Origin of the sequence: Isoptericola sp. NPDC056134 (assembly GCF_042264825.1) — a bacterium.
Classification (GTDB): Bacteria; Actinomycetota; Actinomycetes; order Actinomycetales; family Cellulomonadaceae; genus Isoptericola; species Isoptericola nanjingensis.
On sequence record NZ_JBHJVM010000002.1, the window covers coordinates 56,228 to 111,880 of the forward strand.

General features: G+C 69.7%; 55 protein-coding genes, 1 other RNA gene and 7 pseudogenes (2 of these 63 only partly in view). 42 read left to right on the forward strand and 21 right to left on the reverse strand.

Going from position 1 to position 55,653, the window contains the following annotated elements:
- On the reverse strand, positions 1–104 hold the start of the coding sequence (locus ACFCZN_RS02560; protein WP_430555716.1) for a LysR family transcriptional regulator ArgP. Its footprint begins 847 nt before the window's first position; only the first 104 of its 951 coding nucleotides appear in the window; the start codon lies at positions 102–104; its stop codon lies off the left edge, out of view.
- Positions 105–188: 84 nt separating this feature from the next.
- Between ACFCZN_RS02560 and ACFCZN_RS02565 the strand changes: the two genes are divergently transcribed.
- Positions 189–818: a LysE/ArgO family amino acid transporter gene (locus ACFCZN_RS02565; RefSeq protein ID WP_429762464.1), complete on the forward strand. Its 630-nt coding sequence runs from the start codon at positions 189–191 to the stop codon at positions 816–818.
- A gap of 96 nt (positions 819–914) precedes the next feature.
- Here the strand turns inward: ACFCZN_RS02565 and ACFCZN_RS02570 are convergent, their stop codons facing one another.
- Positions 915–2,138: a pyridoxal phosphate-dependent aminotransferase gene (locus ACFCZN_RS02570; protein ID WP_429762463.1), complete on the reverse strand. Its 1,224-nt coding sequence runs from the start codon at positions 2,136–2,138 to the stop codon at positions 915–917.
- Positions 2,139–2,233: 95 nt separating this feature from the next.
- Here ACFCZN_RS02570 and ACFCZN_RS02575 point away from each other — a divergent pair, with 95 nt between their 5' ends.
- From ACFCZN_RS02575 to ACFCZN_RS02585, 3 genes and pseudogenes are all read left to right on the forward strand, one after another.
- Entirely contained in the window at positions 2,234–2,938 is a 705-nt protein-coding gene (locus tag ACFCZN_RS02575) for a TetR/AcrR family transcriptional regulator (protein WP_429762462.1), read from the forward strand.
- Complete coding sequence (locus tag ACFCZN_RS02580; protein ID WP_430555717.1) at positions 2,935–3,837, forward strand: alpha/beta fold hydrolase; 903 nt, start codon at positions 2,935–2,937, stop codon at positions 3,835–3,837. The genes ACFCZN_RS02575 and ACFCZN_RS02580 overlap by 4 nt, the downstream gene beginning before the upstream one ends.
- A gap of 114 nt (positions 3,838–3,951) precedes the next feature.
- Positions 3,952–4,620 (forward strand): annotated as a pseudogene (locus tag ACFCZN_RS02585) (ATPase, T2SS/T4P/T4SS family); the annotation flags it as partial.
- A gap of 74 nt (positions 4,621–4,694) precedes the next feature.
- Here ACFCZN_RS02585 and ACFCZN_RS02590 read toward each other — a convergent pair.
- Both ACFCZN_RS02590 and ACFCZN_RS02595 read right to left on the reverse strand, forming a co-directional pair.
- Positions 4,695–5,339: a hypothetical protein gene (locus tag ACFCZN_RS02590; protein ID WP_430555718.1), complete on the reverse strand. Its 645-nt coding sequence runs from the start codon at positions 5,337–5,339 to the stop codon at positions 4,695–4,697.
- A 4-nt stretch (positions 5,340–5,343) separates the two neighbouring features.
- The gene (locus ACFCZN_RS02595; protein WP_430555719.1) at positions 5,344–6,087 is read right to left on the reverse strand and encodes a hypothetical protein; all 744 of its coding nucleotides are present in this window, start codon (positions 6,085–6,087) and stop codon (positions 5,344–5,346) included.
- Positions 6,088–6,269: 182 nt separating this feature from the next.
- Between ACFCZN_RS02595 and ACFCZN_RS02600 the strand changes: the two genes are divergently transcribed.
- On the forward strand, positions 6,270–7,250 hold the full coding sequence (locus ACFCZN_RS02600) for a hypothetical protein (protein ID WP_430555720.1): 981 nt from the start codon (positions 6,270–6,272) through the stop codon (positions 7,248–7,250).
- A gap of 221 nt (positions 7,251–7,471) precedes the next feature.
- A complete protein-coding gene (locus tag ACFCZN_RS02605) occupies positions 7,472–7,651 on the forward strand; it encodes a hypothetical protein (RefSeq protein ID WP_430555721.1) in 180 nt (59 codons plus the stop codon).
- A 180-nt stretch (positions 7,652–7,831) separates the two neighbouring features.
- On the opposite strand, the gene ACFCZN_RS02610 is transcribed toward ACFCZN_RS02605, so the two are convergent.
- Entirely contained in the window at positions 7,832–10,075 is a 2,244-nt protein-coding gene (locus ACFCZN_RS02610; protein WP_430555722.1) for a bifunctional DNA primase/polymerase, read from the reverse strand.
- 106 nt (positions 10,076–10,181) lie between these two features.
- A complete protein-coding gene (locus ACFCZN_RS02615) occupies positions 10,182–10,457 on the reverse strand; it encodes a helix-turn-helix domain-containing protein (RefSeq protein ID WP_430555723.1) in 276 nt (91 codons plus the stop codon).
- 325 nt (positions 10,458–10,782) lie between these two features.
- Here ACFCZN_RS02615 and ACFCZN_RS02620 point away from each other — a divergent pair, with 325 nt between their 5' ends.
- Together ACFCZN_RS02620 and ACFCZN_RS02625 are read left to right on the forward strand one after the other, a co-directional pair.
- Positions 10,783–11,046: a hypothetical protein gene (locus ACFCZN_RS02620; RefSeq protein WP_430555724.1), complete on the forward strand. Its 264-nt coding sequence runs from the start codon at positions 10,783–10,785 to the stop codon at positions 11,044–11,046.
- Between the two features lie 31 nt (positions 11,047–11,077).
- Entirely contained in the window at positions 11,078–11,872 is a 795-nt protein-coding gene (locus tag ACFCZN_RS02625) for a hypothetical protein (protein WP_430555725.1), read from the forward strand.
- Here the strand turns inward: ACFCZN_RS02625 and ACFCZN_RS02630 are convergent.
- Complete coding sequence (locus ACFCZN_RS02630) at positions 11,869–13,329, reverse strand: recombinase family protein (RefSeq protein ID WP_430555726.1); 1,461 nt, start codon at positions 13,327–13,329, stop codon at positions 11,869–11,871. The two genes, ACFCZN_RS02625 and ACFCZN_RS02630, sit on opposite strands and share 4 nt — an antisense overlap.
- 19 nt (positions 13,330–13,348) lie before the next feature.
- On the opposite strand from ACFCZN_RS02630, the pseudogene ACFCZN_RS02635 reads away from it, so the two are divergent.
- The 3 genes and pseudogenes from ACFCZN_RS02635 to ACFCZN_RS02645 form a co-directional block, all read left to right on the forward strand.
- A pseudogene (locus ACFCZN_RS02635) lies at positions 13,349–13,951 on the forward strand (ATPase, T2SS/T4P/T4SS family); the annotation flags it as partial.
- Positions 13,951–14,580, forward strand: coding sequence for a type II secretion system F family protein (locus ACFCZN_RS02640; RefSeq protein ID WP_430555727.1), 630 nt, complete (start codon positions 13,951–13,953; stop codon positions 14,578–14,580). The pseudogene ACFCZN_RS02635 and the gene ACFCZN_RS02640, both read left to right, overlap by 1 nt.
- Before the next feature lie 278 nt (positions 14,581–14,858).
- Entirely contained in the window at positions 14,859–16,385 is a 1,527-nt protein-coding gene (locus ACFCZN_RS02645; protein WP_430555728.1) for a recombinase family protein, read from the forward strand.
- A 108-nt stretch (positions 16,386–16,493) separates the two neighbouring features.
- Here ACFCZN_RS02645 and ACFCZN_RS02650 read toward each other — a convergent pair whose 3' ends face one another.
- Both ACFCZN_RS02650 and ACFCZN_RS02655 read right to left on the reverse strand, forming a co-directional pair.
- Complete coding sequence (locus ACFCZN_RS02650; protein WP_430555729.1) at positions 16,494–17,447, reverse strand: hypothetical protein; 954 nt, start codon at positions 17,445–17,447, stop codon at positions 16,494–16,496.
- A 393-nt stretch (positions 17,448–17,840) separates the two neighbouring features.
- The gene (locus ACFCZN_RS02655) at positions 17,841–18,284 is read right to left on the reverse strand and encodes a hypothetical protein (protein ID WP_430555730.1); all 444 of its coding nucleotides are present in this window, start codon (positions 18,282–18,284) and stop codon (positions 17,841–17,843) included.
- Between the two features lie 127 nt (positions 18,285–18,411).
- On the opposite strand from ACFCZN_RS02655, the gene ACFCZN_RS02660 reads away from it, so the two are divergent.
- On the forward strand, positions 18,412–18,714 hold the full coding sequence (locus ACFCZN_RS02660) for a hypothetical protein (protein ID WP_430555731.1): 303 nt from the start codon (positions 18,412–18,414) through the stop codon (positions 18,712–18,714).
- A 62-nt stretch (positions 18,715–18,776) separates the two neighbouring features.
- Complete coding sequence (locus ACFCZN_RS02665) at positions 18,777–19,253, forward strand: hypothetical protein (protein ID WP_430555732.1); 477 nt, start codon at positions 18,777–18,779, stop codon at positions 19,251–19,253.
- Here ACFCZN_RS02665 and ACFCZN_RS02670 read toward each other — a convergent pair.
- A complete protein-coding gene (locus ACFCZN_RS02670; RefSeq protein WP_430555733.1) occupies positions 19,231–19,464 on the reverse strand; it encodes a helix-turn-helix domain-containing protein in 234 nt (77 codons plus the stop codon). The two genes, ACFCZN_RS02665 and ACFCZN_RS02670, sit on opposite strands and share 23 nt — an antisense overlap.
- A 232-nt stretch (positions 19,465–19,696) precedes the next feature.
- On the opposite strand from ACFCZN_RS02670, the gene ACFCZN_RS02675 reads away from it, so the two are divergent.
- Positions 19,697–21,490 carry a hypothetical protein gene (locus ACFCZN_RS02675; RefSeq protein WP_430555734.1) on the forward strand — a complete coding sequence of 598 codons (1,794 nt, stop codon included), beginning with the start codon at positions 19,697–19,699 and terminating at the stop codon, positions 21,488–21,490.
- Positions 21,491–21,645: 155 nt separating this feature from the next.
- Here the strand turns inward: ACFCZN_RS02675 and ACFCZN_RS02680 are convergent, their stop codons facing one another.
- From ACFCZN_RS02680 to ACFCZN_RS02700, 5 genes and pseudogenes are all read right to left on the reverse strand, one after another.
- Entirely contained in the window at positions 21,646–21,804 is a 159-nt protein-coding gene (locus ACFCZN_RS02680) for a hypothetical protein (protein ID WP_430555735.1), read from the reverse strand.
- 589 nt (positions 21,805–22,393) lie between these two features.
- Positions 22,394–23,035, reverse strand: coding sequence for a hypothetical protein (locus ACFCZN_RS02685; RefSeq protein ID WP_430555889.1), 642 nt, complete (start codon positions 23,033–23,035; stop codon positions 22,394–22,396).
- 205 nt (positions 23,036–23,240) lie between these two features.
- Positions 23,241–23,834: pseudogene (locus ACFCZN_RS02690) on the reverse strand (transposase); the annotation flags it as partial.
- Between the two features lie 858 nt (positions 23,835–24,692).
- Entirely contained in the window at positions 24,693–25,820 is a 1,128-nt protein-coding gene (locus ACFCZN_RS02695; protein ID WP_430555736.1) for a hypothetical protein, read from the reverse strand.
- A 120-nt stretch (positions 25,821–25,940) separates the two neighbouring features.
- A complete protein-coding gene (locus ACFCZN_RS02700) occupies positions 25,941–26,882 on the reverse strand; it encodes a hypothetical protein (RefSeq protein WP_430555737.1) in 942 nt (313 codons plus the stop codon).
- A 286-nt stretch (positions 26,883–27,168) separates the two neighbouring features.
- Between ACFCZN_RS02700 and ACFCZN_RS02705 the strand changes: the two genes are divergently transcribed.
- Entirely contained in the window at positions 27,169–27,399 is a 231-nt protein-coding gene (locus ACFCZN_RS02705) for a hypothetical protein (RefSeq protein WP_430555738.1), read from the forward strand.
- A gap of 93 nt (positions 27,400–27,492) precedes the next feature.
- On the opposite strand, the gene ACFCZN_RS02710 is transcribed toward ACFCZN_RS02705, so the two are convergent.
- The gene (locus ACFCZN_RS02710; protein WP_430555739.1) at positions 27,493–28,173 is read right to left on the reverse strand and encodes a hypothetical protein; all 681 of its coding nucleotides are present in this window, start codon (positions 28,171–28,173) and stop codon (positions 27,493–27,495) included.
- Positions 28,174–28,359: 186 nt separating this feature from the next.
- Between ACFCZN_RS02710 and ACFCZN_RS02715 the strand changes: the two genes are divergently transcribed.
- Positions 28,360–28,992 carry a hypothetical protein gene (locus tag ACFCZN_RS02715; RefSeq protein ID WP_430555740.1) on the forward strand — a complete coding sequence of 211 codons (633 nt, stop codon included), beginning with the start codon at positions 28,360–28,362 and terminating at the stop codon, positions 28,990–28,992.
- Between the two features lie 331 nt (positions 28,993–29,323).
- Here ACFCZN_RS02715 and ACFCZN_RS02720 read toward each other — a convergent pair whose 3' ends face one another.
- Entirely contained in the window at positions 29,324–29,506 is a 183-nt protein-coding gene (locus tag ACFCZN_RS02720; protein ID WP_430555741.1) for a hypothetical protein, read from the reverse strand.
- 300 nt (positions 29,507–29,806) lie between these two features.
- Between ACFCZN_RS02720 and ACFCZN_RS02725 the strand changes: the two genes are divergently transcribed.
- From ACFCZN_RS02725 to ACFCZN_RS02740, 4 genes and pseudogenes are all read left to right on the forward strand, one after another.
- Positions 29,807–30,577, forward strand: coding sequence for a hypothetical protein (locus ACFCZN_RS02725; RefSeq protein WP_430555742.1), 771 nt, complete (start codon positions 29,807–29,809; stop codon positions 30,575–30,577).
- Between the two features lie 163 nt (positions 30,578–30,740).
- Positions 30,741–31,916, forward strand: a pseudogene (locus ACFCZN_RS02730) (IS3 family transposase).
- 60 nt (positions 31,917–31,976) lie between these two features.
- On the forward strand, positions 31,977–32,762 hold the full coding sequence (locus tag ACFCZN_RS02735) for a metallophosphoesterase (protein WP_430555743.1): 786 nt from the start codon (positions 31,977–31,979) through the stop codon (positions 32,760–32,762).
- Positions 32,763–32,986: 224 nt separating this feature from the next.
- The gene (locus ACFCZN_RS02740; RefSeq protein WP_430555744.1) at positions 32,987–33,217 is read left to right on the forward strand and encodes a hypothetical protein; all 231 of its coding nucleotides are present in this window, start codon (positions 32,987–32,989) and stop codon (positions 33,215–33,217) included.
- A gap of 881 nt (positions 33,218–34,098) precedes the next feature.
- On the opposite strand, the gene ACFCZN_RS02745 is transcribed toward ACFCZN_RS02740, so the two are convergent.
- Both ACFCZN_RS02745 and ACFCZN_RS02750 read right to left on the reverse strand, forming a co-directional pair.
- Positions 34,099–34,509 (reverse strand): hypothetical protein, encoded by a 411-nt coding sequence (locus tag ACFCZN_RS02745; protein ID WP_430555745.1) that lies wholly within the window; start codon positions 34,507–34,509, stop codon positions 34,099–34,101.
- A gap of 1 nt (position 34,510) precedes the next feature.
- Entirely contained in the window at positions 34,511–34,900 is a 390-nt protein-coding gene (locus ACFCZN_RS02750) for a hypothetical protein (RefSeq protein ID WP_430555746.1), read from the reverse strand.
- An 801-nt stretch (positions 34,901–35,701) separates the two neighbouring features.
- On the opposite strand from ACFCZN_RS02750, the pseudogene ACFCZN_RS02755 reads away from it, so the two are divergent.
- From ACFCZN_RS02755 to ACFCZN_RS02795, 9 genes and pseudogenes are all read left to right on the forward strand, one after another.
- Positions 35,702–35,956: pseudogene (locus ACFCZN_RS02755) on the forward strand (type II secretion system protein F); the annotation flags it as partial.
- Positions 35,953–36,893: pseudogene (locus ACFCZN_RS02760) on the forward strand (type II secretion system F family protein). The pseudogenes ACFCZN_RS02755 and ACFCZN_RS02760, both read left to right, overlap by 4 nt.
- 59 nt (positions 36,894–36,952) lie before the next feature.
- The gene (locus tag ACFCZN_RS02765; RefSeq protein WP_429762457.1) at positions 36,953–37,153 is read left to right on the forward strand and encodes a hypothetical protein; all 201 of its coding nucleotides are present in this window, start codon (positions 36,953–36,955) and stop codon (positions 37,151–37,153) included.
- Between the two features lies 1 nt (position 37,154).
- Positions 37,155–37,559 carry a VOC family protein gene (locus ACFCZN_RS02770; RefSeq protein WP_430555747.1) on the forward strand — a complete coding sequence of 135 codons (405 nt, stop codon included), beginning with the start codon at positions 37,155–37,157 and terminating at the stop codon, positions 37,557–37,559.
- Positions 37,556–37,966, forward strand: coding sequence for a TadE/TadG family type IV pilus assembly protein (locus ACFCZN_RS02775; protein ID WP_430555748.1), 411 nt, complete (start codon positions 37,556–37,558; stop codon positions 37,964–37,966). Before ACFCZN_RS02770 ends, ACFCZN_RS02775 begins: the two co-directional genes overlap by 4 nt.
- The gene (locus ACFCZN_RS02780) at positions 37,963–38,460 is read left to right on the forward strand and encodes a pilus assembly protein (protein WP_430555749.1); all 498 of its coding nucleotides are present in this window, start codon (positions 37,963–37,965) and stop codon (positions 38,458–38,460) included. The genes ACFCZN_RS02775 and ACFCZN_RS02780 overlap by 4 nt, the downstream gene beginning before the upstream one ends.
- Positions 38,457–38,942, forward strand: coding sequence for a hypothetical protein (locus tag ACFCZN_RS02785; RefSeq protein WP_430555750.1), 486 nt, complete (start codon positions 38,457–38,459; stop codon positions 38,940–38,942). Before ACFCZN_RS02780 ends, ACFCZN_RS02785 begins: the two co-directional genes overlap by 4 nt.
- 106 nt (positions 38,943–39,048) lie before the next feature.
- The gene (locus tag ACFCZN_RS02790) at positions 39,049–39,492 is read left to right on the forward strand and encodes an RrF2 family transcriptional regulator (protein WP_430555751.1); all 444 of its coding nucleotides are present in this window, start codon (positions 39,049–39,051) and stop codon (positions 39,490–39,492) included.
- A gap of 77 nt (positions 39,493–39,569) precedes the next feature.
- The gene (locus ACFCZN_RS02795) at positions 39,570–40,784 is read left to right on the forward strand and encodes a globin domain-containing protein (protein ID WP_430555752.1); all 1,215 of its coding nucleotides are present in this window, start codon (positions 39,570–39,572) and stop codon (positions 40,782–40,784) included.
- 9 nt (positions 40,785–40,793) lie between these two features.
- Here ACFCZN_RS02795 and ACFCZN_RS02800 read toward each other — a convergent pair whose 3' ends face one another.
- Positions 40,794–41,342 (reverse strand): putative glycolipid-binding domain-containing protein, encoded by a 549-nt coding sequence (locus ACFCZN_RS02800; protein WP_429762449.1) that lies wholly within the window; start codon positions 41,340–41,342, stop codon positions 40,794–40,796.
- Positions 41,343–41,415: 73 nt separating this feature from the next.
- Between ACFCZN_RS02800 and ACFCZN_RS02805 the strand changes: the two genes are divergently transcribed.
- The 8 genes and pseudogenes from ACFCZN_RS02805 to ACFCZN_RS02840 all read left to right on the forward strand — a co-directional run bounded on the left by ACFCZN_RS02805 (position 41,416) and on the right by ACFCZN_RS02840 (position 49,551).
- Complete coding sequence (locus ACFCZN_RS02805; RefSeq protein ID WP_430546887.1) at positions 41,416–41,799, forward strand: ankyrin repeat domain-containing protein; 384 nt, start codon at positions 41,416–41,418, stop codon at positions 41,797–41,799.
- Positions 41,800–41,870: 71 nt separating this feature from the next.
- Positions 41,871–42,986, forward strand: a complete 1,116-nt coding sequence (prfB, locus tag ACFCZN_RS02810) for a peptide chain release factor 2 (protein ID WP_429762447.1) — start codon at positions 41,871–41,873, stop codon at positions 42,984–42,986.
- A gap of 208 nt (positions 42,987–43,194) precedes the next feature.
- A pseudogene (gene ftsE, locus ACFCZN_RS02815) lies at positions 43,195–43,872 on the forward strand (cell division ATP-binding protein FtsE); the annotation flags it as partial.
- Positions 43,873–44,243: 371 nt separating this feature from the next.
- A complete protein-coding gene (ftsX, locus tag ACFCZN_RS02820) occupies positions 44,244–45,155 on the forward strand; it encodes a permease-like cell division protein FtsX (RefSeq protein ID WP_429762446.1) in 912 nt (303 codons plus the stop codon).
- Positions 45,156–45,163: 8 nt separating this feature from the next.
- A complete protein-coding gene (locus ACFCZN_RS02825) occupies positions 45,164–46,627 on the forward strand; it encodes a peptidoglycan DD-metalloendopeptidase family protein (protein WP_429762445.1) in 1,464 nt (487 codons plus the stop codon).
- Between the two features lie 102 nt (positions 46,628–46,729).
- A complete protein-coding gene (gene smpB / locus ACFCZN_RS02830) occupies positions 46,730–47,230 on the forward strand; it encodes an SsrA-binding protein SmpB (protein WP_429762444.1) in 501 nt (166 codons plus the stop codon).
- A 131-nt stretch (positions 47,231–47,361) separates the two neighbouring features.
- Positions 47,362–47,729, forward strand: a transfer-messenger RNA (tmRNA) gene (gene ssrA / locus ACFCZN_RS02835).
- Positions 47,730–47,832: 103 nt separating this feature from the next.
- On the forward strand, positions 47,833–49,551 hold the full coding sequence (locus tag ACFCZN_RS02840) for a beta-N-acetylhexosaminidase (RefSeq protein ID WP_430555753.1): 1,719 nt from the start codon (positions 47,833–47,835) through the stop codon (positions 49,549–49,551).
- Positions 49,552–49,572: 21 nt separating this feature from the next.
- Here ACFCZN_RS02840 and ACFCZN_RS02845 read toward each other — a convergent pair whose 3' ends face one another.
- Positions 49,573–50,574: a DUF4349 domain-containing protein gene (locus tag ACFCZN_RS02845; RefSeq protein WP_430555754.1), complete on the reverse strand. Its 1,002-nt coding sequence runs from the start codon at positions 50,572–50,574 to the stop codon at positions 49,573–49,575.
- A 224-nt stretch (positions 50,575–50,798) separates the two neighbouring features.
- Between ACFCZN_RS02845 and ACFCZN_RS02850 the strand changes: the two genes are divergently transcribed.
- The 5 genes from ACFCZN_RS02850 to ACFCZN_RS02870 form a co-directional block, all read left to right on the forward strand.
- On the forward strand, positions 50,799–51,950 hold the full coding sequence (locus ACFCZN_RS02850) for an ROK family protein (RefSeq protein WP_429762441.1): 1,152 nt from the start codon (positions 50,799–50,801) through the stop codon (positions 51,948–51,950).
- 85 nt (positions 51,951–52,035) lie between these two features.
- A complete protein-coding gene (locus tag ACFCZN_RS02855; RefSeq protein WP_429762440.1) occupies positions 52,036–53,385 on the forward strand; it encodes an extracellular solute-binding protein in 1,350 nt (449 codons plus the stop codon).
- Between the two features lie 110 nt (positions 53,386–53,495).
- Complete coding sequence (locus ACFCZN_RS02860) at positions 53,496–54,425, forward strand: carbohydrate ABC transporter permease (RefSeq protein WP_429762439.1); 930 nt, start codon at positions 53,496–53,498, stop codon at positions 54,423–54,425.
- Positions 54,422–55,363 (forward strand): carbohydrate ABC transporter permease, encoded by a 942-nt coding sequence (locus ACFCZN_RS02865; protein ID WP_429762438.1) that lies wholly within the window; start codon positions 54,422–54,424, stop codon positions 55,361–55,363. Before ACFCZN_RS02860 ends, ACFCZN_RS02865 begins: the two co-directional genes overlap by 4 nt.
- A gap of 1 nt (position 55,364) precedes the next feature.
- On the forward strand, positions 55,365–55,653 hold the 5' end (the start) of the coding sequence (locus tag ACFCZN_RS02870) for an ROK family protein (RefSeq protein ID WP_430555755.1). It continues 719 nt past the right edge of the window; only the first 289 of its 1,008 coding nucleotides appear in the window; it begins with the start codon at positions 55,365–55,367; its stop codon lies off the right edge, out of view.

The window sequence follows — 55,653 nt, forward strand, 5'->3', positions numbered from 1 at the left end:
CTCACCGCCGACGGCGTGACGTGCAGCGCGTGGGCCGCGGCCTCGAACGAGCCCTCGGTGACGACGGCGGCGAGCGCCTCGAGCTGGCGGGAGTCCCATCGCATGGTGACACCGTAGATGAAGGAACGCTTCATCAGATGAAGAAACCGTAGATGGACTTCATGTCGCAGCCGACCTAGCGTCGAGGGGTGCTCACGCTCCTCGCCGGCCTCGGCTTCGGCCTGTCCCTCATCGTCGCCATCGGCGCGCAGAACGCCTTCGTGCTGCGCCAGGGCGTGCGCCGCGAGCACGTGGGCCTCGTCGTCGCGGTGTGCGCGGCGTCCGACGTCGTGCTGTACCTCGCCGGGACCGCTGGGCTCGGGGCGCTCGTCGTGAGCCACCCCGCCGTCGTCGAGGTGGCGCGGTGGGCCGGCGCCGCCGTCGTGCTCGGGTACGGCGCGCTCGCGGCGCGCCGGGCGTGGCGCGGGGACGAGGCGGGGCTGGCGGCCGCGTCGGACGGCGCGGTCGCCGACGCCGGACGGCGCGCGCGGCCCGTGCTGGTCACGGCGCTCGCGCTCACCTGGCTGAACCCGCACGTGTACCTCGACACGATCGTGCTGCAGGGCTCGCTCGCCGCGTCGCACGGCGACGGACGCTGGCTGTTCACGGCCGGCGCGATCGTCTCCAGCGTCCTGTGGTTCGTCGGCCTCGGCTACGGCGCGCGGCTGCTCGCGCCCGTGCTCGCCCGCCCCGGCGCGTGGCGCGTCGTCGACGGCGTCGTCGCCGCGATCATGCTCGTCGTCGCCGTGAGCCTGGTGCTGCCGGCGCTCGCGGCGTAGAGCCCGTCACTTCGGCATCTCCTCCATCTGTTCGGCATGGCCTCGTGCCGAACAGACGGACGCGGTGCCGAACAGATCGGTGCCGGCGTGGCGGGGTCAGCGGGCGAGGCGGCGTAGGCGGTCGACGGCGTCGCGCAGCACGTCCTCCCGCTTGACGAACGTGAACCGCACGCGCGAGGCGAGCGCGTCGGCCGTCCTCGAGCCGGCACGGCAGAACGCGGAGACGGGGACGCCGACGACGCCCGCGAGCTCGGGCAGGCGGCGGCACAGCTCGTGCCCGTCGGCGGCGCCGAGCCGCTCCAGCAGGTGCGTGCCGTCCGCGACGACGAAGTAGGTGCCCTGCGGGACGACGACGTCGAAACCGGCGGCGATGAGCCCCTCGCACAGCAGGTCGCGGCGGGAGGCGAGCGAGGCCGCCAGCGCGCGCGGTGCGTCGTCGTCGGCGAGCGCCCGGGCGATGGCGGGCTGGAAGGGCGCGCCGGACGTGTAGGTGAGGAACTGCTTCACCGTGCGCACGGCCGTGACGAGTTCCGCGGGGCCGTGCAGCCAGCCGACCTTCCAGCCTGTGAGGCTGAACGTCTTGCCGCTGGAGGAGACCGTGAGGGTCCGCTCCGCCATGCCGGGCAGGGTCGCGACCGGCACGTGCACGGCGTCGTCGAAGGTGAGGTGCTCGTAGACCTCGTCGGTGAGGACGACGGCGTCGGCCTCGCGCGCGACGGCCGCGACCTGCTCCAGCTCGGCCCGCGTGAGCACCGTGCCCGTGGGGTTGTGCGGGGTGTTCAGCACGATGAGCCGGGTGCGCCGGGTGACCGCGGCGCGCAGGGCCGCGGCGTCGAGCCGGAATCCCTCGGCGGTGAGCGCCACGGGCACGTGCGTCGCCCCCGCGAGGGCGATGCTCGCGGCGTGCGAGTCGTAGAACGGCTCGAGCGTGATCACCTCGTCGCCCGGCCCCGCGAGCGCGAGGATCGACGCGGCCAGCGCCTCCGTGGCGCCGGTCGTGACCAGCACCTCGCCGTCCGGGGCGACGTCGAGCCCGTAGCGGCGCCGCTGGTGCTCGGCGATCGCGCGCCGCAGCTCCGGCACGCCGTCGCCGGGCGGGTACTGGTTGCGGCCGGCGTCGATCGCGTCCTTGGCGGCGTCACGGATGAACGCGGGGCCGTCGACGTCGGGGAAGCCCTGCCCCAGGTTGATCGCGCCGGTGCGCGCGGCGAGCGCCGTCATCTCCGCGAAGATCGTCTGCGCGACGGCGCCGTCCGCCCCGAGCAGCCCGGTCGCGCGGGCGACGTCGTTCCAGCGGCCAGGCGGGGGAGAGGTCGGCATGGTCCTCGACCCTAGCCCCGGCCGGTCGCGGGTGCTGCCCGCGTCCGGCTACGGTAGTGACCAGAATCGACTCCATAGTCACTACGGAGGTGCCCATGCCCCGTCCGCGCGTCCCCGACCGTCGTGCGCGCATCCTCGACGCCGCCCACGACCTGATCCTCGAGAACGGCTGGCCCAGCACGACGGTCGCCGGCGTCGCTGCACGAGCCGGCATCGGCAAGGGTGCCGTCTACCTGGAGCTCCCCGACAAGGCCGCGATCCTCGACGCCGTCCTGCGGCGCAGCACCCGGGACCTCACCGCCGAGGTGCGGCGTCGCGTCGTCGGGGCGGACGGACCTGTCGACCTGCCCACCGTGTACCGGTTCGGCACGGAGGCGCTGCTGGCCGACCCCCTCATGAGGGCGCTGTACGTCGGCGACGCGTCGCTGCTCGGTGACCATGTGCGCGACGTGGCCGGCGGTGCCGGGGGCGACCGGTACGCGGAGCGGTTCGGGTGGCTGGCCGAGTACGTCGCGCGGCTGCAGGACGCGGGCGTCGTGGACCCCGCCGTCCCCACCGCGGCGGTGGTGCGCGTGCTCGGGATCTTCAGCGTCGGCCTGGTGCACGCGCCGGGCACGCTCGGCGCGACGTCGGACGACGCGCTGCGCGACGCGGTCGCGCTCTTCGCCGACCTCGTCGGCCGCGGGCTCGCCGCCGACCGTCCAGCCGACCTGCCCGCCGACGTCGAGGCCGCCCGCGCCGCGCAGCTCGGCCTCCTCGCCCGCCTCGACCATCAGCTCGACCTCCTGGAGGAACCGTGACCGACCGTGCCGTGACGGGCGTCTTCGCCACCTGGACCGACCTGACCGTCGCCGGCGGACCCGTGCGCCACTACCGCGCCGGCGACACCGGGCCGCCGGTGCTGCTGCTGCACGGCGGCATGCTCGACACGGCGGCAGGGGTGTGGCGCCGCGTCGCGGGCGACCTCGCGGCGGACCACCGGGTGCACGTCGTCGACCTGCCGCGGCACGGCGGCAGCCGCCCGTGGGAGGGGCTGCTCGACGACGCGTTCTACCGCGCCTTCCTCGGCGAGCTGCTGGACGCCCTCGGGCTCGAGCGCGTCGCGCTGGTGGGGCTGTCCCTGGGAGCCGGCGTCGCGGTCGGGTTCGCCCTGGACCACCCGGAGCGCGTCGACGCGCTCGTGGCGATCGGGCCCGGCGGCATCGGTCGACGGCGCCCGGCCCAGCTGCTCACGTGGCTCGCGCTGCGCACGCCCGGCCTGCTACGGCTCACCAGCCGCTGGCTGGCGCGGCGGCCCGCCGTGGTGCGCCGGTCGATGGCGGGCAACCTCGTGGCCGGCGAGACCACGGAGGGCTTCGAGGAGATCGTCGCGCTCGTCGTCCAGGAGGCGCGGGCGAAGGCGGCCCACGGGGAGCCCGCCCTCGACGACTGGATGGTCCGCGCCTACGGGCCGTTCGCCATGGCGCTCGACCACCTGCCCCGGCTGCCGGGGCTGCGGGTGCCGTCGCTGTGGGTCCGTGGCGACCGCGACCCGCTCGTCGGGCACGAGGAGCTGGCCGCGGCCGCCTCGGCGGCCCCGGGCGCCCGCCTGACCACCATCCGAGACGCCGGCCACATCGTCACCTACGACCAGCCCGACGCGGCGTCGTCGCTGGTCAGAGGGTTCCTGGCAGCGTCCCGCGGAGGCGGTCCCGGGTAGCGGTACGAGGCCTTCGCCCGGGTTGTCCACAGGGCGGACCCGGGCGATTGCCCGGGTCCCCTACTCTGGTGCCGCTTTCGCCGCCGATGAGGGCACCGACGAGAGGACAGATCAGTGTCGATCGACACGCTGGCGCCCGCCGACGCTGCCGCGCTCCTCGAGCACGAGGTGCGCGAGCTCGTGCGCCGTCGAGCCCTCGACCCCGTCCGCGACCGGGCCGGGCTGGAGCGCCTCGTCGCGGAGGCCTCCGCCGACTACACCGAGCGCGCCACGCGCGGCGTCGTCCCGGCGCTCGCGGACCCGCAGGGCGCCGCGCGCGCCGTCGTCGACGCGCTCGGCGGCCTCGGCCCGCTGCAGCGCTACCTCGACGACCCCGAGGTCGAAGAGATCTGGATCAACTCTCCCGCCAAGGTGTTCGTCGCCCGGCGTGGCGTCCCCGAGCTCACGACGACGATCCTCACCGCCGGCCAGGTGCGCGACCTCGTGGAACGGATGCTCAAGGCGTCCGGCCGCCGCCTCGACCTGAGCAGCCCGTTCGTCGACGCCTCGCTCCCGGGCGGCGAGCGCCTGCACGTGGTCATCCCCGACGTCACGCGCGAGCACATGGCCGTCAACATCCGTAAGCACCTGGTGCGCGCGGACCACCTCGACCACCTGGTGCGGCTGGGCTCCCTCACCACCCACGCGGCCGCCTTCCTCGACGCCTCGGTGCGCGCGGGGCTGAACGTGCTCGTCTCGGGCGCGACGCAGGCGGGCAAGACGACGATGCTCAACGCCCTCTCGAAACTAGCGTTTTGACATACGTGTGTGCCTTGTCACACGCAAGACGCGCATACCGGGGCGAATGGACGCCGAAGTCACGAGGGTGGCGTTGCGAGACGCTCGGACGCGGCCTGGGCCAGCGCGTTCGCGGCCTCGTCCAGACGCTCCGTGGCGAGAACGATCGCGTCGCGTCGCGCGGTGTCGCCCGCGGGGTCGCCCGAATACGAGGCTCGAACGCGGCTGACGTAGGAGTCGGCCTCGCCGATGCTGGCTAGGGCAGTTCTAATCTCAGCGCTGGTCGTCGTCATGATTGCGAGGCTTCTTCCCTGCGTCAGGGTCGTAGAGGTGAGCGTGATGGCCCGCTTCTTCTCGTCCGTCCAGAGATGGTGCGTCTCGCTGCACTGGATGTCGGCGAGATTGGCCAGGTAGAACGAGCGCTCCAGCGCCGCGGTGACGACATTCGCCAGCAATTCCCGGAGGTGTCGTCGTTCTTCGTTCTGGGCGCGGGCATACTCAGCGTCGAGCACTGTCTGCGCGCTGCGCTCCGCAGCTTCGCGGGCGGCCGTCGCGCTAGTCTCGGCGGCGGCTTGGGCAGCCTTCGCGCTCTTGTTTGCGGCCCTCAGCACGCCGATCAGCGTGATGATCGCGACTAGCGCACCACCGAGCGCCGTAATGATCGGCGGCCCCCACGTCGACCATGTGTCGGAGGGCGTGATCAGGTTGACGTCGATCGGTGGCATGACGTCAGGCCTCGGCCTTGGGCGTGGTGCTGGACGCTGCGAGGCTCTCAGGATCGGGCACGCCCGCGTTGTCGGAGCCGAGTTCCAGCCGGATCAGCGCCACCATCTTGCCGAACTCGTTCTGTGACTTCTCGATGTGCTCCCGGCCAACCTCGTCAGCGTCATACGGCGTCTCAGTTGAGTGAACCATGCCCGCCTGTTCTGCGGCGAGCAGTGCATCTCCGGCGGCGTCGGAACTGGCGACAGCAAGTTCGCCGATGCGTCGGTCGCCCACGGCCCATATCTCCGCAGCCCAACGGAAGGTCTCACTGGAGGCGGCGTTCCACTCGCGGGCCTTTTCGCGCACCCCGTCTGGATTGGTCGCCACGTACCTGCTGCTCGTCGGCACCTTCGGCCGACCGAACCACACGGCATTCTGTCCAGCCTGCATGGCCGCATGAGCGGATGCGATGATTCCGAAGTACGCCTTGGCCCGCGCTCCTCGAAGCCATCGGTAGTCGTCGTGCTGACGCGCGTTTCTGGCGCGCTCCGTCTCTGCGTCGATGAGGGACTGCGCGTTCTTCTGGGCGCTCTCCTTCACTCCTCGCAGCGCGAAGTACGCGACGAGGAGTGACGCGAGCACCGAGCCGATCATCGTCAGCAGGCCCGGGACGATCGACGAGCCCCAGTCGTGCCACCAGCCCTGCTCACTCTGCTGCTGGAAGAGGACCTGGAGGCTCGGGATCGGACTGGGGGACGGCGTCGGCATGCCGAGAAGGTAGCCCGGGCGCAGCACTATTTGTGCCACAGGTGAGGGTGAAACCTCCGGGCTACCCTCCAGCTTCAGGACCGGCGCTGCGAGCATCTGGACATGAGAGTGACGCGCTGGGGCGGCATCTGGCAACGGTGTGACGTAACTCGACGAGAGTCGGGACGAGGCGGTGGTGCCTTGTGACGCTTCACCTGACCTACGTCGGGCCGCGGTTCATCGTCACTGTTGGTGACCGACGCCTGACCGTGTCGAATGACGGCACGATTACCGAGTTCGACGCGTATGCGAACAAGTCAGTCGTGGTGCTGGGCATCGGCTGTGCCGTCGTCGTCTCATACACGGGTCTGGCTCACATCGATGGGGCGTCGACGGCAAACTGGATTGCCGAGCAGGTCATGGCTCGGAAGCTGCCCGAGTCGAGGCTCCTGGGCGAGGGCAACCCGATTGAGTTCGCTCCGCAGGAGGTACCGCACCTGGGCGAGATCATCGCTCGGCTTTGCCGTGCCCTGGAGCGGGACCTTCCGCGCCAGCAGGTTCGTGATAGGCACGTTGAGGTGTCGATCGCTGGCTACGTCTCGAAGCGTCATTGGCGCGTCGCCCCGTCTGACCCGCGGAACAGCCGACCGATCTTCCTCTCCCTCAAACACAGGGGCGAGCGGCGTCGGAAGACCAAAGTGCAGACGTTCCCCAAGATGTGGGGGGAACCTTCAAGGTTCAAGATCTACCGGATCGGGACCAGAGTTCCGGACGGCATCCAAGACGAACTGGCGGAGGCACTGTGTGCGTCGGGCGGACAGACTCTCGATGCTGTCGAGACCCTGCTCGTCGAGGCCGTCAGGAAGACCTCGCGTGTCTGTTCAACAGTGGGCACCGACTGCATGACCATCCATCTCGTCCCGGTCGACCGGCGCATGCACATCATGTTCGATCGGGATCCGAGCAGGACCGTGGCCGCGTTCACGCCGGTAATCGCCGGTGCTGATCTCCTGGCGCCGCCAGCCATCATGCGAGGTTCAACGTTCCCTCAGCTTGCCAGCGGGGCATGGTCGATAGGCCTCGGAGTCCATCCTCCGCTGCCGACGCCCCTTAGGCACTTGAATGGGCCGCCGATCCCAGTCTTCGAGATGGGGGCCCATCCACAAAAACCGTTCATGTCGTAGATGTGGGGCCTACCCGAGCGTGCGGTGGATCGAGCCAAGGGGTCTATGGGGACCCGAGGGGTTCATGGGGGATGCCTCGGGGGCGAGGGATACCGGCTATGCATGGGGGCGGGGCGTATCCACGGGGTCTCGGCCGTGCAGCGGTGCTTCACGATGCCCCGTCTAGCGTGAAGCTGCACTACACTGTGTAGGACAATCCGCAGCACGAGGAGGAGCCCGCCATGACCGCCTCAGCCGCCACGACGCCCGCGCCCCGTCGGCGCTCGCAGCAGCCTGCGTCGCTCACCGCGAGCGGCGGTCGCGCCCCCAGCGACCGTGAGCAGGAGGCGCGGCGCTGGGAGGAGCTGCGCCGTCGTCGGCTGCGGGTTCAGGCGATCCTGGCGAGCGGCGGGTCGCGCTGAATCCAGCGCAACGCCTCCAACGCAATCCCGATCCAACGCAACGTCCGACGCGCACGCTAGTGGTCGCAGAATCGGATATATGCGTATAAAAGGAAGAGATATCTCCCTTCTTAAGGTGCTGCGAGCGCGAGCGTCCAACGCAACATTGCGCCATTGCGTTGAACCTCGCGCCGCGTGCGGTCACGCCAGGCGGTAGTACCGCGCCACCTTGCCGTTCGCCGCCGTGCGCTCACCCAGGTCCACGACCCGGCCGGCCTCCACGAGCCGGTCCAGCGCCTCCTTGAACCCGGGGGCATGAGCCCCGCCGACGTTCCGCATGATCGCGCTCGCGGCCATCTCGCCGCCGTGCTTCGTCAGCACCTCGACCACCCGCTTCATCGCCCGCGCCTTCCTCGTCTCGTCCTCGGACTCGCGCGCCACCGCCGCGCTGCGCCCCGCCCTCCGGGCCCGTGCGTCGTCCGCCCGATCGTGGTCCGCAGCGATGGCGCGCTGCACCGCTGCCCGCGTCGCGTCGGACACCGCCATCACCACGCCGGCGAGCCGCCAGTCGTCGGCCGACACCTCCGCCCGGTCATCGAGCAGCGCCAGCAGGGCCGCCACCTTCAGCCGGTTCAGCACCGCATGCCCGTCGAGCTTCCCCCTCGGCGCGGGGGTTCCGATCGGTCGGTTCTCGCCCCGGTGCGCGGCCCGGATCGCCGCGACCGCCTCGTCGGGGATGGTGACGTGGTGCTCGGGCGGGAACACGAACACACCGTGCTCGTCCATCTCGGGACGCCCATCCGGCGGCGACCATCGCCAGCCGCCCACGCGACCGCCCGGCTCACGCTCCGTGTCCGGGTCGTACGTCGGCAGCCACAGCCAGCGCTGGGGGAAGCCCGTCGATTCGCCGCCCAGGATCACGTCCGCGTTGAGCGGCTGCACCCCGGCGACCAACGCGAGGCGGTAGCGGTGGGGCGGCACGTTGCGCGTCCGCGTGCGGTCCGCGTTCTGCGTCGCGAGCCTGCTGCCCGACCACGCCGAGGTGAGGAAGCCCGTCAGGGTCGACCCGGACCGCTCGATCATCGCGGCCAGAGTGCTCACCTCGTCCACGGCGAACAGCACCGAAGTCTGCGTGATCCGGAAGGCCGGGTCAGGGTTGGCGTCGTCCTTCTTGGGCATGTACCCGTACGCAGCGAGCAGACCCTCGCCCGAGCCCGGCGACGTCTCCAGGTAGCAGTCCGGCTCGGCCAACTCCAGGAACTCGTCCGACGCCGCGACCACCGCCGACTTCCCGCCCCCGGACTCCGCGCACAGCGCGACGAACACGTTCAGCGACGCGATCGACCCCCGCGTCGGCGGCAGCACCCACGCGGGAGGCACCGACGCCGCAGCCCGCGCGAGCACCGCGCCGAACAGCGCCCACGGCCCGACCATGCGCGCGGCGGAGAAGTCGTAGATGGCGCGCAGCAGCGGGCGCTGCGACCAGAACTCGTCGACGTAGGTGCGCCCGTCATCGTGGTGCGCTGACGCGGCACCGCTGTTCGACACCCCGGGCGAGTACGTCCGGCAGACCCGCGCCCACATCGCTTCCGGCGTGTCCTTGTCGTAGAGCGGGGGCACGCAACGCTCGAATGCGTCCTTCAGCAGCGGGAGCGCCTCGTCATCCGGCACGCTGCGGGCTCGCAGCGAGCAGGCGAACTTGAAGACCACGGGATTCCGCCCGGTCCCGTCCGGGATGACCTCGGGCAGGACGAACGGCTCGACGAAGTCCGACAGGTCGAGCGACAGCACGTCGCCGTCGAGCGTCCCGACGGGACCCGCCGTGCCGACCGTGCGGCTCCGAAGTCGGTCGAGCACGTCCGAGGGGAGCGGAGCGATCGGACGATCGTGGATTACCTCGTAGGAGCGCCCCGTGACGCCGTGCACGGAGCCCGGTGCGACGACGTACCCGCCGTCACCGCGCACCTCCAGGCCGGGGATCGAGTCCTTCCCGGAGTTGCGGACTGACCGTCGCGCGGGCGCCAGGAAGTACAGGTGCCGCCCGCCCTCGTTCCTACCGGTCCGGACCGTGAACGTCTCCGGCTCGTACCCAAGCCATCGGCGGACCGCGCCGGGCTCGTCCTCGTCGAGCACGACCAGACCGGACTTGCCACAGTCGATCGCGGCGTTCGTGCCATCCGGCCACTGCCCGTCCCACTCGGCGCGCGGCCGGGACTCGTCGCGCCACTTCACGAGGGGCGTCTTGTCTCGTTCCTTGTTCGGGCTGCGTCGGACGGGGAAGACCGCGAGCCGGGCAAGGTCGAGGTGCTCGCCTGCGAGTAGCCCATCCGAGCGAGGTTCGTGCGCTGGGCTGGCCGTGGGCTCGGTGGGAGGGCCGGGATGCGTATGCGTGCGCGCGTGTGCCTCCGAGGCCGGGAGGGCGCCGCCCACGGCATCCCGCGTCACGAGCTGGCCTTCGTCCGGGTCGACCGTGCGATGAGCAGCAGGGCCGCCACGCGGCGGCACTGCTCGTCGGTCAGGCGGATGGGTTCGGGCTGGTGCGTCGCGGCGCTCATCGCGTGGCCTCGCCCAGGTCGACGATGCGGGCGTTCTCGCCGTACCGGCCGTACGGCGTGGACTGCATCCCGGGGGTGGTCTGGCGGGCGTCAAGGACCTCGTTCAGATCGACGTGGATGCCGCGACGGGCGGGGACCTTGAAGCCCCGGAAGTAGCCCTTGCCGAGCCAGTTCCGGACGGTCGCGGTGCTGACGCCGAGGTGTTCGGCTGCGTCCCGGATAGAGGCGAGACGGGGGGCGGTACTGCTGGTGGTGGTGGACGGATCGGCCATGGTGCTGCTCCCGGAGGGGCGTGCAGCGCAGGGCGCTAGGCGTTGTCCTGGGCTGCGGTGCGTGGTGCACCTCGCCACGGGCCGGTCATGGGACCAAGCCGTGCTGTCGCCACGTCGGGGGCGGTCCGATCCGTCATGCTCGCTGCTCTGCCCGGTGCTCGGTGCAGCGAGGTCCACGTTCCCGAGCGGCGCTGACGGCTGGCCCTCGGGGGAGGGGCGCGGCGTACCGCGCCGACTCGATTCTAGCAATTCGAGAGGGTGAATTCTTGCGTTTCGCCCTTGCCTGGGACACTCATCGCCTCGCGACGATGGCACCCTGACCTGCATGGGAAGCATCGAGGAGGAGCGGGCTGCTACGGAGGCGTACACCGCCGCGTACGAGGCCTACACGGAGGCGCTTCAGGAGCAGGTTCGCGTGCTGAACGAACGGCTCACGGTGGGCCTGGGCCCCTTCGCCAGCGGTCAGGACCGCCTCCACGAACTTCAGGACGCGCTCAACGCCGCGCACGACGACTACGAGCGCGTCCTCTCGACGCACCCGGGCGAGCCCGCACCCTCGCCGGAAGAGTGGGCCGCCGACCTGCCGTGAACGCCGACCTCCACTGCCGGACCGACAGACCATGAACTTCTGGATCACCATCGTCACGGTCCTGCCGGTCCTAGCTCTTCCGATCACGCTGAACCTCCGGTCGGAGTTGATCCGCGTCATCGACTCGGGTCCGGGGGCGTTGACCATCGCCATCACTCGCGCGATCTCCCTGGTCATGAGCGCTGTCACCATGATCTTCGCGGTGTACGCGATTGCGACGGCGGTCGAAGGCGGACCTGCTCCGAGCGGATCGGCGGCAGCCTTTGGCGAGAATGCTGACGTCCGGCTGGCAGCCTGCGGAGTCGTCAGCATCACGGCCGCCGCCGTGCTCCTCGACCCGGCCGTCACTCTGATCGGGATCGCGATCCCGAGCACCGGCATGCCCAAGCCGATCAGGCGGAGATTCCGGGGCGTGAAGGCAGCCGTCCGCGCGCTGCACAAGAGCCAGCGGAGGGATCTGCGTACTTCGCGCCGCTGGTTGGACGACCAGCGACGGAGCCTGGAACGGCAGGTCACCCGGTACCTCCACGACGTCGAAGCGTTCGAACGTGCCGGTGTGTTCAGCACTGATCGGCCGACGCGTCCAGGTGAGGTCGAGAGCCTGCTGTGGGTCTATCGATGCCGAGGCCTCCTCATGGCTGGCTACCGAGACCTCGACTTCATCGCGATGGAGTCGGGCGCACGGCTTGAAGAACGCGCCGCGGATGTACGTGGCCTCCAGAAGGAGTTAGCGGAGATGGTCGCGCAGAGCCAGAGGAAGCGGCGGCTGAGGTTGACGAATCTCCTCCCTGGAGCGCCGGTCGTCGAACCGTCCACAGCGGACTAGCGGGGGTCTGCTGAGACCGGCGTGAGCAGGATCCGCTCCGACGTCCACGCCGCGCCCCGGTAGGGCGCAGTCCCGACCTCGACGCGCAGCACCGCGCGCAGCACGGCGCGCTGGACGTCGAGCGGGGCGTCCAGGAACTCCTGGCCGGGATCGGCGGCTGCCGTGATCGGGGACGAGACAGATCGTTGCGCGGCGTCGGCCAGGTGGGCGTCCACTTCAGCCAGGTCCGCCATCGTCTTGTCGACCTTCCGCTTCCGCGTGCGGGCGTCGATCAGGTCCTCGTCGTAGTCCCGCTCGGTCTGCTCCAGCCGGGCCACGAGGACCGCCCGCTGCTCGCGGGCGGCCGCGACCTCGGCGTCGTTCACGTCGGGGGTCATCGCCGCGATGATCCGCGGGTCGCGCAGCAGCTCCGCCACGACGTCGCGGATGTACGCGTCCGTCTTGGGCTGGTCGATGGTCAGGTGGGCACGCGTCTCGCAGCGGTAGTGGTACCGGCGCTTCTGGTTCGAGCGCGACGGCGTCGCGCCGGTCGCTGACACCCGCATCGCGCTGCCGTCGTCGCACCGCCCGCAGACGTAGAGGCCCGAACCGAGCCAGCGCCGATCGCCGTTCGAGTGGTTCGTCCGTCGCGTCGAGTCGAGGAGCACGCCGAGGACGGCACGCCAGGTGTCCTCCTCGATGATGGCGGGCCACTTCGCCGGGCCGATCTCCTTATAGTCGTCGTGCCAGGGCCTGCCCACGGCGACGATGCCCGCGTTCCGAGCGCGCGCGAGCACCTGTCGCATCGAGCCCACCGTCCACTCGTTGCCGTACGCGGTCGCGATGCCTGCCACGTTCCACTCCCGCACGAGGGCGCGCACCGATCGGCCGGTGAGGACGGCCTGTGTCGCCTCGCGGACGAGCCGGGCCTCGCTCTCGCGCACCGTCATGCCGTCGCTCTCGTACCCGAAGGGTCGCGGCCCGCCACGGAACTCTCCGCTGAGTGCGGCTGCCTCCTTGGAGCGGCGCACGCGCTCGGCGGTGCGCTCGGCCTCCATCTGGTCCCAGTTCGCGATGTTGATCGCCTGCCCGCGCCCGTCGGCCGTGGACAGGTCCGGGTCGCCGGAGACGCACGTCTTGATGAGGACGCCGGTGGCGCGGTGCAGGTCGATGAGGTCCAGGAACTCGCGGACCCGGCGGGTGAGCCGCGACAGGCTGTAGGCGAGGATCACGTCCGCCCGGCCCGCGCGCACGTCGCGCACCATCTGGTCGTACTGCGGGCGGGGCTTCTTCGAGGCGGTCGAGGCGCTGGTGTCGTTCTCGACGAGCACGTCGACGACCTCGTAGCCCAGCCGCTCAGCGAGCCTCCGGCAGTCCTGCTCCTGGCGCTCCACGCCCTCCTCGCGACCGTCGCGGTCGGACGAGATGCGGGTGTAGATCAGGGCGCGGAGAGTGCGGTCGGAGGCTTGCATTTTCATATGTCAATTCTACGTACCCGCCCTCGCCGGCTCGATCCCCGCGGGGCAGCGCGTGATCTCCTGCGAGGAGGTCTTCGAGGTGCGCTTCGCCGCCCGCGACCACGTGGCCATGCAGTGCAGGCAGCCCAGCCTGGAGGGCACGGGCGAGATCCCGCTGCGCCGGCTGGTCAAGGAGGCGCTGCGGATGCGGCCGGACCGCATCGTCATCGGCGAGGTGCGCGAGGCCGAGAGCTTCGACATGCTCGTGGCCCTCAACGCCGGCATCCCCGGGATGTGCACCGTGCACGCGAACTCGGCGCGCGAGGCGGTCACGAAGATGTGCACGCTGCCGCTGCTCGCGGGCGAGAACGTCTCCGACCGCTTCGTCGTCCCGACGGTGGCGTCGGCGATCGACCTGGTGGTGCACCTGGACGTCGCCGCGGACGGCGCGCGACAGGTCCGTGAGGTCGTCGCCGTCACGGGTCGCGTCGAGGGGGACCGGGTCGAGACCGCCGGACTCTTCCACCGCCTACCCGCCGAGCAGGGCGGCGAGCTGGTGCGCGGCGACGGCTTCCCGCCCGGCGAGGAGCGCTTCGCGCGTGCCGGCCTCGACGTCCGGGCCCTGCTGGTCGGGGGCCGCTGATGGGCGTCGTCGTGGGGCTGCTGCTCGGCGCCGGGTTGGCGTGCGTGTGGTTGTCGTGCTGGGAGGCGCCCGCACGCCCGCGGCGGCGTGCCGGGCGGTCCGCGGCCGTCCAGGACCTGCTCGTCCAGGCGGGGGCTCCGTCGGTGACCCCGGCCGCGCTGTGGTGGCTCAGCGCGGCGGCGGGCGTCGTCGTGCTGCTCGCCGGGCTGGCGCTGACCCGCTCGCCCGCCATCGCGGCCTGCTTCGCGCTGATGGCGGCGGCAGCGCCCGAGCTGCTGGTGCGGGTGCGGGCCAGGAAGCGGCGACGGGACCTGCGCGAGGTCTGGCCCGAGGTGGTCGACCACCTCGCGTCCGGCGTGCGGGCCGGGCTCTCGCTGCCGGAGGCGGTGGCACAGCTGAGCGAGCGCGGGCCGGTGGAGCTCCGCGAGCCGTTCGCGCGGTTCGCGGCGGACTACCGCGCGACCGGGCGCTTCGGGGAGTGCCTCGACCTGCTCAAGGCCCGTCTCGCCGACCCGGTGGCGGACCGGATCGTGGAGGCGCTCCGGCTGACGCGCGAGGTGGGTGGCACGGACCTGGGCCGCCTGCTGCGCACCCTGTCGTCGTTCCTGCGCGAGGACGCGCGCATCTGACCACCGAGAGATGAACCCGCAGGTCAAAGTTGGTTCCTAGTAGGAGGACCCGCCTTGACGCGAGTACATCAGCCGACCCGGCACAGGCAGGAGCAGGCTTCGAGCTTGTCTCACATGCCTTGCATGGATCACGTACTTCTGACCCCTGAGCAGGCGGAGGATGCCCGCGCTGCTGGCCGGCGCCTGGCCGCTGAGCATCCCGTCTCTGCGGCGGAGGCCGTCCGGGTTCGCGACGCCATGTTGCGTCCGCGCGTTGAGGACGAAGTCGAGATGGCTTCGTGACCGCCCGGCTGCGAGTTGTCGGTCGCTCGGAGCCGGGGCCCTTACGGGCGGTGATCTACGCGCGAACCTCGAAGGATCGTCAGAGGCGCGGCAAGTCGACGTCGAGCCAGGTCGAGTTCTGTCGTCGAGAGGCGGACGCACGTGGGTGGGACGTGGTCGAAGTTGTCGTCGACGACGACCGAAGTGCGAGCGAGTACGCGCGTCGTGGTCGCGACGGGTGGACTGCGGTCGTCGAGATGATCGACTCAGGCCTCGCTGACGTTCTGCTGATGTGGGAAGGGAGCCGCGCGACCCGTGCGCTCGACGTCTACGTCGAACTAGAGAAGACCCTGAGGCGCCGCGGCGTTCACTTGTCCTACGACGGTGAGTTGTACGACCTGTCGAAGGCGTCGGACCGGCGCCGGGCACGCCAGGACGCGGTGGAGGCTGGCTACGAGGCTGACCGCACGCGGGAGCGAATTCTTCGTCAGAAGCGCTCCGACGCCGAGGACGGCTGGATGGGGTCGATGACCCCCTTCGGGTACCGCCGTGTCTACGACAGCGGCTCCGGCGCGCTCATCGGGCAGGAGCCTGACCCGCAGTCCTCGTCGCTCGTGTTGTGGATGGTCGACTGCCTTCTCGTACAGGGGATGAGCCCGCATGCCGTGGCAACGGAGCTGAATCGCCGCGACGAACTGACCCCGCACGAGTGGCGTCAGGTGCAGCGTGGCAAGGAACGCCCGAAGACCCTTGGCTGGACGAGCAAGACCGTTCAGCAGATCGTTCGTGGTCCGGCGATCGCTGGTCTTCGCCAGCACCGGCCCGTCGACGGCGAACCCGAAGCCCTTTACCAGGCGGCATGGCCCGCGATCATCACCGCTGAAGAGCGTGAAGCAATTCTCGCCGCCACCTACCGGCATGATCGGCGTACCCACAACGGCAACACGCCGAGGCACCTCCTCACCTGGCTCGCACGGTGCGGGGAGTGCGGCGGCCCCATGCGGCACGCTTCGAAGGCTCATGGGTCGATTCGCTACCACGCCTACTCGTGCGGCGACCGTCGCTGCGGGCGGGTCTACATCTCCCAGCCACCGGTCGACGAGTATGTCGCGCGCGTCGCGATCGAGTACCTGTCTGCACCAGCGAACCGCGCAATGATCGCTGGGCGCCAGATGCCGAGCCGCTTGCGTCAAGACCTCGCCTTGGCCGCTCGGAGGGAAGCCGACCTGAGGGAGAAAAAGGCTGAACTTCGTAGGTCGTTCGTCACGGGAGCGTTGTCGGCGGAAACTCTTGGTGAGGTATCGCGACATATCGATCAAGAACTTGCCGAGATATCCATGTCTCGGCAGCCGTTGCCTGCCACCGATACTGCCACCCTCGTTCTCGCAAATGCGGATGATGTCGAAGCGGCCTGGGACGACCTGCTGATCCCGGACAGGCGTGCGGTCATGCGCGAGCTGTTCGAAATTCTCCTGCACAAAAAGTCAACCCGAGGCGGACATCGGTTCGACAGTGCGCGAGTCCAAGTCAGAAGGCGTGGATGATGCTTGCTGATGAGTATCGCCGGTGCAGGTCAGACCAGCGTGCCCGGAGACCCTACTGGGAGATGGGGCCCTATCTACGAATTGAGCGCCTTGTGGAAGATGAGGCTGTCAGAAGCTGCCCTCGTCGTCGGGGTGCGCAGCTTCATACGTTCCACGAAGCTCGTGGATCGTCTTCGTTCCCCCGTCGCGCGCGGCGCGCCACCAAAGCCATGCGTTCTGCGTCTTGCCCGGGGGTGGGTTCGTAGCAACCGCCCAGGCGCGGTGCGGACTGGAACAGCTCTGCCCATTGACGATCAGATTGCCGTTCGAGACCACCTTCGCCTGAGTGCCCCCGGGACCTTGTAGCGTCTCCCCGTCATGGAGGTAGCCACGCGCCACCATCCCGGAGATGGTTCCCCAGTGCGTCCGCCGCACGTGGAGGCCCGGGGCCCCGGGCGAGGGTCTGGAGGTCGGCAGATTTGTGCGATGGTCTGGCTCGTTCTCCCGTCGAGCAGGCAGGCGATCCGGCTCCGCGGTCAAGGCCGCTGAAACAGGGTCCGGTATCTCCGCCCGGACCTGGGCACGACCCCTGGTTAGGTCGTACCCGAGAAGCCGCAGGATGGCGGTCACGTTCGGCAGGACGCTCCGGCGTAGACGTGACTTCTCCCGATCCGTCGGTGTGTCATCGGCCGGTGTGTTGTTGTTCAGCGCGACAGCGAACCGGAAATCCGACAAGTGTTGATAGAGTGCGCCTTCCAGGTAGCCGGCCGAGGCCGACGTGAACGTGTCGTTCCAGCCAGGGAGAATGACCAGCACGCGATTCCACCACGACTTGTCCCTCAGATGACTTGCGATGCGCTGGGCGACGGTGCCCGTGCCGACCTTGCCCACGTAAAAAGTCCACGCCCCGTTCTCTCCTGGGGCGGGCCCGAGCAAGATGTAGGTTCCCAGAGTTCCCTCTGTGTTCGCGGCGAACGCACGCTCAAGGAGGACGAACCGGTATGCCGATTCAGGCACACGAAGCTCGATCGCCATCTTTGCGTCGTCCGGGACGATTACCTGGACGTCAATGTCGTCGCTCAACAGTGTCTCCTGCACGCCTCTGGGCCGCGGCCGCGAATGAGTCCCGCTCGTGGCCCAGGGTATCCGCAGCTGATGTGTGGAGCGGAAGATCGTCGAGGATGCGCTGTTCGGGGCATGTACCCGCATGAGGGCGTTCCTGCCTCCGCGCACACAATGAGCCTTTCCAATGGAGCCTCCCCGGCATATGGTCTGACCTGGACCGATGGGTGCGGGAACCTGGTGGAACTGGGTCGTTCCCTCCAGAGAGCGACCGGCCCACCTCGGACGGCACACTCATCCGCACCGACCATGTCTCGGCGGGGGGGCAGAGGTGGGATAGCCGTCCAACGTCACCCACCGCTGACTTGCCCAACCGGCGCCGAGCAGACGGACGGTCTCTCACGGTAGGCGTCGCTATGACGTCGCAACGAAGGTCGAGGTGAACTCAGAGCCGGCGCCTGTTTCCTCCTCGAATCGCCAGCCGTCCCACTCCTCGCCATCCGTCAGTTGGTCGTAACTACCGGGGTAGCCGGTGTGCTCGGCGAGGCAGTCCGCGCTGTCAACGGCGGCGAGGCTCACCGCGAACGCTGAGGGCCCCTCGGTCTCATCCGGGACTTCGCCGTTGCTGAGCGCTGCGATCTCCTCGTCGCTGCCCGACATGGCCTTCGCGTTCTCTCCCGCCACGACCACCGAGACCTGGTTTCCGTCAATCTCGAGGAGGTCAATCTTCGCCTCGGTCTTGTGACAGGCGTCGTACGCCGTCTGCGCCGCATCCTCGCCCGCCGACGATCCGCACGCGGCTACGGTGAACGTGCAGGTGAGGAGGGCCGCGGTGGCGGCTAGGGATCGCGTCTTCATGTGGATCGAGCGTAGTTCGCCGGGGCTCCGAAATTCGCCGCGCGCCGGGTGAATTGCCCCTGGCTGGGCGCCCAATTCACCCGCCGACGCCAGGGCTCGGACGAGCGCCCGGTCCTAACCTCATCGCATGGAGTTGCGGGGGAAGGTGCCGCTCGGCGGGCCGAACGAGAATCTGCCCATCCCGGTCCAGCGACCCGAGGCGTCGGCGGGCTACGTCGCCTGGGGGCTAAGTCTGACCCTTGGCGGCGGTGCGGTGATGGCAGTGGCCTTCGGGACTGCCTTCGCCGCAGCTGGCGCGATCTCGGTCTTGGTCGGCACCGTTGGTCTGGTCATGGGCGCCTACAACTTCGCCAGGAACATCGACACGATGACGGCGATCTCCTACAACGAGGCGCACACCATCCGGAAGGCATCCGCCCCTCCGCAGTAGCTGCCCGAGGTCGAACTAGATGTAGCACGAACGCTGCGAGCCGCCACAGGTAGCCTCCTGGAGTGCAGGCCGTCCGAACCACTCCGCCCGCGATGGCGGCCGAGCTCGGCCTGACACAAGCGGGTGTCCGGGCATGGTTGAAGCGGCACGGGCATATCCCGGACCCCGACGGGTACTGGCGGATCGACCCGGCCACCGAGGCTGAGATGCGCGCGTACTTCGCGGGGCGCGCCTCCCCACCACCCGTGCTGCCGTGCACGGTCGTCGGCTGCGACCGGACGAGGATGAGCCAGCGTGCCATCGTGTGCCAGCTGCACCACGAACGCATGCGGAAACACGGCTCCTACGAGCGCCGCGAGCCGGGTGAGAACCAACGGGCCAAGACGCATTGCCCGAGCGGCCACCCGTACACGTCCGAGAACACCGTGATCTACGCCGAGGGCCGGCGACGCTGCCTCACCTGCGTCCGCAAGCGTGCACGCGAGAACGCCAGGCGCCGTCGCGCCGCAGCCGCCGCTACTCCTCGTCCGACGGCGTGACCGTCCCGGTCGCGACCGCCTCCCTCACGGCCGCGTACCCAGCCTCGATGTACTCCTCGAGGCGGGTTCGCTCGATGCGCCACACCCGCTTCGGCCCAACCTGGATCGCGGGGAGCTCACCGGTCTTGAGCAGCGTGTACACCTGGGAGCGGCTGATCGCGAGCTCGTCGGCGACGCCATCGACGGAGAGGAAGCGGGGCGATGTGGTCACAGGTCGATTCTGGCAGGGAGGGTTCCTTGGGCCCACGCGGCCCCGCAACTTGCCGCGATGTCGGCGACGTCGTCCGCGGCGTGTTGGTCGTGCCTCTTAGGCTTCGAACCGTGACAACGGCCGCCGCGCGTACGGTGCTCTGCGCTTCGACTCGATCGAGTGATGCGCCAACGCTCGATTCTCCGGGGGCAGGCGACCCGAGCGTGCCGTCACGCTTGATGGGGGTGGCTTGATGAGCGTGGAGGCCTTGGCGGTCGCGGAGATCATGAGGATTGTGAGCCGCTGCACGCGGCTAGAGCCAGTGCTCGCGACCCAGGACCGTGTCCCCTTGACGGACGGTCACATCGATGTTTGGTCGACGGGAAGCAACGCGAACCGGGACTGGGACGGCAGGGTGAACGTTCAGGTCAAGGGACGAACCAAGAAGAAGAATTCTGCCCCGAACTTCAGGTTAAAGCGCGACGTGCTCGAAGCCCACCTGAAGAATCAAGGCGTGCTCTTGCTGTGCGTCGACGTTGACCAGAAGAAGGGAAAGGCCGTTCCCTCCTATGCGATGCTGACGCCCTTCAAGATCCAGCGGATTTTGGATGCACTCCCGGAGGGGCAGCAGACCGCGTCTGTCCCGCTGCTGAAGTTTCCTCGATCGCCAGGAGAAGTTGAGCGCATCATGAGGGTTGCGCTGGCGGGTTCGCGCCAGAATCCGTTCTTCCACACTGATCCTCGGTTCTTTGAGTCGGTGCGGCACTTCACTATTTCCACGGTGGACAACCTTGACTTTCAGTCCCCGATGAGGCTCAGCCTGGACGAGACAGCGTTCGTAGTCGAGGTAACCACTGAGAACGGGTCGCGGATGGCGATCGATGGCGACTTCGAAATCCTGCCTTCTGATTATATGCCCCAAGAGCGTGACCTGCACGTCTCAGCGGGCGACGTTGTCTACGAGAGATTCACGGTCCAGAGAATTGCCGGTGACCAGACATGTGTGACGCTCGAAGACGGGCTGTCGATAGTGTTTCGTTTAGGCGAGGGGCGCCGGGCGATCAACGTCAACATTGACTATCCTAGCAATTTCGTTGCTCGTCAGCGTGCCCTGGGGTTTATGATCGGTCTTGCTGACACAGGTCAGATCGCCATCGGTGACCGGACTCTGACGATGGAAGAACCGCTTGCTGCCGAGACTCCAGGGCTCGGTGAAATGCGCGATCATCTGCAATTTCTGGAGAGCCTTCGAGACCTCTTCGACACGCTAGGAGTCGACGGCGCCCTTGTTGATCTCGATGACCTGACCGATGAGCACTTCGGGAACCTCAGAGTCTTATATGACGTCTTCGTTAAGGGCGCGGCACCAGGTAACACCACCGAACGGCCGGGGCGCACCTTTGTGAGCTTCGGGGAATGGGCGGTGATGCTCGTAGTAGTACAGGGAGATGGGGCGGATACGTGGCGCTACATTGATCCGTTCCACCCGGACTCGCCGCAGATGTTCAGGTGGGCCGCGCAGAATGAGCAGGATAAGACTATTCCGGTCACTGCGTACGACGTTGTGGAGGTCGAGCACCTGCCGAGGGTGGTCAACCTCAGACTCGATCTTATTGACGCAGCCTACGAGCGGATCGCGCAAGCTGAGACCACTGCTGCGGTCGCCAACCAATGCATGAGGGATCTGCTTGACTGCGTCGACGCCGGCGGGCCGCGACGAGAGGAGTTCCTTCGCGGCGCCGAGCGGTTGAACGAATGGATCATTCGACATGACGGTGAGACGGCGGTGCATCTACTCAACCGCTGGCAGATTGCGTGGCGAAATGAAGCGCTCACGAATGCGGACAGGATGAAGATTCGCGGGCTGAAGCGAGAGTCGGTTCGGTCGGAAGGCGAGATGGCGGTGCAACAGGAGCTGGCATGCGCTCTCCTGCTCGAGGAGAGGCATGAAGTTGAGTACCTGACTGGACGGCTAACAAAGGGGCAGCGGACAGCGATGGAGGGCTGGCCGATCTGGGAGCTCTATCGGAAACTTGCGCTTGACTAACCCGTCAGAGGTCCTGTCCGCGGGCGTGTCGCACGATGTGAACCGGACGATTTGCTCTGGCACGACAGGGGCTAACGCGCCGCAGTCTTGGTGTAAGGCCGGCATTTCTGTCCCACGCCACGGGCGGCGAGGTGCCACGTGGAAGCGGAAGTGGATCATCGACGGCGGGACCGCACCATTCGATCCCAGCGGGCCTCGCGCTCCTTGCGGATTTCCTCGGCCAGTCGCGTGAACACAACCTTCGGATCCTCGCGCGGACGGTCCAGGTACGACTGGCGCGGCGTGCTCAGGATGATCTTGCCTAAAGCGGTCACGGGCTGACCTCCTCGCTGCGGGGACGGCTCGCACGCAGCATAGGGCTATCCGAGTTCGTGCCGCGCGAGGTGCACTTGCGTTTCTCCACTGAAGGCGTCTGAAGGCCTCCAGATCGACGTCGATGTCCGTACGGACCTCGTCGGAGGCTGCCGCCCCGCCGCACAGGTGTACAGCCCGTTCGAGATGGGTCGGCGGCGTTCACAACTTCCGACGTCGAGCTGCCGCCGTCGTACCGAGCCGTGCCCGAGGTGACCGTGGTTGCACGTGGGCGTCACACACGCGCCATACCGCGAGCTGCAGGCAGCCGACGTCGGGTGGCCACCAAGTGCCAGAAATCTGACTCCACTAAGGCTGGACACACCATCATCCCACCCTTGGGGTCGCGGCGAACTTATGCTGCTCGGACCTGACCTGTGGTGCCTGCGCGTGCTGCTGGAAGGATGTTCACCGTGCCCAGACCTCATCCCAAGGAGCTCCGCGACGATGTCGTGGCGGTCACCCGTCAGGGCGAGGCGCCGATCGCGCAGGTCGCGAAGGACTTCGCCATCAGGGAGTCGTGCCTGCGTTACTGGATGCACGCCAGCGCGTTCACTGGTCGCCGGGCGGCGGTGCTACCAAAGGCTTCCTGCTGGCAGCACCGGCGATCCACTCGGACCACGTCGTGGGCACCTCGAATGCATGCCAAACAGGGGACAGCGGGTCGCCGATGTAAGGCGGGACCATTCGCCCGCCTCCCCGGCCTGGGAATAGTAGAGAATGGTGAGTGATTATGCCGGCCCGTCGCACACGAAGAAGTTGTGTCACGACGAGTCGAACATGTTCGACCGCGCTCTCGATATTCTGTCCGTCGCGGAGTGAGAACCGCTCGACCTCCATCCCGCCGTCGATCGTTCCACGGAAGTACATTCCCGCGTGTATCAGCCGGTCACGATGCTCGAGCATTCCTCGCGCCGCACCGCACCAGGCTGTCAGTTTGGGCCTCGAGACGTCTGACCAAGGTGGGACACCAAGGTCTCCCACTCGCCCTTGAAGCAGGCCACTGACCCGCTTTGCGGGTTTTAATTCAGGCCGTTCGATTCGAAAGATGAGCGCGATCTCGTAGATGCAATGCTCAACGTCGGCTGCTGCGATAACCAGATCTCCAAGCGCCAGTCGCAGGTCGACTGGCACATCTCGCTCGATCCAGTTCGGGTCGTTCACCGCGACATCCCCCTGCTGGTCGGCGTCCAACGGCGAGGATATCCGAATCGCCTGGCCTCGACCTTTCATCCCGCGGCTGACCGCCTCCGAGACGGTGTCGTTGCCGTTGTTCGGGCGTGATTCTGGCACGTGGGCATGACATTTTGGCCCGATGTCGTGCGGGCGGTCGGGGTTGCAGGTTCCGGGTCGCGCTCGTAGTCGGCGGGTCGGTCGTGGTCGCGGTCAGGTCAGGATGTCGTAGCCGCGCGAGGGCGTCGGTGACGACGTCGGCCCAGGCTGCGTGACGCGCGAGGTGGCAGTGTCTTGGCTCGTGCGCGCCGGGCGAGGGGCGCCGAGATTGTGAACAGCCGTAGTGGCAGGCGCTTGGTTTCCCATCGGCGAGCGGGGTGGTTCGCCAGGGCGAGGGTCTACATCCACGCGATCAGGTCGCTGGCGAGGGCGACGATGACGTACCAGATCCGGTTCGCGTCGAAGCCGTGCAGGGGCAGGTTCACCAACCCGGTGTCTTTGGCGATGCGGATGCGGTCTACGCAGCGGGCGCGGCGGCGGTGGCGCAGCTCGAGGTCGGCGGCCTGGGTGTGGGGCCGCCGGGCGGGGTGTTGGTCGCGAAGGCGGTCAGGCGGTAGCCGTCGACGTCGTCGAACCTCGGCTGCGCGACGGGTTGGGGTCGTTCGCGGCGAACGATCACCCGCATCCCATGGAGCCAGCCGGTCAAGCCGGTGAGTTCGGCGGCCCGTGTTCCGTCGCGGACGTCGCCGCCGGCGTCGTAGGCCGGTGCCCACACCTGCTCGGGGATCTGGTGATACACACTCAGAGTGTTCAGGGGCAGGGGACTGCTGCAAGTCGTCCCGCTCCGGATCAGACCTGAGCCTCAACTAAACCCTGGGCAAGACAGCGGGTGAAGTTCGACGCCATGGTGGAGAGCACTGCCTTCGCGGGTACGACGAGAAGGTACGGTGAGCACACGGTTTCGGCCGTCGGTTCAGGTGTGGGTCTGTGGTGGTTGGTTCGACTCCACCCTGGGTCGTTGTCGCTGCCATCTTTGCGTGGCTGCTCCCGCTACTGGTGCAACTAGTTGGCGTCATCACACGACGCATTCTGTCCAGTAGGTCGCGAACAGTCCGGAAGGGGTGCCAGATGATTGATTTCTGGAACTTGTTGGTCGAACTCGTTTCGGCTCTCGGCGCCAACGTCACAAGCGCGGTTCTCGCTGCCCAGACCTGAGCTTACGGCACACTTCGGCCAGCGACTGCGGGGTTTGGGTGCGACGTTGCCTCGAAGCTGATCTTCCGCGCAGCGGAGCGCACCATCTGATCCCAGCGGGCCTCGCGTTCCTTGCGGATCTCCTCGGCTAGCCGTGCGGACACGACCTTCGGTTCCTCGCGCGGCCGACCTAGGTAAGACTGGCGCGGAATGCTCAGTGTGATCTTGCCGAACGGGATCATGTGCTTGCGCCTCCTTGCTGCGCTAGGGCTCCCACGCGGCGTCGATCCCTCCGAGCGCGTTCCTTGCGATGGAGGTCTGCCGGCACCTGACGTCGACAAGCTCGAAGCGATCCAAGAACCGCAATCTAAGGCCTGGTTGGCCGTGGCGAAGCCCGCCGTCGTGCCGGCATCAGGCGCGGCCGGGCGCCCAGAAAGGACGCGCCGCCAACCGCTCGTTGTTCGTCAGATTGGACCGATGGTCACTACGGCACCTGAAGGATGGAAGACAGCGGCATCGATGCGGTCTTCGGGCTCATGCACCATTCGTCGAGTGCCGACGCGACTGCGTTGAGAGCTACATCGGTGACCGAGGCAACCTCCGCGATCGACTCGCCTCTCGTGTAGTGGTCCACCGTGCGTTCCAGGCTGAGCGCGTCCTCGTCATCGTCGTGGGGGACGTCAGTCAGGCCCAGGTGGAGCCACCCGTTCCTAAGGCGCCGGTACTCGTCCGTCATCATGTGGGCCGACTCGGGGGTGTCGAGAATGGCGTCGATCCGTGCCTGAGCGGATGCTGGCAGCATCGTGTTCGGCCGGAGCAGGCGCAGCGATACGAGCGCTTGGTACGCGACCACATACCGGTGCTTCAAGGCGGCAGCAGCGCACTGGGTGCAGCACTCGCTTCGCGACAGGTGGTTAGCGGTCCGAGCGGCGCCTTGGAGGGTCATCATCGCGAGTGTCATCGAGGAGTTGAAGACGCCTTCGAAGACTGCATCGCTCAGGGAGGCACTGTCAGCGTCCCTCCATGTGAAGCGACTGGGGTCGAACGGGGCAGGGCCGCTGTGTCTCTGCGTTGCGCCGAGGCTGGCGAACGTCCTCCCGACCTGCTCGGTGAGCTTCGACAGGCGAGGGCCATGGGCCTCGTATGAGAAGGGTTCGTCGGGGTTCACGCCCGTCGCGAACAGGCCGCTGACCGACGTCGTCATCGGGATGCCGTCGTGGAGAAGGATGCCAAGGTCGGTTCGCAGGAAATCGAACGCCGGACCTCGGCGGTGGGGGGCAAAGAACACTCCCCGGTTGGTCGAGTTGATCCGGCGGAAGTAGTCGGCGAGGTCCTCGATCGTACGTTTGCGGTCGTCGAAGAACTTGCCGGCCATGCGGGCAGACTTCGCCATGTCTGGATCCCAAACGGGAGAGAACTCGCTGCCGAGGGCGGCTGCGACATGACGCTGGGCCTCGTACGACGTCATCAAACCCCACTGTACGAATAGCGCTTTACCTATGGTGTCGGCGGGTCGCATGAGCGCTCCGAACACGTACTGGACGTCGGCGAGGGCGATGCCCAGCGCCAGCCTGGCGTGCGGGCTGATGGGTGGATCGGGGTCCGTGGTCACGGCCCCATTCAAGTCCGTTTCCCTGGCAGGGTCCACGGACTGCCTGTGCGGACGTGGACGAGCCGGGGATCTGGTCGCGACCCGAGATTGTGCGATCGAGATGTGTTCGACACCAGCCGATCAGGCGACGAACTGCTGGGTCACGATAACGGACGGCTCGGGGATCCGGTCGTCGATGGCCTGGCCCTCGTGCCACATCCCGAGTGCGTCCGCGGGGTTCGTGACCCAAAGGGGCGGTTCGCTTGAGTAGGCGGACGCCGCAGTGTCGCGAGCCACCCGCGTCATCCCGTCGAAGGTCTCCTCGTTCTCTGTCTCGATCGCAGCATCGGCCGTCTGGCTCAGCAGCAACTCCGATAGGTCGGTCGCTACGTCAACACCCGGGGGAAGATCAGTCAAGGGTGGGATATCCGGGGGCCAATTCATGTCACGGCGCGTTCCCGCCCGCCGATCGCGTGGGCATCCAGCGAGGCATGCCCATGGATGTGCATGTCGAGCAACCCGGGCAACGGACACCCTTGGGGAATTCCTCTCGCCCAGGAGAGCAAAGGCGGCGAACGCGCTGACGAAGGTGAACGAGTCGGAGCCTGACTGACCAGCGCAACGGCGGAGACTGTATCGGGCCCTGGGACGAGTGGGGTTGTAGAGCACATACACGGGCTGGACGCGGGCTCGGGATGCCGTTGCGATCAGCCGCTCGATCTGTCTGCCGCCGTCGCCGCTCTTGAACCCGAAGTCGTACCCGCCCTCCTTCAGCTTCTTCGCCTGGACATAGAAGCTGAACCAGCCGTGTGGGCCACCGACGCACCAGACCCAGTCGGCGCCCCGACGGCCCTCGTCACGCTGGGTCAGAGGCTTGATGCTCAACCGGTCGCCGAGCGAGCCATGCAGGTTCAGCAGGACCGTCTCTGTGATCGTTGTTTCCTGCTGAGTGATGCCTGCGTCTTCGCCAGACGCAATCCGCTGTCCCAGGCCCTTCGCCTGACTGGCGAGGGCGCGTCGGAACCGGCGGCGTTCACCGGGTGGTGGGATGAGTCCACGGTCCTTCGGTGGGGGCAGCGACATGGCTCGATTATGGTGTTCCCACTCCGCGATAGCCTCCGACATCTCGATCTTTAACCCGGGCCTTGGGTGGTTCGCCGGCCCGTGGCATCGAGCGGATGCTGTGGGCGTGGGAGTCGGGGCACCCCGACCTGGGACCAATGCCTGTGGAGCAGATCCCGCGCCTTCCCCACATGGAGTGCGTGCCTCACGATTTGTCACGCCACCTAGCAGGATTCTTCCGGCCCATGTCAGGGCACAGCCCAGGAGCGAGAACTGATTGGAGATGGCCACCACCCAGATTCGCCGCATGGCCCGTGAGACCACGCTCGCGTTCTTCCCGTACGCCGAGCCGACCAACGAGGCGATGCTCCTAGCGCACAGCAACCGTGAGGGGGTGCTCGAGGAGCACGAGCGTGAGGCGCCGTACATGACCGTGATCCTCAGCCGCAGCGCCAGCGACTACTCCGAGTCGGACGTTTGGGTAATCACCGATCCCGAGCACATCAACAGCGTCCAGGCGTCGATCGTGGGGGAGTAGGGACGCATGCCCGGTCGTGGGGCGGGGGCTTCCAACGTGAGAGCGCAGAGCGGATTCGCGCTGTGCGGTCAGTCCGGCTCCCGTCGGGGGCGGTCACCTTCGGCCGGATTGCGCCCGCCAGATCGCGTGGTCGAGCCTCTTGAAGGAGACGCCGATCAGGTCGGCGGCACCCTTCACCGCGGCGCGGGCCGTGTCGATGCTGACCGGCTTCTGCGCACCGACTGCACGGGTAACGAAGCGGCGCACCATCGTGTCGGCCTTCACGCCCTGGAGGCCGACGTTCATCTCCAGGTAGTCCCAGGAGGTGATCCCGAGGCCGTGGACCGAGAGCCATGCGGTCTTCGCGGCCGCCTGTGTACTGGGCGAACCCTCACGCAGGTGTGCCGCGGTCGTGACACCGACCCGCTCCAGCGCCGCGACACCGTTGGCGAGCCCGACCGACTTCAGGACCGTGGTCCCTGGGCAGCACGCGTGGTTGTCGAAGAGAGTCGTCGCGGCCGCGATGTCACCGCCTGCGGACTTCACGACAGCCAGCAGGTCCGGACCGGAGTCCTGGTACGGGTCGGCCCCTTTGGATCGACGCACTGCGCGATACCGGTCGAGGACGTTCACGACCCCCGTGTAGTGGGCGCGCAGCGAATAGACGGCATCGATCGCCGACATGGCCAGCGAGTCGCGGTAGCCCTTGGGCTCGACCCAGGTCTCGGGCAGGCCGAGGGTCTCCAGCGCCAGGTCCCGGACGGCCGCGGCGTCGTCGGTCACGTTGTCGGTCATGGCGCGAACGTAGCGGTTGGGGCCGACAGGTGCCCCCGGTTGGCCCGGGCACCCAGCGGGTGAAACTCGACGATGGGAGGGTGTTTTGTGAGCCGCCGCGCTGTTGTGGGCACCGCCCCATGGCACTCTCGCCGTGTGCCCGGAGCCCCGTCGCACGCCGTCGCCGTTGACACCTGGAGTCTCCCGATGCGCCGCCCCCTTGCCGCCCACCTTGCCGTCGCCGCCGCCCTCGCCCTGTCCCTGGCGGCCTGCTCCGGTGGAGATGGCGGCACTGAGGCCCAGCCGACCGACTCGGCGGCCCCCGAGACCGCAGCGACGTCGACGGAGAGCGAGTCGGCCACCCCCACCCCCACCCCCACTCCCACGCCGACTCCGTCCGGCCCCGAGGTCTTCGGCCTCGGCGAGGCGGTGGAGATGCCCTCGTCCTCCATCACCATCAACAAGGCCGAGAAGGTCAAGGTCATCGACGGCGACTTCGGGGAGAAGATCAAGCCCCAGGACGGCGGGACCCTCTGGCTGCTGACGATGAACTGGACGAACTTGTCGAACGAGGCGGTCGAGAAGGTGTGCTGGGGGCCGGACACCGCCGAGGTGAGGGTCTACGACACCCAGGACCGCGAGATGCTGCTCGACGACAACTCGGGCTTCATCCCGGGCAACGACTGCTCGAACGGCCTGATGACGGGCCAGTCCGGCAAGTGGTTCCAGGCCTACCAGGGACTGCCGGACGCGAAGATCGGCTACGCGACGGTCCAGGAGTTCTCCGGCGAGCCCGTGGCCGTGGTCTTCTCCGACGACATCAGCCTCACCTGGGAGTGACGCGAACGTGTCGCCGGATCCCGCCGCCGGTTGAACCAGTCTTTCGGCACATAGGCGTCTGCCAATACGCGCGCTGGTGCAAGGATCCGAAGGGAGTTCCTGGACCACCTACGACGGGTCCATGGCGCGACCCCCAACCGACGCCCCACGCGCGGCTGCCAGCCGTGCCACCCCTGCCCGGGGAACTCGCACCTCACGAGCACGCACCACTACCAGCTAGACCTCGCACGCCGCCACGAGTTCCACGCGAGTACGTCATCGTCCGAGCTGGTTCGGAGGCGACGTCGTCGAGCGTGGGGTAGCGCGGCGAGTGTTGGTGTCCACCCACTCGCTACTCGTCAGCAACCACCAGAACATCGGCCTCGTCCGGCCCGTCCTTGTCGACGACCCAGTGGACCTCCTTGACCACGTAGTTGCCGTGCGGGAGCCGCACGATGTCACCCAGCCGGGGCACGCCTGCCATCTCGCGTAGTGCGTTGGTATTGCCGGGGGTGAAGAAGCCGATCTTGACCATTCGCCGAGACTACGTGGCGCCATGGCCGGAGGACGGACGCTGCGCCACATTCACCCGTGCTCAGCAGCGACCTATGAGACGAGGTAGGGGAACATGGTCGCATCACAAGGGCGAACGGTTGATGAGGGTGGCGCTATGGGGGACCTAGCAGAACATGAGGTGCGGGCAGTCCGCGACTACGTGAACGGCCAGTCACCGAAGGACGACCACGCCGAGTTAGTTCAGCGCGTCCACTCGCGACGGATCCTTGGACGGACTCACAGCGTCTTCGACGTCCATTGCGCGAAGACTCGCTGGTGGGTGATCACCGAGCCCATGAATCTCTACCTGCAAACCGACTTCCCGCATGCGGAGCAGGCACTCATCTTCCATGTCGGCCTGGGGGCGGTGCTGGCTGAGCAAAGTCGCGGGGAACTCGACGATAATGAGCCGACGTCGCCCCCGTGGCGCCGGTATTGCGATGCGCTCAGGGCCATGGACGAGGCATCAGAGTCCGAAGATTTCCAGGCGGTCGGTATCAAGTGCCGTGACACTCTCATCGCGCTGGGCAAGCAGTATCAAGACGCCGAGTGGCTGGGCGACGTCGGTGAGCGACCGAAGGGCGGTGACTTCAAGGGGTGGGCGCATCTCTTTGCCGAGCGGCTCTCGGAAGGTCGACAGCGTAGCTACGTCAAGACGCTGGTCGACAAGACCTGGGACCTGGCTGTCTGGCTACAGCACAACGCCAACGCGACGCCCTTCGACGCCGACTTCGTGCTTGATGCTACCGGCCACCTCGTCACGGTGTTCGGCAGACTGGTGATGCGCAACGAGCACGACGAGCCGGCGCGGTGTCCTCAGTGCGAGTCATATCGGGTCGACGACGACATTGAGGACGATCAGGACGGCGCAGGCTTTTATGAGTCGGTCGTATGCGCAGCTTGCGGCTGGCGCTCCGAGCGGGCCTACACCTCATGGGAGGAGCATTTCGCTCCCGACCGCGTGGAGAGGATCGCCGAATACCTGGCGGGAGCTGGTACCGGAATCTCCGACCGACTTCATTCGTCGCCGCACGCCTCGGCGGCCGATTGACAGCTTGCGCCCTGGCCCAGCCCGAAAACGGCGGCGGTCTCAACCCACCAACACACCCGCGCCGCGACAACCGGATCAGAAACTCGTGTCAAGGCTGGGACTGCTGCACGGATAGGTGACACCTGACCTGTGGTGCCGTGAGGCGCTGCTGGAAGGATGTCCCGTGCCCAGACCTCGTCCCAAGGAGTTCCGCGACGACGTCGTGGCGATCGCCCGCCAGGGCGAGACCCCGATCGCGCAGGTCGCGAAGGACTTCGGCATCAGCGAGTCGTGCCTGCGTAGCTGGCTCCACCAGGCCGATGTCGAGGACGGCGCCAAGCCCGGCGTGACCGCGTCGGAGTTTGCCGAGCTGCGCGAGGCGCGTAAACGTGTGCGCCTGTTTGAGCGGGAGAACGAGGTGCTGCGCCGCGCGGCGGCGTACTTCGCCTAGGCGCACCTGCCGGGAAAAGGCTCTACCCGCTCGTGAGTGAGCTCGCCGAGGCGGGGGTCACCGTCGCGGTGACGTGCCGGGTCCTTAAGCTCTTCCGCCAGCCCCACTACCGGTGGCTCGCCGCCCCAGTCACCGACCGGGAGTTGGAGCAGGCCTATCTCGCGAACGCCCTGTTCGACGCCCACCGGGACGATCCGGAGTTCGGCTACCGGCTGCTCGGTGACGAGGCCCGCGCCGCGGGCCTCAGCGGCTGTGACCGCATGGGGTGGGCCCGGTGCGCCGAGGGTGGCTGGTGGTCGGTGTTCGGCAAGAAGCGCGGGACGAAGGGTGGCAAGAAGCCCGGCCCGCCCGCGCACGACGACCTCGTGCGCCGGCAGTTCACTGCAGTGAACCCCAACACCCTGTGGTTGACCGACATCACCGAGCACCCCACCGGCGAGGGCAAGGTCTACCTTTGCGCGATCAAGGACGTGTACTCGAACCGGATCGTGGGGTACTCCATCAAGCGACCGGATGAAGTCGTCCCTGGCAGTGGACGCCCTGAACTCCGCGTTCGCACGCCGTGGCATCGACGGCAGTCAGGCGGCCGGCTGCGTGGTCCACAGCGACCGAGGCAGTCCGTTCCGGTCGAGGAAGTTCCTGGCCGCGCTGCGCGCCCACGGGCTGGTCGGATCCATGGGGCAGGTCGCTTCCGCGGGCGACAACGCGGCCAAGGAGTCCTTCTTCGCCCTCCTGCAGTCGAACGTCCTGGACCGCCGTCGTTGGGCCACCCGCGAGCAGCTGCGGATCGCGATCAGCACCTGGATCGAACGCACCTACCACCGGCGCCGCCGCCAGGCCCGCCTCGGACGATTGACCCCCATCGAGTACGAAGCCATCATCACCACTCAGGTCGCACTCGCCGCCTGAGATCACCTGTCACCTATCCGTGCAGCAGTCCCTTGATCGTTGCCGTGGGAGCCTTGCCGGGTGACTCTCAGGCCTGCGCTTGACGTGCGTGGCCGCGCACGTGTCGTCCTCGCTGGCGACTGGCACGGTGATGCCCGCTGGGGGCGTCACGTCCTCGAAGCGGCGGCGGCGAAACTGGTTGACGTTGTCATTCAGGTCGGTGACTTCGGTATCGGTGGCTTCGGCATGTCGGGTCCGAGCACGGTCAGGCAGATCGACAAGGCGTGTCACAAGTTCGGATGCCGGGTTGTCGTCGTGCCGGGCAACCACGACGACTACGACCATCTCGCTCGCCGCCCGTTCGACGAGGCTGGGATGATCCACCTCGGCCGGTACGTCCGTGCGGTGCCCAGGCCGTTCAGGTTCGAGGTCGGCGGGCGACGCTTTGGTGCTCTCGGCGGGGCGGTGTCCATCGACCGTGACGAGCGGGTTGAGGGCGTCGACTGGTGGCCGCAGGAGGTGCCGGTTTGGAGCGATGTTCAGAGTCTGGGGACCGCGCCGCTCGACGTCCTCATCGGTCACGACTTGCCAGCGGAGGTCCCGGTGACCCCGGGTGGGCATGTCATCGACCCCGCGACGCTGGCGCGTGCGGCGGAGGTGCGGGCCATGCTCTCGACTGCTATCACGCAGACCCGACCCCAGGTGGTGTTCGGTGGACATTGGCACGAGCGGCTTTCACACCACTACACGCTTGAGGACGGCACTGCGGTCCGATGCGAGGCACTCGATATGGAACACACGCCCGGGAACGCCGTTGTTCTTGACCTCATCAGCCTGTCGGTCTCGCCGCTCGAGCTCCACCCGTAGGCGTCCATGCGCCGACGTGGGCTGCGCTGCGCGCTGTCCGCTCGTAGCGCTGTCACCGAACGATCGCGTACTCGGCGGGGGAGTGGAACAGGCAATGGGCTCCACCCACATGGAGCACATGACTCACGACGAGTCATCCACCGAGCCGGAGTCCTCCGGCCCGTGCCAGGGCGTAGCCCAGAGAGCGAGACCGAATCAAGATGGCCACCACCGAGGTTCGCCGTATGGCCCGCGAGACCCCGCTCGCGTTCTTCCCGGACGCAGAGCCGACGAACGAGGCGATGCTCCTCGCGCACAGCAACCGTGAGGAGGTGCTCGAGGAGCACGTGCGGGAGGCGCCGTACATGACCGTGATCCTCAGCCACAGCGCGAACGACTACACCGAGTCGGACGTGTGGGTCATCACAGATCCTGAGCGAATCAATGAGGTCCAGGCCACCATCGTGGGGGAGTAGTCGCTCGGCAGCGCTGGGAGCGGCGCGGGCTCGTGGCCAGAAGCGCCCGCCCTGTCTGTTCAGAGTTGGGCGGCCGCCGTCGCGCCGGGCAGCGGCCATCCCAACAGCAGGACCTCCAAGATCACTCGATCCGCTCTCCCGGCTTCGCTCGGCCCTGCAGTCCGAAGAAGGGCAGCGCACGGGTCAAGCCTCCTGCAGAGGAGCCAGGAGGGGTTCGGGGGTCGTTGACGACGGTGAGTTGCCAGGTGGCTGGTGAACCAGCAGACCGGGGTGAGCACCAGCCATAAGTGGGTTCCGTCGAGTGGCGACGTGCAGGGCGCCGATGGGAAGGTCGGCGACCGATATGGGCCGGCGCCAGATCTGTGATTGGAAAGAGTCGCCGGCTCTGCTGTTCATGGCGCTCCTCGAACCAACGGCGGGGAGGCCTGTCGGGTGTGGGGACTTGCAGACGCTTGAGCGCAGCTGGTCTTTGATTGCCCGAGTCGCTCACCCCGCATTGCGTGGGGACGCGCGCATCTGACCCCGGAGAGATGAACCGGCAGGTCAAGATCGGCAGCTGCCCGGCCGAGTTGCCGCCGAAGGTGCGGCTCGCGACCGCGGGCCGTCCTCGCCGGGGCAGCCCTTCGCGAAGCACGCGCACGTCCAGGAACTCGCACCTCACGAGCAGGCACCTCTTACCAGACAACCCTTGCGAGCTGCACTCGATGCAAGGACTCGCCCCTGGCTGCGATGACAATGTCGCTGCAGGTCAGATGGCGCATTCCCGTATCCATGGGTGGGTCGACATCGGTTGACGATTGTCGCCTCGCCGCAGGTCACGCTAAGAGCGCGCCTGCAGCGCGGACGCGCGCTTTCGTTGGTCCTGCTTCGGCACGTGTGCCTCAGACGAGTGCTGCAAGGATCGGCCACACTGTCTTCGCGGCCTCGGCCATTGAGACCAGGACGCGTGCGTCGAACTTCCAGCTGTGTGCAACCAGTACGCGCGCGGGTGGTCCTGCTCCCGCGTTGACCGGACGCATGGGAAGATTCCATTGATCGGTGCGGTCGCTACCACCCCACGCGGTTCCGTTCACGCCGAAGCGCAACATTTCGGTCGTGCCGAATACACGCAGGTCTTTATCCACGACGATGCAGGCCATCGTTCCCACGTAGCCGCCGAACCAGGTAAAACTGGCGGTGCGAGTTCTACCTGCGAGCCAGTTGTTGTCGTAAAGATCCGCGTAGGTCCACATGTGATGGTTCGCGCCGAGGTCTGAGTGAACCTCACCGGCCGTAGAGCTAATGACAGACATGTCACACCTCCGGCGGTTGGTTCTGGTACAGACCTCGGCAGAGTGAGGCTGGAAGGAACGTCACGCCCTCGGGCGGTCGGAAGTTGACGATGAGAGCTCGGGGGTCGAGTACTTTGAGCAGTTTTCCGTCCTTTACCTCGAACACACCGTCTTCCGTTTCCACCACCGAACACCCCTCGAGATTCGGGAGAGGAACTGCCGATTCGAGCGGCCGATCACCAGCAATCTCGCCGAGGTCCTCGTCTTCCAGGATTACGAGATCTGCTGGGGACAGCCCTTCATTGGCCATCGTCCACGAATCGGGTACCCATCGACGCTTTCCGCCCTGGATGACATACACCTCGTGGCTGGATCGGCCTGTTACCAGGGTTCCGTCGTCATACTTTTCCATCATTGCTCCTTCCTCTCGGGCTTTGTCGTGCGCAGCGCGATTGTGCTCGACCGATGTGGGGTCTGCGGCGCGCAGCGGATCTAAGCTACCCTCCCGACTTCGGAGGCTGAGGGGAAAGTAGTCCGATCAATGCACCAAGGGCGAGACCTGCGAATCCGTAAAGCGCGGCCTCATCGGAGTCGCTCGCTCCGATAGCCAGCCAGCCTCCGCCGATGATTACGGCTGCGAGAACTAGAATGATTGCTACCCAGATCCAGTTTGCCACCCCCTGGGAGGGCTGCCTCAAGACTCCTTCGCGCTGGAGCTGTTCCAGCATTTCGTCTTGAATGTCCGGAGGCGCGTGAAGGAAGTGTTGCACTGCCTCTTCGTCCGGCTGTGAGAGATTTGCCATGATTTACCTCCACTCTCGCCCGTTCCACCGTCGCGCTTTCGTCATCGTTCAAGCAAGGCTTGGCGAGGGTGAAAAGGAGGGTGGGACGATGTCTCTCATTGGTGTAATAGTGGACTCGGATTGATAGTTCGTTTATGCACGATCTTGTCTTATTTGAGATAGGTCGATGTGTCATGTCCCCACAAAGTTCCTTAGCCCGAGGGGTTTTGTGGAGGTTCTGAAAGCCAGAATCGCGGCCGGGGAAGGTCTGCGACCCATTGGGGCCCGACGCCTGATCCGTAATTGGAAAGAGCCGCTTGCTCCGGCGTTCAGGGCGCTCCTGGGACCAACGGCGGGGGAGACTCGGCGGGTGTGGAGCCTTGTAGACGCTTGAGCGCAGTTGGTCATTGTTTGACAGAGTCGTTCACCCCGCATTGCGTGAGGACGCGCGGACGCGGGGCGAGCTCGAGGCGCGGCAGTCGTGGACGGTCAACGGCGCCCGGCTCGCGGCCGCCGGCCCCTGGGTGGTCCTGGCGTTCCTCGCGACGCGGCCGGAGACGGCGCAGGCGTACAACTCGGCGGCGGGAGTCGCGGTCCTCGCGGCGGGGGCGGCCACGTCGGTGCTCGCGTACTGGCTGATGCGTCGGATCGGGCGGCTGCCCGAGGAAGGCCGGGTGCTGCGATGACGGTCCCCGGAGTCTCCGGCGTCGGCGCCGTCGTGGGGCTGCTCGGTGGCCTCGGCCTCCTGCTCGTGATCTCCCGGATCCGTGCCCGCCGGGCGACCCTCGACGAGCGGCTGGCCCCGGCGCTGCGCCCGCGTGACGCCACGTCCGGGCTGCTCCGCGAGCAGCCCGCCCACACCCCGTTCCCCGTGGTCGAGCGGCTGCTGGCTCCCTGGGTCGCGGACGCCGCGCACTGGTTCGAGCGCCTCGGGTCGTCCCGCGCGGACGTGCGCCGCGGCTCGACCGTGCGGGCTGGCGCGAGAGCGTCGAGGCGTTCCGGGCACGGCAGGTCGTCTCGTCGGCGCTGGGGCTCGCGGGCGGGCTCGTGCTCGCGCTGCTCCTCGCCGCGACGCGCGGGTCCGCACCCGTCCCGCTGGCGGCGCTCGTGCTGCTGTGCGGCGCCGGCGGGTTCGTCCTGTGCGACCAGTGGCTGAGCCGTGCCGTCCACCGGCGCGAGGAGCGGATGCTCGCCGAGTTCCCGACCGTCGCCGAGCTGCTCGCCCTGGCCGTCACGGCGGGCGAGGGGCCGGTGCCCGCGCTCGAACGGGTCGCCGCCACCGCCCGAGGCGAGCTGTCCGGCGAGATCTCCACGATGCTCGCCGACGTCCGCGCCGGGGCGCCCATCGCGAGCGCCCTCACGGCCATGGCCGACCGGACCGGGCTGCCGTCGCTCACCCGCTTCGCCGAGGGCGTCGCCGTCGCGCTGGAGCGCGGCACCCCGCTCGCCGACGTGCTGCGCGCGCAGGCGCAGGACGTGCGTGAGTCCGGGCGCCGGGCCCTCATGGAAGCAGGTGGCAAGAAGGAGGTCGCGATGCTCGTGCCCGTGGTCTTCCTCATCCTGCCGATCACCGTCGTCTTCGCCGTCTTCCCGTCACTCGCCACCCTGCAGATCGGGTTGTGAACGTGCGCGCCGACACCCGACCCCGCCGCCTCCGCGCGGTGCCACCGAAAGGACCGACCATGCACGACGAGACGCACGACCAGAACGACGACCTGGCGCCCGGGCGCCCCGAGGTCGACGACCCGGAGCGCGGCGACGTGCCGGGCTGGGTGCTCGTGACGCTGATGACGGCGGGGCTGGTCGTGGCGCTGTGGGCGATCGCCGGCCCGCTGCTCGAGGACACGTTCACGCGGGCGATCACGAGCGTCACGGGTCCGTGACGTGGCGATCGGCCGGCTGCACCACCTGATCATCGACTGCCCGGACCCGCGGGGCCTCGCGGAGTTCTGGTCGGCCGTGCTCGGCCAGGACGTGACGTACGCGGACGACGACTTCGTCGTGGTGGCACACAGCGACCGGCACTCCGGCCTCGCGTTCCAGCGCGCCCCGGACCACCAGGCACCGGACTGGGGCCACCCGGCACGGCCGCAGCAGATGCACCTGGACGTCATGGTCGACGACGTGGCGGACGCGCACGCGCGGGTGCTCGCGCTCGGTGCCCGCCGGCTCACCGCCGCCGCGCCGGGCGCGGGGGAGGGTGACGTGTACGCCGACCCCGCCGGTCACCCGTTCTGCCTCATCCCGCGGCCCGGATGGGCGCCGCCGGTCGAGGAGGACAGCACGTGACGGCACCGGCCGCGCCCGCACCCGCCACGGGGCGGCGGGACGGCGAGCGGGGATCCGCCGTCGCGGAGTTCGTCATGGTGTCCGCGCTGGTGCTCGCGCTGTTCCTCGCCGTGGTGCAGGTCGCGCTGGCGATGCACGTGCGCGCGCTCGCGATCGACGCCGCCGCGGAGGGCGCGCGCGTGGCCGCGCGCGCCGACCGCGACCTGGCGAGCGGTGCCACCCGGACGCAGGAGCTGCTGACCGCCGCGCTCGGGTCCCGGTACGCCGACGACGTCTCGGTGCGCCGCGCCGTGCAGGACGGCCTCGACGTCGTGGAGGTGACGGTGCAGGTGCCGCTCCCGGTGGTCGGTCTGATCGGACCGTCCGGGGTGCTCACGCTCCAGGGCCACGCGCTGGAGGAGGCGTGAGCGCGCCGGCTCAGCGGCCGTCGCGCGGCCCCCGGGCGGAACCGCTACAGGAGCCCGAGGGGCCCGACCCCGAGGCGGGCGCCGCGCTGGTGGAGTTCCTCGGCACGGCGGTGCTGCTCCTGGTGCCGCTGGTGTACCTGGTGCTCACGGTCGCGCAGGTGCAGGCCGGCGCGTTCGCCGTCGAGGGCGCGGCGCGGGAGGCGGGCCGGGCGATGGTGACGGCCGACTCCTCGGGGTCGGGCGCGGAGCGGGCCCGTGCGGCGGCCGGGCTCGCGTTCGAGGACCAGGGGTTCGCCGTCGCCGACGGCTCCGTGTCCCTGGAGTGCTCGGCCGACCCGTGCCTCACGCCGGGCGCGACGGTGGGGGTGCGGACGCGGCTGGCGGTGCCGCTGCCGTTCGTGCCCGAGGCGCTGCGCGGCTGGCTGCCGCTGGAGATCCCGGTCACCGCGACGCACGTCGCGACGGTCGACGAGTACGGGACGGCGCGGTCGTGACCCGGCGACACCCGCAGCGCGGCGCGCAGGCCGGGGCCGGCCCGGAGGACGGCCGGATCATGCTGCTCACGGCCGGCGTGGTGGCGTTGGCGCTGATGCTGGTCGGCACGGTGGCGTCGGCGACCGCCGTGCACCTCGACCGCAAGCACCTGTACGACCTCGCGGACGCCGTCGCGGCGGACGCGGCCGACGCCGTGCCCCCGGAGCGGTTCTACGACGACACGTCGTCCTCGCAGGGAGAGGCGGTACTGACGCTCACCGACGCCGACGTCGAGGAGTCGGTGCGCGACTACCTCGCCGCGCACCCGGGGGAGGCGGAAGGGCTCGACGGCCTGCGCCTGGTGGAGGCGACCTCGCCGGACGGGCGGACGGCGCAGGTCGGGCTGGCGGCCACGTCGCGCCCGCCGCTGCTGCGGTGGTTCACGGATGCGTTCGGCGGCGGGTTCACCGTCGCCGCGACGTCGTCAGCCCGCGCGGGCTGAGCCCGGGGGCGGCTCACCGCGGCCCGCGAGAGCCCGCCGACGGAGTGTGGAACTTCCCACACCGCAAAAGGCGCATCCAAGATGCCGATTTGGCTAGCCTGCGGGTGTGCAGCTCACCGCCTTCACCGATCTCGGCCTGCGGATCGTCATGCGCCTCGCCGTGCTCGACGCCGAGCAGACGGCGACGACGCGCGCGCTCGCCGAGCAGCTGAACGTGCCGGCGACGCACGCCGCGAAGGTCGTCACGCGGCTGGGCCACTTCGGCGTCGTCGACGCCCGCCGAGGCAGGGCCGGGGGGTTGCGCCTCGCGGACGGCGCCCGCGACCTGTCCGTCGGGTTCGTCGCGCGCGCCCTCGAGGGCGACGGCGAGGTCGTCGAGTGCGAGGGCGCGAACCCGTGCCCGCTGCGCGGCGGCTGCCGGCTGCGTGGCGCGCTGGCCCGCGCCCGCGAGGCCTTCTTCGCGGCCCTCGACCCGGTGACGATCGCCGACGTCTCCGCCGCACCCACCCGGGACCTGCTGCTCACCATCGGTGCGCGCCCGCCCGGCTGACGTCCGCGCCGGGCGCACCCACGAGGCGCACCCACCGGGCGCGGAGATCCCCGAAGGAAGAGACAGGAGAGTCACGCATGCTCACCCCCGAGTCCGCCGCCGTCGTCCGCACCACGCTGCCCGTGATCGGCGGCGCGATCGGCGACATCACGCCGATCTTCTACCGGCGCATGTTTGCCGCGCACCCCGAGCTGGAGCGCGACCTGTTCAACCGGGGCAACCAGGCCCGCGGCGACCAGCAGCGTGCCCTCGCCGGGGCCATCGCCGCCTACGCGACCCTCCTCGTCGACGACGGCCCGGACCCGCGCGCCGTCCTGGCCCGGATCGCGCACAAGCACGCCTCGCTCGGGATCCTCCCGGAGCAGTACCCGATCGTGCACGAGCACCTGTTCGCCGCCATCGTCGAGGTGCTCGGCGACGCCGTCACGCCCGAGGTCGCGGCGGCGTGGGACGAGGTCTACTGGGACATGGCCGACGCGCTCGTCGAGATCGAGCTCGGCCTGTACGCCGAGGCGGGGGTGGCGCCCGGTGACGTCTGGCGCACGGTCTACGTCCGCCGCCGGGTCCAGGAGTCGCCCGACACGATCTCTCTCGAGCTCGTCTCCTCGGACGGCGCCCCGCTCCCCGCCGCGCGCCCCGGGCAGTACGTCTCGGTGGCCGTCACCCTGCCCGACGGCGCGCGGCAGATCCGCCAGTACAGCCTCACGGGCGGCGGGTCGCCCGGCGCCTGGGCCGTCTCGGTGAAGGCGATCCTCCCCGGGCTCGACCCGGCGCGGGTCGCGCCCGCCGGCGAGGTCTCCAACCACCTGCACGACAACGTCTTCGAGGGTGACGCCCTCGAGGTCTCGACCCCGTTCGGCGAGCTCACCCTCGTCGACGGGGAGAACCCCCTGGTGCTGGTCTCCGCGGGCATCGGCATCACGCCGATGATCGGCTTCCTGCACCACCTGCGCGACGTCGGCACCGCGCGCCGCGTCGTGGTGCTGCACGCCGACCGCTCGCCCGCGCGGCACGCGCACCGCGCCGAGCTCCGCGCGCTCGTCGACGACCTCCCGACGGCCGAGCTGCACCGCTGGTACGAGGACCTCGGGACCCGCCCGGTGCAGGACCGGCTGCGCTCGGGCTACATCGACCTGGACGGCGTCGACGTCCCGCACGACGCCGACGCCTACCTCTGCGGCCCGGCCCCCTTCATGGCGGTGGTGCAGTCGGCCCTGCTCGGCCGCGGCGTCACCGCCGACCGCATCCACCACGAGGTCTTCGGCCCGGGCCGGGAGATCGTCGCCGCCTGACCGGTCCGCTCATCCGTCGTCGGCGAGGCGGGTGAACAGGCCCGGGTAGTCCACGACGAGGCCGTCGGCGTCCACGGAGATCTCGCGGTGGAAGTCGCCGTCGCGGGACTCGTAGACGTACCGGTCGGCGTCCAGCCGGGTGTACCGCTGCGGGTCGGGAGAGACCTCGAAGGTCTCCCCGTCGACGTACGCCGTGACGATGTCGGCCGCCGCCCCGACCGCGAGGTCGAGGCGGCGGATCGGCAGCGTGTTCGTGAACGGGCTGAACGAGAGGTCCACGTCCACGGCCTCGGAGAGGTCGGGCCGGGCGGCGCCGTCCACCCGCCAGTCGTCGTCGGCCTCCCGGCTCAGGTCGAGCTGGCGGCCGTCCGACGACCGCAGCCGCAGCACCCGGAACGTCCAAGAGTCGCCCGGCCCCGTGCCGAGCTCCATCGCGTACTCGAGCCGCACGGGCCCGAGGTCGACGACGGAGCGGGCGCGGAGCCTGTCGTCGCGCGCCAGCAGGTCGAGGTGCTCGACGCTGCCGGTCCCGAGCCCGCGCCACCGGTACGTCGTCATGGTCGACCTCCTCCACGGCTCCCATCCTCAGCATCGACCCGGACAGGAAGCCCCGCCCGGTAGATTCGCGCGCATGACCGACGAGACGCCGCCCGCCGACAAGCTGCCGGTGGACCTGGACCAGATGTTCGACCTCGCGCGCGCCGGCGCCGACCTGCTCCTGGAGTTCGTCGACGCCGGCGTCCCGGCCGACCACGCCGACGCGGCGGGGAACACCCTGCTCATGCTGGCGGCGTACCACGGGCACGCCGCCCTGGTGCGCGGGCTCGCCGAGCGGGGCGCCGACGTGGACCGGGTCAACGCGCGCGGCCAGTCCCCGCTGGCGGGCGCCGTCTTCAAGGGCTCCGACGACGTGGTCGCGGCGCTCGTCGCCGCGGGCGCCGACCCCGACGCCGGCACGCCCAGCGCCCGCGACACCGCGCAGATGTTCGGCCGTACCCTGCCCGAGCGGGGCTGACGCCGGCGGCGGGCAGCCGACGGGCAGCCGACGGGCGGGGGAGCCTCGCGTGGCGGGTAACCTTGAGGATCGTGGCCACCATCGACTTCCCCGCAGAGATCAAGGCGCTGCGCGCCACCCTCGAGTCCATCGAGGCCGTGAGCGACCCCACCGCGCTGCAGGCGAAGATCGACGACCTCACGCAGCAGGCCTCCGCCCCCGACCTGTGGGACGACCCGGAGAAGGCGCAGCAGGTCACGTCCGCGCTGTCCACCGCGCAGGGCGAGCTGCAGCGGGTCGAGAAGCTCGGCAGCCGGATCGACGACGTCGAGACGCTGGTCGAGCTGGGGCTCGAGATGGAGGACGAGGACTCGCTGACGGAGGCCGAGACCGAGGTCGCCGTCATCCGCAAGGACCTCGACGCGCTCGAGGTGCGCACCCTGCTGTCCGGCGAGTACGACGCCCGCGAGGCCGTCGTGACGATCCGCGCGGGCGCCGGCGGCGTCGACGCCGCGGACTTCGCCGAGATGCTCATGCGGATGTACCTGCGCTGGGCAGAGCGGCACGGCTACCCGACCAAGGTGATGGACACCTCCTACGCGGAGGAGGCCGGGCTCAAGTCGGCCACGTTCGAGGTGAACGCCCCGTACGCGTTCGGCAACCTGTCCGTCGAGGCGGGCACGCACCGCCTGGTGCGGATCTCGCCGTTCGACAACCAGGGCCGCCGCCAGACGTCGTTCGCCGCGGTCGAGGTGGTGCCGCTCATCGAGCAGACCGACTCCATCGAGATCCCCGAGTCCGAGCTCAAGATCGACGTGTTCCGCTCGTCGGGCCCCGGCGGGCAGTCCGTGAACACGACGGACTCCGCGGTGCGCATGACCCACCTCCCCACGGGCACGGTCGTGTCGATGCAGAACGAGAAGTCGCAGATCCAGAACCGCGCCGCGGCGCTGCGCGTCATGCAGTCCCGCCTGCTGCTCATCCGGCAGCAGGAGGAGGCGGCGAAGAAGAAGGAGCTCGCCGGCGACATCAAGGCGAGCTGGGGCGACCAGATGCGCTCGTACGTGCTGCAGCCGTACCAGATGGTCAAGGACCTCCGCACCGAGCACGAGTCCGGGAACACGCAGGCCGTGTTCGACGGCGCCATCGACGACTTCATCGAGGCCGGGATCCGCTGGCGCCGCTCGGGCGGCGCCGACGCCGCCTGACGGGCTCCGTCCGGCCGACGACGCCGCCGGGAGACCCTGAACGGGTGCCTCGGGCGTCATTCCTGACCCACGACACACCGGCGTGTCCTTCGCGCCACCCTCCCCACCGGGTGCGACTCTCGGGAATCGGGCGGCCCCGGCCCAGGTGCGACGTGACGTCGTGCCGTCGCGGGTGCCGCACGGTCGACTGGCAGGGGAGAGGCACGTCGTGATCCGGTTCGAGAACGTCTCGAAGGTCTACGCCCGAGGGGCGCGGCCCGCGCTCGACGACGTCTCCGTCGACGTCGCGCGCGGTGAGTTCGTCTTCCTCGTGGGTGCCTCCGGCTCGGGCAAGAGCACGTTCCTGCGGCTCGTGCTGCGCGAGGAGCGGCCCACGGGCGGCACCGTGTACGTCGCGGGTCGCGACCTGTCCCGGCTGTCGAGCTGGAAGGTGCCCTCCCTGCGACGCAGCATCGGCGTCGTCTTCCAGGACTTCCGCCTGCTGCCCGGCAAGACGGTCTACGAGAACGTGGCCTTCGCCCTGCAGGTGATCGGCAAGCCGCGGCACACGATCCGCACCACCGTGCCCGAGGTGCTGGAGATGGTGGGCCTCGACGGCAAGGAGAAGCGGCTCCCGCACGAGCTGTCCGGCGGCGAGCAGCAGCGTGTCGCGATCGCGCGGGCGTTCGTCAACCGGCCCCAGATCCTGCTGGCCGACGAGCCGACGGGCAACCTCGACCCGACCACGTCCCTCGGCATCATGCGGCTGCTCGACCGGATCAACCGCACCGGCACCACCGTGGTCATGGCCACGCACGACGACGAGATCGTCAACGAGATGCGCAAGCGCGTCGTCGAGCTGTCGACCGGGTCGGTGGTGCGCGACGAGGTCGACGCGGTCTACGGCGAGCGGGAGTCGATCCTGCCGCAGGTGGGGCAGACGCCGGTGCTCGACGCCCCGGGTCGCGGAGAGCGGGCGGTGCAGCGCGTCCAGGTCTCGCCCGAGCCGGCGGACCTCGAGGCCGAGCGGGCCGCCGAGGCGGCGGCCGCGAGAGCAGCGGCGCAGGAGGCTGCGCACGAGACCGAGCAGGGGATCGTGCAGGAGAGCGTGCAGGAGACCGGGCAGGGTCAGGGTCCCGTGGCCCCCGAGGCGCCGGCCGCGCCGCCCCCGGCCCCGAGGCGCTCGGTTCCCGAGCCGGCGGGCGCGTCCGCGGACGAGGTGGTGCAGCAGGTGCTGCGCGAGCACGAGCGCGTGCGCGCGGGACGGGAGGCCTGAGGGTGCGGCTCCAGTTCGTCCTCACCGAGGTCCTCCAGGGCCTGCGGCGCAACCTGTCGATGGTGGTCTCGGTCGTCCTCGTGACGTTCGTGTCCCTGACCTTCGTGGGCGCGGCGGCGCTGCTGCAGACGCAGGTCACCAAGCTCAAGGGCGACTGGTACGACCTCGTCGAGGTCTCCGTCTTCCTCTGCCCGGACGGCTCCACCGCGCCGACGTGCGCGGACGGCGAGGCCACCGAGGACCAGATCGCCGGGCTCGAGAAGGTCATCGACACCGAGCTGTCCGACGTCGTCGCCGCCACCTACTTCGAGAGCAAGGCGGACGCGTTCGAGGCGTTCACGGAGCTCTACCCGGACGGCTACCAGGGCACCCAGCTCACCGAGGACGACATGCAGGCGTCGTTCCGGCTCAAGCTGGTCGATCCGGAGCAGTACCAGGTGGTCGACGACGTCCTCGAGGGTCGCGCGGGCGTCGAGGTCGTCGAGGATCAGCGCGAGGTGTTCGAGCCGTTGTTCCTCGCGCTCGGGCGCGCGTCGCTGCTGGCCGCGGGGCTCGCGGGCGTGATGCTGCTCGCGGCGGTGCTGCTCATCACGACGACGATCCGGCTCTCCGCCGTCTCGCGCCGACGCGAGACCGGCATCATGCGCCTGGTTGGCGCGTCGAACCTCTTCGTGCAGCTGCCGTTCATGCTGGAGGGCGCGATCGCCGCGCTGGTGGGCGCGCTGCTCGCCGTGGGAGGGCTCTGGCTCGCCGTGCAGTACCTGGTGACGGACTGGCTGCAGGACTCCGTCGACTGGGTCGCGTACGTGGACGTGGGAGACGTCCTGTTCGTCGCGCCGCTGCTCATCGGCATCGCCGTGCTCCTGGCGGTGGTGTCGTCCGTGGTGACGCTCAACCGGTACACGAGGGTGTGAGATCGCAGATGACGACCCTGAGGACATCCCCCGGCGTCGGCCGGCGCGCGGTCGGCGGGCTCGTGGCCGCCGTCCTGGTGCTGGGCGGTGCGACGACGTCGGCGACGGTGTCCGCCGGTGTGTCCGCACGCTCGGCGGCCGCGGACGACATCGACGACCAGCGGGCCGCCGCCGAGGCGAAGCAGCGCGCGAAGGAGCGCGAGCGCGACAGCCTGCAGGAGGAGCTCGAGGACACCAACGCCAAGTACCGGCAGGCGGTGCTGGACCTCAACGAGGTCGAGGGCCGCCTCCCGGTGGCGCAGGCCGAGCTGGCGGCCGCGGAGGCACGGCTCGAGGAGGCGCGGCGCAAGGCCGCGATCCTGGCGCAGCGCCTGTCCGACGCCGAGGCAGAGGAGGCCGCCGTCTCCGGCCAGATCGAGGCCGGCAAGGGCAAGGTCGATGCGGCGCGCGCCGACGTCGTGCAGATGGCGCGACAGGCGTACCGCAACGGCGACGACACGAGCACCCTGGGCATCGTCACCGGGGCCCAGTCCACCGAGGACTTCCTCGAGGAGTTCGCCGTCTCGTCGTCGGCGGCGCGCAGCCAGGCGCGCACCCTGACCGACCTGCAGGACGCCGAGGCGGTGGCCCGCAACCAGCAGGCGCGCCTCGACGCCATCCGGTCGGCGATCGAGGACCTCAAGCGGGAGGCCGACGCCAACGTCGTCGCCGCGGAGAAGGCGCAGCGGGAGGCCGCGGACCGCAAGGCCGAGGTCGAGCGCCTCATCTCGAAGCAGCGCAAGCTCAAGGCGTCGATCGAGGCGCAGAAGGCGAACGCCCTCGAGGAGCTCAAGGCGAACGAGCAGGCGCAGCAGAGCCTCGAGGCGCAGCTGAAGGACATCATCGCCAAGCAGAAGGCCCGCGACGCCCGGCTCGCCGAGGAGCGCCGCAAGGCCGAGGAGGCGGCCCGCAAGAAGGCGGCTGCCGAGCGCCGGAGCAACGGCGGCGGCGGTGGGGGCGGCGGCTCCAGCAACGGTGGCGGCTCCGGCGGCGGTGGGGGCGGCGGTGGCGGGGGGTCGTCCTCGTCCGGGCCGTTCCTCGGCTGGCCGACGAACTACCACGTGGTGACCAGCTCGTACGGGATGCGGTTCCACCCGACGCTGCACTACTGGCGGCTGCACGCCGGGACCGACATCCGCACGTACTGCGGGACGCCCATCTACGCGGCCCAGAGCGGCTACGTCGAGCAGGCGCACTACACGTCCGGCGGCGGCAACAACGTGCTCATCAACCACGGCTCGTACCGGGGTGACAACGTGATGTCCCGGTACCTGCACCTGACCTACGACACGGTGAGCGTGGGCGAGAAGGTCGGCAAGGGCGAGATCATCGGCTACTCCGGGTCCACGGGGACGTCGGCGGCGTGCCACCTGCACTTCGAGGTCTACGTCAACGGCAGCACCACGGACCCGATGGGCGGCTGGCTGAACTGACGCCCCGCCGAGCGTTCGCGGGGCGAGGAAAAGCCCTGGCCGCGGCGCCAGGCTCCCGTATCCTGGATCGTCGCGAGACCGCGAACCCGGGAGGAGGAGACCGTGTCCAACAAGGCCAAGGGCGCCAAGAAGAAGCAGGGCGACCCGCGCACGATCGTGGCGAACAACAAGAAGGCCCGCCACGACTACGTGATCGAGGACGTGGTCGAGGCCGGGATCGTGCTGTCCGGCACCGAGGTGAAGGCGCTGCGCATGGGCCGTGCGTCGCTGCTCGACGGGTACGCGGCGATCGACAACGGTGAGGCGTGGCTCGAGAACGTGCACATCCCCGAGTACTTCCAGGGGACCTGGAACAACCACGCGCCGCGCCGCAAGCGCAAGCTGCTGCTGCACCGCGAGGAGATCGACCGGCTGGGCGTGAAGTCCCGGGAGAAGGGCCACACGCTCGTCCCGCTGAGCCTGTACTTCCTGGACGGCCGCGCCAAGGTGGAGATCGCACTGGCACGCGGCAAGAAGGAGTACGACAAGCGGCAGACGCTGCGCGAGCAGCAGGACATGCGCGAGGCGCAGCGCGCCATCCGGCACCAGGAGCTGCTCGGCTGACCGGGTCCTCCTCGCGGCGCGGCCAGCGGAAATAAGGGCGCACCCGCGGTGGTTGATCCACTAGACTGGACGGCGTCGGCACGGTTCGCTGTGGCCGTCGGGGTCGGCAGACCCGGTTTGACAAATACATAGGGGCTGATCGGTTTCGACGGTGGTCGTGCTTCGAGGAGAAGCGGGCCGAGGATGCAGGCTCATCTCGTGAACGCTTGCCTGCAAACCTATAGGTGCCGATAACAAGCGCACCGACTTCGCCCTCGCCGCCTGAGCGAGCTCCGAAGTCCGTGAGCCCGGGATCGCTCTCGACCCGGTAGCTCACGTCATCTAGAGAGCCACTGCTCGTCGCCCTCGTCACCGGGGCGGCGGGGACTTTTAGGTGACTGGGCCCGTCCGCACCTTGTCTGCGTGAGTGCGGGGGCCGAGAAAATCACAGCAGACTGCGCCCGGAGAAGTCCTCGAATAGCGCCACCGGACCCGGGTTCGATTCCCGGCAGCTCCACCCCTGCGAACAGGCGGGCCACCCCTCGGTGGCCCGCCTGTCGTGCGTCCGGGCAAGAGCGGAGACCCCATTGCTTCGGAGCCCGAACATTTCCTAGGGTGGCCGGATGCCGTACGCCGCCGACGTCGTCCCCGCCCCCGTGTCCCTGCGCACCGACGGAGAGGTGCTGGCCCTGCGCGACGGCGCGCGCATCGCCGCCGACCCGGACCTGCGCGACGCCGCCCGGTGGTGGCGCCGGGCGAGCGAGGACGCGTTCGGCCTGGACCTGGTGCCGACGGGCCCGAGCGACCCGGACGCGGACGTGACCTTCGGCGTCGACACCGCCCTCCCCGCGGACGGCTACCGCGTGACCGTCGCCGACGGCGGCGGTCACGCCGTCGTGCGGGTCGTGGCGGGCGCCGCCGCGGGGGCCCACGCGGCCGCGCAGACGCTGCGGCAGCTGGCCGGCCCCCAGGCGTTCCGCCGCGCCGGCCGCGCGGCCCTCGCGCTGCCCGTCGTGACCGTCGACGACGGGCCCCGGTTCGGCTGGCGCGGTGTGCTGCTCGACGTGGCGCGGCACTTCCTGCCGAAGGCGGACGTGCTGCGCTTCGTCGACCTCGCCGCCGCCCACCACCTCAACGTGCTGCAGCTCCACCTCACCGACGACCAGGGATGGCGGATCGAGGTGGAGCGGTACCCGCGGCTCACGGAGGTGGGGTCGTGGCGGCACGAGTCCGGCGTCGGCACCTGGCGCGCAGAGCGCTACGACGGCCGGCCCCACGGCGGCTGCTACACGCGCGACGACCTGCGGGAGATCGTGGCCTACGCGCGCGAGCGCGGCGTCACCGTGGTCCCCGAGATCGGCTCGCCCGGCCACGTGCAGGCGCTGCTCACGGCCTACCCGGAGCTGGCCGCGCGCCCCGGCACGCACGAGGTGCGCACCACCTGGGGCATCAGCGAGGACGTGATCGACCCGTCCGACGCCGCGGTCGACTTCTTCGCGGGCGTGCTCGACGAGGTGTGCGAGGTCTTCGACTCGCCGTTCGTCGCGCTCGGCGGGGACGAGGTGCCGACGACGGCGTGGCGCGAGCGCCCCGACATCGTGGCGCGCGCCGCCGGCCTCGGCCTCGTCGGGCCCGACGGCGAGGGCGACGTGGCCCGCCTGCACGGGTGGTTCCTCGCGCGGCTCGCCGAGCACCTGCGGTCGAAGGGGCGCCGCGCCGTCGTGTGGGACGAGGCGTTCGGGCCCGACCTGCCGCGCGACGTCGTGGTCACCTGCTGGCGCGGCCACGCCGTGGCCGCGGACGCCCTCGCGGCCGGGCACGACGTCGTGATGGCCCCCGAGCAGCAGGTGTACCTCGACCACCGCGCCGCCGACGGCGACGACGAGCCCGTCCCCGTCGGCTTCGTGCGCACGGTCGCCGACGTGCGGGCGTTCGAGCCGCTGCCGGCCGGGCTGCTGGAGGCGCGCCCCGAGCTGGCCGGCGACCTGCCGGGCACGGTGCTGGGTGCCCAGGCGCAGCTCTGGAGCGAGCACCTCGACTCGGCGCGGCGGGTCGACTACGCGGCCTTCCCGCGCCTCGCCGCGTTCGCGGAGGCGGTGTGGAACCCCGCGGCGCCGGGGTTCGACGAGCGGCTGCGCGACGGTCACCTCGCCCGGCTCGACGCCGCGGGCGTCGAGTACCGTCCGCTCGACGGGCCGCGGCCCTGGCAGCAGCGCCCGGGGGTCGCGGGCTGGCCGCGGGACCTCGGCGCCGAGCGCGCGGCCGCCGGCTGGGCCGGGATGGGCGGCTGGGTCGAGGGACGCGACGGCGCGGAGCCGGGGAAGCGGCCGGGCCGGGGGTGAGCCGCAGCAGCGGCCGACCGGTCAGCGGCCGGCGGGCACCGGCTCGGGGGCCTCGTCGGGCGAGGCCGGGCGCGGGGCGTCCGGGTCGCCGGGGCCGTCGTCGCCCGGGCGGTCCGTCGGGCCGCCGTCGGCGCCGGCCTCGGGCCGCGTGCGCCTGCGCAGCCAGCGGTAGCCGAGGTAGCCGATCCCGCCGAGGGCGAGCCAGGGGAGCAGCACGCCCAGCACCAGCACGACCGTCTGGACCGTCGTGACGAGGGCGCCCCAGCCCGAGGCGAGGCCGCCGAGGAACCCGCCGCGCGACTGGGCCGCGGCGACCGGCTCGGGCACGATCTCGACGTCGAGCGTCGACATCGCCACCTGGTCGGACAGGCGCTGGCGCTGCGCGGTGAGCGCGTCGAGGTCCGCCTGGCGCTCGGACAGCTCCTGCTCCACCTGGAGCAGGTCCTCCGTGCTCCCGGCGGACTTCATGAGCTCGCGCAGCCGGTCCGTGGAGGTCGTCAGCGCGGCGATGCGGGCGTCGAGGTCCTGCCCCTCGCCGGTGACGTCCGTGCTGTCCACGTCGACGCTCTCGACGGTGCCGAGCTTGTCGAGGGCCTCGACGGCGCCGGTCATCCGGTCGGCGGGGACCCTCAGGGTCAGCGACGCCGATCCCGGGGAGTCGTCGGTGGCGGCCGTCTCCGAACGTCGCTCGACGCGGCCGCCGGCCTCCTCGACCAGTCGCGCGAGCCGCGTCGCCGCCGCCGCTGGGTCGTCCGCGACGACGGTCGCGCGGCCGGTGGTGACGATCTCGCGGGCCGCGGCGGCGCCGGGCTCCGCGGCGCCCTCCGCGACGGCACCCCCGTCCGCCGCCTGCTCCGGGGCGCCGACGTCAGCGACGGTGCCGTCGGCCTCCACGCCGGAGGACGCTCCGCCTGCGTCGCCGCCGCCCGACGAGCAGGCCGTCATGACCAGCAGGAGCATCGCTGCCAGGGCCGTGCGGAGCGGTGCGCGGCGGGTCCGGGCCTGGCGCGGGGTGGCGGGCATGGCTCCGAGCGTAGGGTGCGGCGGCCACGCATCCGGGGGCGGTCCGCTCGATCGTGACCCGACCGTGCCGAGACCGTGACCTTGGCCGATGTCGTCCTGCAGGTCGTCCCGTCGTTCTCGCGCGGGCCCCGGCACGGGTCGTCCGTCACGATCCGGTCACGCCTTCCCGCGCGCGGGAGATCGCAGATTGACAGAGGGCTAGTTAAGACGCTGTACTAACAAACATGTCCACGCCGACGACGCGCACAGCACGACGAGGTCTGGGTGCCGGCCTGCGAGCCACCTCCAAGGTGCTCCCCGAGCACGCCCGGGCGCACAACCGCTCCCTGGTGCTCCAGCACCTCTTCCACGAGGGGCCGACCTCCCGGGCCGACCTGGCACGAGCCACCTCCCTGACCCGCGTGACCATCTCCGACCTGGTGAACGTCCTCCTCGCCGAGGGGCTCGTCGAGGAGCTGGGCGTGCAGCCGGGCCGCCGCGTCGGCAAGCCCGCGATCCTCGTGGGGATGCGCACCGACGCCTACCAGATCGTGGCCGTCGACCTGTCGGACGACGCCGTCATGCGCGGCGCGGTCATGACGCTCACGGGCGAGGCCGTCGTGCGCCGCTCGTTGCCGGTCGCCGGCCACGTCGGCGACGAGCTCGTGGACCTGCTCACCCGCTTCGCGCGGACCCTGATCTCCGCCGCCACGCGCCCCGTCATCGGGGTGGGCGTCGGCTCCCCGGGCGTCGTGGACGACTCCGGCCGTGTCGTCGAGGCGCCCAACCGGCAGTGGACCGACCTGCCGCTGGCCGCGATCCTCACCGACCGGCTGGCCCTTCCTGTCCACGTGGCCAACGACGCGAACTCCGCCGCCCTCGGCGAGTACACCTACGGAGGCGCCGCCGACTCGATGCTCGTCCTCACGGTCGGGCAGGGCGTGGGCGCCGGCGTGATGGTGGACGGCTCCCGGGTGCACGGCTCGGCCGACGCCGCGGGCGAGCTCGGCCACGTCACGGTCGTGGACGACGGCGAGCCGTGCGCCTGCGGGCGCCGCGGCTGCCTCGAGACCGTGCTCGCCGCACCGGCCCTGCGCCGCGCCGTCGCCGGGCTGGACCCGGCCGCCGCCGACGAGGCGCTCGCCGGCGTCGGCCGCACCCTCGGCGTCGCGCTCGCGCCCGTCGTGGGCGCCCTGAACCTCGGCGAGGTGCTGCTCAGCGGCCCCGCCGACCTGCTCGACGGCGCGCTGCGCACCGCCGCCCTGCAGACCCTGACGGACCGCACGATGCCGGCCACGGCCGCCGGGCTGCGGTTGCGGATGGCCACGCTCGACGAGGACGTCGTCCTCGCCGGTGCGGCCGTCCTGGTGCTGGCCGCCCAGCTCGGCGTCTCCTGACCCCGACGAACTGCCCGCACCGCGCGCGCCGCCCCCGGCGCCGCGGTGCTCGGATCGACCCCAGAAAGATCGAGAGGAATCCCCAGTGAAGAGGACCCGTGTGGTCGCCACCGGCGTGGCGACGAGCCTGACCCTGGCGCTCGCGCTCGCCGCGTGCGCGCCCGCCGACGACGAGGGGACCGGCGAGTCCGGCGGCACCCCCGAGGCCGGCGACATCACCCTGTGGCTCGCCGGCGCCGACACCAACGACGACCTGCGCAAGTACCTGGTCGACACGTTCGCCGAGGAGAACCCCGGCTCGACGCTGACGATCGAGGAGCAGGACTGGACCGACCTGGTCACCAAGCTCACGACCGCGCTGCCCGACGCCGCCAACACCCCGGACGTCGTCGAGATCGGCAACACGCAGGCGCCGACGTTCACCTACGCGGGCGCGTTCCGCGAGATCTCGCCGGAGCTGTACGACGAGCTGGGCGGCGACAAGCTGCTGCAGTCGTTCGTCGACGCGGGCTCGATCGACGAGACCAAGTACGCGCTGCCCTACTACTACGGCTCGCGCTACATGTTCTACCGCAAGGACATCTGGCAGAAGGCCGGCCTCGAGGTCCCCAAGACGTTGGAGGAGTTCGGCGACTCGGTCAAGGAGCTCACCTCCAAGAAGCAGTCCGGGTTCGCGATGGGCGGGCAGGACTGGCGCAACGGCATCTCCTGGGTCTTCGCGAACGACGGCGAGCTCGCCGTCAAGGACGGCGACCAGTGGACCTCCACGCTGTCCGACCCGAACACGGTCAAGGGCCTCGAGCAGTGGCAGGACGTCTTCGAGAACGCGTCGAACCTGCCGGCGACGGCCAAGGACGAGGCGTACTGGGACTTCATCAACGACGGCACCGACGGCGGCGCGCCCGAGGGCGCGACCATCATGGCGCCGGGCTGGGCCCGCTGGTCCATCGGCGACCTGACGAAGGGTGACGACGGCAAGGAGGTGCGCGACGGCATGGCGGACGACAAGAAGTTCGACATCTTCGCCCTGCCCGGCGTCGACGGCGGCGTGGCCCCCGTGTTCGCCGGTGGCTCGAACGTCGCGGTGTCCGCGAAGTCGCAGCACCCGGAGCTCGCCGAGAACCTGCTGCGGATCATCTACTCGGACGAGTACCAGACGATGCTCGCCAAGGCGGGCCTGGGCCCGGCCAACACGGACTTCAACAAGCTCATGACCGTGGACGCCGACGGCAACCCGGACAAGTTCGGCGAGGTCGCCGTGGCGACCGCCGAGGCGTCGAAGCTCACCCCGGCCGCACCCGGCTGGGCCGCCGTGGAGGGCGCCTCGGTCTACGAGGAGCTCTTCCAGAAGATCGCCGAGGGCGGTGACGTGACGGCTCTCGCCAAGCAGTACGACGAGAAGCTCACGCCGATGCTCAACGGCCAGGCGGGCTGACCCCTTCAGCCCCACCCCTGACTGACGGGCGGAGCGGTGCCACCTCGCTGGTCCCCCCACCAGCTCCACCGCTCCGCCCGTCATCCACGACCACCGGGAAGGAGGACCGCATGACCATCGCGACACCCGCGTCCACCATCGCGATCCGCCGTCGGCGCCAGCCGGCCACCCCCTACCTCCTGCTGCTCCCCGCGGTGCTGATCCTCCTCGTCGGTCTCGGTTACCCCGTGTACTGGCAGGTCGTGACCTCGCTGCAGGAATACGGGATGATGCAGCAGTTCGGCGCGCCCCCCACCTTCGCCGGGCTGGACAACTACGCGCGGATCTTCTCCGACGAGCGGCTGCTGCCCGTCGTGACGCGCTCCCTGATCTTCTGCCTCGTGAACGCGTTCCTCACGGTGGCCATCGGGCTCGGCCTCGCGCTGCTCATGAAGGCGGTGCACGGCGCGGTGCGCATCACCATGCAGGTCGTGCTCCTGCTGGCCTGGGCGACGCCGCTCGTGGCCGCGGTGACCGTCTTCCGGTGGCTGTTCGACTACCGCGCCGGCGTCGTCAACTGGCTGCTCGTGCAGATCGGCCTCGACCAGTACCAGGGCTACGCCTGGCTCGCGCAGCCGCTGACGTTCTTCGTCGTCGCGACCCTGGTCATCGTGTGGATGTCGGTGCCGTTCGTGGCGATGTCGCTGTACGCCGGCCTCACGCAGGTCTCCGAGGAGGTCCTCGAGGCCGCCCGGCTCGACGGCGCCAGCCCCGCGCAGATCCTGCGCCACATCCTGCTGCCGCTGGTGCGCCCGGTGCTCGCCATCGTGCTGCTGCTGCAGATCATCTGGGACCTGCGCGTGTTCGCGCAGATCCGCCTGCTGCAGGACGCCGGCGCCCCGATCTCCGAGACGAACCTGCTGGGCAACTTCATCTACGAGCTCGGCATCGGCAGCCAGGACTTCTCCGGCGCCGCCGCCGTCTCGATCTTCGTCCTGCTGCTCACGGTGCTGCTCGCCGCGCCGTACGTGCGCAGCCTCATGAAGGAGGACGCCGCGTGACCGCCGCGACCGAGACCGGAACCGGGGTGGCGGCGCCGGCCGCCGCGCCCGCCGTGCGCGACGCCGCCGCGGTGGCGCGCCGCCCCCGACCGCGGGTCGGCAAGATCCTGCTGGGCGCCCTGGGCGTGGTCCTGTCCCTCGTGTGGGCGTTCCCCGTCTACTGGATGCTGCTGTCGGCCGTGACGCCCGACGCGCGGCTGCGGGCGGACACGCCGAGCTTCCTGCCCACGCACTTCACCCTCGCGAACTTCGGCAGCGTCCTGACAGGCTCCGGCTTCGGCGGCGCGCTGCGGATGAGCCTCATGGTCACGCTCGTGACGATCGTGCTCGTCCTGGCCTTCGCCTTCCTCGCCGCCCTCGCGATCAGCCGGTGGCGTTTCCGCGGGCGGACCAGCTTCGTGCTGGCGGTGCTGTTCATCCAGATGCTGCCCGCCGAGGGCCTGTTCATCGCCCAGTACAAGATGCTGTCGACCGTCGGCGCGAGCGCGCCCGTGCTCGGCCTCAACTCGGTGCTCGGCATCTCGGTCCTGTACACCGCGATGCTCGTGCCGTTCACGATCTGGATGCTGCGCGGCTTCGTCGCCGGCATCCCGGCCGAGCTCGAGGAGGCGGCCATGGTCGACGGCCTCTCACGCACCAAGGCCTTCCTGCGGATCACGTTCCCCCTGCTCGCGCCGGGACTCGTGGCGTCCGGGGTGTACGCGTTCCTGCAGGCGTGGAACGAGTTCACGACGGCGCTCGTGATCCTCCCGGCCGAGAGCCGGCAGACCCTGCCGATCTGGCTGCGCAGCTTCCTGTCGGCGTCGGCGAACCGCGGCATCGACTGGGGCGAGGTCATGGCGGCCTCGACGCTCATCGCCGTGCCGGTGATCGTCTTCTTCCTCTTCGTGCAGGGCCGGATGACGTCCGGCCTGGTCGCCGGGGCGGTGAAGGGCTGACGTGGACGACGCCACACCCCTGAACCCGCCGGGCCCCGCGGGCCCCACCGTCGGTCTCGACATCGGCGGGACCAAGACCCTCGCCGTCCTGCTGGACGCTGCCGGCGCCACCGTGGCGCAGGCCCGGCTGGCCACCGAGCGCGGCCCCGCCGGCGTCGTCGCGGGCGCGGCCCGCGCCGTGCGCGGCGTCGCGCGGCAGGCCGGCGTCGAGCTCGCGGACGTCGTCGGCGTGGGCGTGGGCATGCCCGGTCTCGTCGACCCGGCCGCCGGGACGGTGCGGCACGCCGTGA

What these genes read in the sequence shown, in the direction of transcription:
- ACFCZN_RS02710 (WP_430555739.1), bottom strand. Translation starts at nt 28,173, where the DNA reads ATGACCGACAACGTGACCGACGACGCCGCGGCCGTCCGGGACCTGGCG.
- ACFCZN_RS02705 (WP_430555738.1), top strand. Translation starts at nt 27,169, where the DNA reads ATGGCCCGTGAGACCACGCTCGCGTTCTTCCCGTACGCCGAGCCGACC.
- ACFCZN_RS02620 (WP_430555724.1), top strand. Translation starts at nt 10,783, where the DNA reads ATGGGAAGCATCGAGGAGGAGCGGGCTGCTACGGAGGCGTACACCGCC.
- ACFCZN_RS02675 (WP_430555734.1), top strand. Translation starts at nt 19,697, where the DNA reads ATGAGCGTGGAGGCCTTGGCGGTCGCGGAGATCATGAGGATTGTGAGC.
- ACFCZN_RS02595 (WP_430555719.1), bottom strand. Translation starts at nt 6,087, where the DNA reads ATGCCGACGCCGTCCCCCAGTCCGATCCCGAGCCTCCAGGTCCTCTTC.
- ACFCZN_RS02570 (WP_429762463.1), bottom strand. Translation starts at nt 2,138, where the DNA reads ATGCCGACCTCTCCCCCGCCTGGCCGCTGGAACGACGTCGCCCGCGCG.
- ACFCZN_RS02575 (WP_429762462.1), top strand. Translation starts at nt 2,234, where the DNA reads ATGCCCCGTCCGCGCGTCCCCGACCGTCGTGCGCGCATCCTCGACGCC.
- ACFCZN_RS02715 (WP_430555740.1), top strand. Translation starts at nt 28,360, where the DNA reads ATGCGCCGCCCCCTTGCCGCCCACCTTGCCGTCGCCGCCGCCCTCGCC.
- ACFCZN_RS02700 (WP_430555737.1), bottom strand. Translation starts at nt 26,882, where the DNA reads ATGTCGCTGCCCCCACCGAAGGACCGTGGACTCATCCCACCACCCGGT.
- ACFCZN_RS02795 (WP_430555752.1), top strand. Translation starts at nt 39,570, where the DNA reads ATGCTCACCCCCGAGTCCGCCGCCGTCGTCCGCACCACGCTGCCCGTG.
- ACFCZN_RS02745 (WP_430555745.1), bottom strand. Translation starts at nt 34,509, where the DNA reads ATGTCTGTCATTAGCTCTACGGCCGGTGAGGTTCACTCAGACCTCGGC.
- ACFCZN_RS02800 (WP_429762449.1), bottom strand. Translation starts at nt 41,342, where the DNA reads ATGACGACGTACCGGTGGCGCGGGCTCGGGACCGGCAGCGTCGAGCAC.
- ACFCZN_RS02860 (WP_429762439.1), top strand. Translation starts at nt 53,496, where the DNA reads ATGACCATCGCGACACCCGCGTCCACCATCGCGATCCGCCGTCGGCGC.
- ACFCZN_RS02640 (WP_430555727.1), top strand. Translation starts at nt 13,951, where the DNA reads ATGGGCGTCGTCGTGGGGCTGCTGCTCGGCGCCGGGTTGGCGTGCGTG.
- ACFCZN_RS02850 (WP_429762441.1), top strand. Translation starts at nt 50,799, where the DNA reads ATGTCCACGCCGACGACGCGCACAGCACGACGAGGTCTGGGTGCCGGC.
- ACFCZN_RS02825 (WP_429762445.1), top strand. Translation starts at nt 45,164, where the DNA reads ATGACGACCCTGAGGACATCCCCCGGCGTCGGCCGGCGCGCGGTCGGC.
- ACFCZN_RS02655 (WP_430555730.1), bottom strand. Translation starts at nt 18,284, where the DNA reads ATGAAGACGCGATCCCTAGCCGCCACCGCGGCCCTCCTCACCTGCACG.
- ACFCZN_RS02625 (WP_430555725.1), top strand. Translation starts at nt 11,078, where the DNA reads ATGAACTTCTGGATCACCATCGTCACGGTCCTGCCGGTCCTAGCTCTT.
- ACFCZN_RS02720 (WP_430555741.1), bottom strand. Translation starts at nt 29,506, where the DNA reads ATGGTCAAGATCGGCTTCTTCACCCCCGGCAATACCAACGCACTACGC.
- ACFCZN_RS02630 (WP_430555726.1), bottom strand. Translation starts at nt 13,329, where the DNA reads ATGAAAATGCAAGCCTCCGACCGCACTCTCCGCGCCCTGATCTACACC.
- ACFCZN_RS02590 (WP_430555718.1), bottom strand. Translation starts at nt 5,339, where the DNA reads ATGCCACCGATCGACGTCAACCTGATCACGCCCTCCGACACATGGTCG.
- ACFCZN_RS02750 (WP_430555746.1), bottom strand. Translation starts at nt 34,900, where the DNA reads ATGGAAAAGTATGACGACGGAACCCTGGTAACAGGCCGATCCAGCCAC.
- ACFCZN_RS02740 (WP_430555744.1), top strand. Translation starts at nt 32,987, where the DNA reads ATGGCCCGCGAGACCCCGCTCGCGTTCTTCCCGGACGCAGAGCCGACG.
- ACFCZN_RS02765 (WP_429762457.1), top strand. Translation starts at nt 36,953, where the DNA reads ATGCACGACGAGACGCACGACCAGAACGACGACCTGGCGCCCGGGCGC.
- ACFCZN_RS02840 (WP_430555753.1), top strand. Translation starts at nt 47,833, where the DNA reads ATGCCGTACGCCGCCGACGTCGTCCCCGCCCCCGTGTCCCTGCGCACC.
- ACFCZN_RS02845 (WP_430555754.1), bottom strand. Translation starts at nt 50,574, where the DNA reads ATGCCCGCCACCCCGCGCCAGGCCCGGACCCGCCGCGCACCGCTCCGC.
- ACFCZN_RS02805 (WP_430546887.1), top strand. Translation starts at nt 41,416, where the DNA reads ATGACCGACGAGACGCCGCCCGCCGACAAGCTGCCGGTGGACCTGGAC.
- ACFCZN_RS02615 (WP_430555723.1), bottom strand. Translation starts at nt 10,457, where the DNA reads ATGGCCGATCCGTCCACCACCACCAGCAGTACCGCCCCCCGTCTCGCC.
- ACFCZN_RS02660 (WP_430555731.1), top strand. Translation starts at nt 18,412, where the DNA reads ATGGAGTTGCGGGGGAAGGTGCCGCTCGGCGGGCCGAACGAGAATCTG.
- ACFCZN_RS02605 (WP_430555721.1), top strand. Translation starts at nt 7,472, where the DNA reads ATGACCGCCTCAGCCGCCACGACGCCCGCGCCCCGTCGGCGCTCGCAG.